Source organism: uncultured Flavobacterium sp. (assembly GCF_951805225.1).
Taxonomy (GTDB): Bacteria; Bacteroidota; Bacteroidia; order Flavobacteriales; family Flavobacteriaceae; genus Flavobacterium.
Map to the genome: position 1 here is coordinate 2,018,501 of NZ_OX638201.1, position 57,671 is coordinate 2,076,171.

Below are 57,671 nucleotides of genomic sequence, written 5' to 3' on the forward strand. Positions count from 1 at the left end.
TGACTTCGAGATCTTCATTAGTCTATAAATTTGAAGGTCTTGAAAGTGGCGCCGATGATTATATCAGTAAACCTTTTAATTTAATGGAATTTAAACTTCGAGTTAAAAACCTATTGAATTCGGCTGAAAGATTGAAACTTAAATTTTCAAGTGAAGACAGTTTTATTCCGTCAGAAATCACGGTTTCGTCTCTGGATGAAGAATTATTGAAAAAAGCATTTAAGATTGTAGAGGATAATATCTCAAACGAGTTATTTGATATTCCGTTTTTCTGTTCAGAATTGGGTGTAAGTCGTACGATGTTATTCTTAAAAATTAAAGCCTGGACAAATTATACGCCAAACGAATTTATTCATGAAATTAGATTAAAACGTGCGGCTCAATTATTAGAACAAAATAAATTGAATGTCTCTGAAGTGAGTTATAAAGTTGGTTTTAACAATCCGAAATACTTTAGCAAATGTTTCCAAAAAAGATACGGAGAAACTCCATCACAATTTGCTGACAAATTTTCGAAACCAATGTCGGTATTTTAAAAAATCCACTGTTTTCAAGGCTTAAAAAAGGGTATCTGTATTTTTAGATACCCTTTTTTGTATTTCTATATCGTTTTCGAAATATACATTTGCCTTATGAAATTCAAAAAAACAAAATTCGTATTGCTTCAAATTCTGTTTGTGGCGCTGATAATAGGAATGAGTTTATTGCTTTTTTATTTTATCTAACATTAACCTTAAACCAAAAAATGAATGTTTACAAACCAAAAAATTAAGTCGCTTAAATGGTGCTTTCTGGTAGTCTTTTTACTGGGAAGTATTATTGTAGAAGCACAGGAAAGAAAAGTGACTGGAAAAGTTACTTCGAGCGAGGATTTACTCGGACTTCCTGGTGCCAATGTATATGTTAAAGGCTCGTCTGTGGGCGCTACTGCGGATATGGATGGAAATTATAGCGTTTTTATATCTGAAAAAAATGCTGTTTTAGTTTTTAACTTCGTAGGATATCAAACTGTAGAAGTTCTTGTAGGCAATAAAACTGTCGTGAACATAAGCTTAAAACCGGATACTAAAAATCTTGACGAAGTAATTGTTGTAGGTTACGGTACACGTAAAAAGAGCGATATCACGGGATCTGTGTCTTCGGTTACGGCAAAAGAACTTACGGCCTATCCATTATTAAATGCAGAGCAAGCTTTGCAAGGTCGTGCAGCGGGGGTTTCAGTGCAATCTAATAATGGTGGCGAACCGGGCGCTCCGGTAAAAATCAGGGTTCGTGGCGGAACGTCGATCAATGCAAGTGGTGATGCACTTATTGTTGTCGATGGTTTTGCGGGCGTTGCAATGCCGGCGCCTCAGGATATTGCTTCTATCGAGGTTCTTAAAGATGCATCTGCAACGGCTATTTACGGATCAAGAGGTTCAAACGGGGTTATTATGGTTACGACCAAAAAAGGAAAACCTGGAAAACCGGTTATCGAATTTAGCAATTCAACTTCGGTACAATCTGTAAACCATAAATTGGATTTATTAGACGGAGATCAATTTGTAGCGTATAGAAAAAGTTTTACAACGCATACTTCGGGCGGAGCAAACACGGATTGGCAAGATGTAATTTATCGTGAAGGAATGATTTCGAATACTTCGCTTTCGTTTTCCGGAGGTTCTGAGAATGTGAGATATTATGTTTCCGGAAACTACTTTAATCAAAACGGGGTTGTAATAAATTCAGGAATTGACAAATACACAATTGTAAGTAATCTTGAAGCTGATTTGTCTGATCGTTTTAAAGTTGGTTTGAATTTGTTTCAAAGTAAGCAAAACAAAGACGGAATCATTAGCCAAACTGGCGCTGGAGGAACTGGTGCTGCGGGTGTAATTGCGGCTGCGTACAGATTTATGCCTGATAAAGGAATTTATAATACTGACGGAACTTATACTACAACGGCTCCAATTGGGGATGATATCGATAATCCATATGCAACTGCAATGGAAAATATTCTTGAAACGGTTTCGATCGTAAACAGATCTAATTTCTTTGCACAATATAAAATTACTAAGGATTTAGATTTTAAAACTACTTTAGGTTTAACCGATAATAATTCTCAAACTGGTCGTTTTATTCCTTCAACTTTAATTGCCGGAAAAAATATCAAAGGTGAAGCTTCTGTTAACAATACGAGATTTTCTTCGTTCTTAACGGAAAATTATCTTACGTATAAAAAAGAAATTATTGCCAGAGGAATCTTGACGGTTCTTGGAGGTTATTCTTATCAAAAGAACAAAAACGAAAGTTCTTACGCTGCTTCAAGAGGATTTTTGACGAATACCAATTCGTATCGCAATTTAGGCGCAGGAACTGTATTCTTAAAACCGGATTCTAACTTATCTGAAACAGAATTAATTTCGGCTTTTGGAAGGTTGAATTTTGATTATGACGATAAATATTTATTTACGTTTACAGCGCGTCGTGACGGTTCTTCAAGCTTTAGTGAAAACTACAAATACGGAACTTTCCCTTCTGGAGCGATTGGTTGGAATATTGGTAAAGAAAATTTCCTGAAAGACAACAAAACGATTTCGAATCTTAAATTGAGAGCGAGTTATGGTGCAACAGGAAATCCTTCGATTGGTGCCTACTCTACTTTGTCAAGATTCTCTGAGATTTATGATGTAAGTGGTGACGTAATTGTAAATGCGGTTCAATTGACTTCATTGAATAATCCGAACCTAAAATGGGAAACGTCTTATCAGCAAGATTACGGAATTGACTTAGGTTTGTTTGATAACAGAGTAAGTCTTACGGCAGATTATTACAAAACAATTACTAAAGATTTATTGTTTAACAGACCTTTACCTGGAGTTTCAGGAATTGCTTCTCAGCTTCAAAATGTTGGAGAATTAGAAAATAAAGGTTGGGAATTGGGTATTAATTCTAAAAACTTTATTGGTGCTGATTTCACTTGGTCAACAAGTTTCAACATTTCTTCGAATAAAAACAAAGTATTAAAATTAGCCGATAATAAAGATCTTTTAATCAACTCAACGCCTGGACATTTCCTTGCGACAGATTCTCAGATTTTGAGAGTTGGTCAGCCAGTTGGTGCTTTCTTCGGATTTATTTATGATGGTGTAATTCAGCAAGGTGAAGCGGTTCTTCCGGGGAACTTTGAAACTGTTGCTGGCGGTGAAAAATTCAGAGATGTCGATGGTAACGGAAAATTAGATTCTAATGATAAAACGATTATTGGTAACCCGAATCCTGATTTCATCTTTGGTTTAAACAATGATTTCACTTATAAAAATCTTGATTTAAATATTTTCTTCCAAGGTTCTGAAGGAAACCAAATCATGAATTATACTTTAATGGAATTGGCTTCAGGAAATAACAATGCAACTACAGAAGTTTTAGACGCATGGACGCCAACGCACACGGATACAAATGTTCCGGCAAATGCTGCAAGAACAAAAAGGGTTACGTCAAGATTTGTTTATGATGGAAGTTATATCCGTTTGAAAAACGTTTCTATAGGATATAGTTTAAGTGAAAAAATTGTTTCGAAAATTGGATTGAGTAAAGTTCGTTTCTACATCAGTGCACAAAATCTTTGGACAATTACAGATTATCCGGGTTCTGATCCTGAAGGAAATTACCTGAATGATACTAATGCGAGAAGTAACACGAACTTAGGTTTAGAGTACGGAAGTTACCCAAATGTGAGAACTTTCACTTTTGGATTTAATTTAAAATTTTAGTTTGAAAATGATCTTAAACACATAGAAACATAGATTTTTCTTTTTCAAAAAGAGGAAATTTAAAAAACTAGTTTTCACACATAGTTATACGCAAAATGCTATGATGATTAATGCAAGTGAAACGCCTTATTCAGCGTTTCTAAAAGCTATGCTTCTATGCGTTAGAATTATTACACCAAATACCTAAAAAATAATAACATGAAAAAATATATAGCTTTATTTTGTTTTGGAATAATGACTTTTGGCTGTTCTGATCTTGAAGAACATCCGGTTGGAATTATTCGTCCTGAAAACTTTTTTAAGAATACAGATGACTTACAAGCTGCTGTAAACGGAAGTTTTGCCAATATTGCCCACAATAATTACTGGGGAAGAGAATTTACGATTGCGTTAATGCTTCGCGACGATATGGCCGATATTGGCGACAGAACAACTCAGGCTGCCAGAATCGATGTCAATGACATGAATATGAATGATACTAATGCGCTTGTTGCTAACTTTTGGCCTCAATCGTATGTGATTATTACGGCTGCAAATCAGGCAATTGAAGGCGCTAAAAAAACTCCGGGAGATCCTGCAAAAATAAACGCAATTGTCGCTCAGGCTTATTTTGCAAGAGCTTTTACCTATTATCATTTGGTGAGAATCTTTGGTGATGTTCCTTATATTGATTTTATTGTGAACGATGTTTCTCAGGTAAATTCTCTTAAAAGAACTAAAGAAGCTGATGTTTATCTTAAAATTATTTCCGATTTAGAATTTGCAAAACAATGGCTTGAAGATAAACCAAAAGTAAAAGCTGTTCCTGGAAAAGGTACTGCGGCGGGTTATTTAGCATCGGTTTATTTGACTTTGAAAAACTACCAAAAAGCTTATGACGAAGCAAAATACGTAATCAATAACGAAGCTAAATTTGGTTTAGGATTAGACGCAGATTTTCAGGATTTATTTAATGCTACAAAAACAGCTTCGCTAAAAGAACCTTTGTTTACAATTGATTTTAATAACTTAGTATCAGGAAACTACGGACAAGATTATACTGCATTTTTTACAGGTTCTCTTAAAGACGAAAGTTACAGTTACGGACAAGGATTTTCGGTTGCTGTTCCTTCTTTAAAAGCCTTTAATACTTGGGATCAAAGAGATTACAGACGTGCCGTGAGTTTTGATACTATTATTAGAAAAAAAGTAGGTGGCGAATTAAAAATTTTCCCTTCAAGTGATAATGAAAAAGCGCCACGTCCGCATATTGCAAAATACTATCGTTTTCCAGGAAAAGCGGGTGCTAACGGAAGAACTTCTCAGCACAATTATATCACAATGCGTTTTGCAGAAGTATTGTTAACCGCTGCCGAAGCTCTAAACGAAATCACTCCGGGAACTGCCGAAGCTGATGGTTATGTAAACCGAGTACGCGCAAGAGCTAGAAATAAAGCAGGAAAACAAGTTTCGTTTCCTGCAAATGTAACGGCTGGAATGTCGCAATCTGATTTTAGAAAAATGGTTATTGACGAAAGAAGATTAGAATTTGCTTTTGAATATATCAGATGGTACGACATTAAAAGATTGCAAAACGGACCTGAAGTTTTTGGTCCAAATGGATTAGAACCGCACGCAAATTTTAATCCGAATAAGGATTATTTATTTCCGTTACCGGGAACTGAATTGGCGATCAATCCTAATTTAAAACCGAATAATCCGGGTTATTAAAGCAAATTAAAAATTTAGAATTAAAAATTAAAAATCTGTGATCGTTTTGACTCGAAACTCCGTCTGCTAAATCGCCAATCTTTGTCGAGCTACTTGTGGAGATTTCTCCTCCGTCGAAATGACAAAAATGTGGATAAAATCTGCATGAAATACTAAACGCATAGCTATTACTCTTTCACAGATTTTTAATTTTTAATTCTCAATTTTTAATTTAAAACAACAACAACATTAGATTAATTAGTAAGTATGAATAAAGTTAGTTTCATTTCTTTAATTCTTGGGTTTGCACTGCTGACAACAGCGTGCAAATCCGGAATTAATTCTTCAACAAAAGTTACCTCGACAACCACAAATAGTCTTCTGGAAACCAGATACAAAATGTTACTGGATTATCCGGTTGATTCTATGTCGATGCCAAGAAGTATGACGATTAAAAGCAATTTGATCAAGAAAGTTCCTTCGAGAGACTGGACAAGCGGATTTTTTGCCGGAAACTTATGGCAATTGTATCGTCTTACGGGCGATCATAAATACAAAACACAAGCTGAAAAATGGACTCCATTTAGCAAAAAGGAAAGTGTAAATAGTAATTCGCACGACGTTGGTTTCAAAGTGTTTTGCAGTTTTGGTGAAGCGCTAAAAGTGGAAAACAAGCAAGAATACAAAGACGTTATCATTAAAGGTGCCGAAACATTATGTACACGTTTTGATGCAAAAGTAGGTTCAATTCGTTCTTGGGATTTCAATAAGGAAATCTGGGATTATCCTGTTATTATAGACAATATGATGAATCTGGAATTGCTTTTTGAAGCTTCAAAATTATCCGGAAATCAAAAGTATCATGATATTGCTGTAAAACACGCCAATACGACATTGAAAAACCAGTTTAGAGAAGACAATAGCTGTTATCACGTAATCGATTATGATCCAAAAACGGGAACTGTGAGAAAGAAAACAACGCTTCAGGGTTATAATGATGATTCGGTTTGGGCACGCGGGCAAGGTTGGGCGGTTTATGGTTTTACAATGTCGTACAGATATACCAAAGATCCCGCTTATTTAAAACAAGCCGAAGCAACTGCAAAATTCTTTATGACCAATAAAAACCTGCCGGAAGATGGAATTCCGTATTGGGATTTTAAAGATCCAAGTATTCCAAATTCGCCACGTGATGCTTCTGCTGCGGCTGTTATGGCTTCGGCATTATATGAACTTTACAGCTATACAAACAATAAAAGTTATTTGGCTTTTGCCGATAAAATAATCAACTCTTTAAGTTCTGATAAATATGTTTTGAGTATCGATGTAAAAGCGCCTTTTATTCTGGATCACAGCACCGGAAACTGGCCAAAACATGACGAAATTGACGAACCTATTATTTATGCCGATTATTATTTTTTGGAAGCAATTTTAAGAAAAAGTAAATATTAAGGTACAGAGGTTCAGAGGTACAAAGCGACAAAGGTTTTTAGCCTCTAAGTCTTTTGCTCCTTTGCACCTTTGTTACTTTGAGCCTTTGAACCTAATTATACGCAATGAAAAAAATACTATACCTCTACAACAATACATTTTATACTTTTGCGCTTTTGTTTTTTTTTCAAATTTGTCTGAGCAGCATTTTTGCTCAGGCAAAAATGAATATCAATGACAATTGGCATTATTTAGAAAATAATACTTCGAGCCTAAACGAAGCCAAAAAAGCTACAAACTGGACATCTTTAAATTTACCTCACACTTGGAATGCCGAAGATGCAACGGATTTAAATCCGGGTTACAGACGTGATGCAAGCTGGTATTCTAAGCAATTAAATATTCCGAAAATTGATAAAAACCAACGTTATTCTCTCTATTTTGAAGGATCGAATGTAACAACCAAAGTTTATGTAAATGGTAAAGAAGCCGGCGGACATATTGGTGGTTATATTGGTTTTACCATTGATATTACAAACTTTATTAACGAAGGAAACAACGATATTTTTGTACGTGTTGACAATAGTTATGATATCGAAATTATTCCGTCTCAAAAAAGTGATTTCTTTATTTATGGCGGGATTACTAGGGATGTTTGGTTTGTATCTCAATACAAAAACCATATCGATAATTTGAAGATTACAACGCCTCAGGTTTCGGCAAAAACGGCTTCGGTAAACATTTTGGCTTCTGTTGTAAATCCTGAAAATACTGCTTTATCCTTAACGGTGATTCTTAAAAATCCGAAAGGAAAAAAAGTAGCTAGTAAAACGATTTCTGTTTCGGATAAAACGTCAACTATTAAATTCGAAAACATCAAAAATCCGGAACTTTGGGATACTGAAAAACCAAATCTATATTCGGTTACGGCTTTTTTATCGGAGAAAAAACAAATCAAAGATAGTATTACCGAAAAAGTAGGTTTTAGATGGTTTGAGTTTAAAGATCATGGTCCTTTTTACCTTAACGGAAAAAGATTGCTGATTCGTGGTACACACAGACATGAAGAACAAGCGGGAGTTGGCGCTGCAATGAGCAATGCACAGCATCGTGCCGATATGGAATCGATAAAAAGTATGGGCGCAAATTTTGTTCGCTTGGCGCATTATCCGCAAGATCCTGAAATCTACAAAGCTTGTGATGAACTTGGTCTTTTGGTTTGGGATGAATTGCCTTGGTGTCGCGGTGGAATTGGTGATGAACTTTGGCAAACGAATACTAAAAATATGTTGGTCGAAATCATCAATCAAAATTACAATCATCCAAGTATTATTATTTGGTCTCTTGGAAATGAAATGAACTGGCTTCCTGATTTTCCTGATGGCGATAATACCGAAAAGACGAATGTATTCTTGACGGAACTAAACGACATTGCACACAAAATGGATCCAAATCGAAAAACAGCGATTAGAAAGTATTATGAAGGTTCGCAAATTGTCGATGTGTTCTCTCCTTCTATTTGGTCTGGCTGGTATTCAGGAAGTTATAAAAGCTACCAAAAAGCAATTGACGTTTATAAAAAAGAATACAAACATTTTATTCACGCTGAATATGGCGGCGATAGTCACGTTGGGCGTCACAGCGAAAATCCAGTTACTGGTGAAAATATCATAAAAGCTGAAGGTTGGGAAGAAGCAATTGTTCAGACCAAAGTCGCGAATATTGCGCAAATTGGCGATTGGAGCGAGAATTATATCGTTGATTTATTCGATTGGCATTTGCATATATCCGAGAACGACCCGATGTTTGTGGGTAACATTCAGTGGGCGTTTAAGGATTTTGCAACGCCATTACGCCCAGAAGATGACATTCCGTACATGAATCAAAAAGGTCTTGTCGACAGAAACGGAAATCCGAAAGATGCTTATTATGTTTTTAAAAGTTATTGGAGCAAAGAACCTTTTACTTACATCGAATCGCATACCTGGACGGAGCGACAAGGACCTGAAAATACTCCGAGAACTTTGAGCGTTTTCAGTAATTGTGAGAAGGTTACGCTTTATCATGAAGGAAAATCTCTTGGAGAAAAACAAAGAAATCTTTCTCTATATCCTGCAAATGGTTTAACTTGGGACGTGAATTTTTTAAAGGGAGAAAATACGCTAATTGCCGTTGGTGAGACTAAAGATGGCAAAAAGGTTTCGGATACTTTGAAGGTTAATTATCGCTTTAAGAAAAATGATACGGCGACTTCTTTACAATTATCAGCTCAGAAATTAAAAAATGGCAATTATCTGGTCACAGCAATTGCAATTGATAATGGTAATTTGCGTTGTCTGGATTATGAAGAAAGTGTTTATTTTCAATGCTTGAAAGGTGGAAAAACCATGAAAAATCAAGGTACTCCAACCGGAAGTGAATCGATTAAAATGGCAAATGGAAAGGCTTCAATTGAAGTTGTTCCTGATGGTTCTGGTGTTCCAATTGAAATGACGGCTTTGAATCAGAGTTTTAAAGGGGAATATTTGAAGATTGAACAATAAATTTAACCGCAAAGGGCGCCAAGTGAAAAACGCAAAGTTCGCAAAGCTTTTTTTAAACTTTGCGAACTTTGCGTAAAATCTTCGCGGACTTTGCGGTTAAAAACGTCCCAAATTTATATAATACAACAAAAACAATTTTACTAATGAAAAAACTAATAACCACATTATTCCTAGCGTTATCACTTTTTGGATTTGCGCAAAATCAAAGTCTGATTTCTAATGTCCCAAATCGACATACAACTTCTTTAAACGGGGTTTGGAATTATATTGTTGATCCTTATGAAACGGGATTTTACAGCTTTCACCATGATGAATATGATAAACAGGCAAAACCATCAAATGCTGCTTATTTCAATAATTATCATGCGGTTAACAAGCAGGAATTGGTAGAATATGATTTTGATAAATCTCCGAAAATAAATATTCCGGGGGATTGGACTTCGCAAGTTCCGGAGCTTAAGTATTATGAAGGAAATGTTTGGTTCAAGAAATCTTTTGATTATGATTTGAAAGCTAAAAAACGCCTTTTTGTTTATTTAGGAGCAATTAATTATAAGGCTGATGTTTATTTGAATGGAAAAAAACTTGGAACTCATATTGGTGGTTTTACGCCTTTTAATTATGAAGTTACTTCGATTGTAAAACCAAAAGATAATTATCTGGTTATTAAGGTAGATAATACAAGACATAAAGAAGATGTTCCTACGATTAATACAGATTGGTGGAATTATGGCGGAATCACGCGCGATGTGACTTTAATTGAAGAAAATGAATCGTTTGTTGAGGATTATAATATTCAGCTAAAAAAGGGAAATTCGGGTTTGATTTCGGGTTTTGTTAAAATCAATAATTCTAATTCTGCATTGAATGTAGTAACGATTTCTATTCCTGAATTGAAAATTAATTATAAAGGAAAAGTTGGTGCTGACGGAATTGTAAACTTTGAAATTCCGGGGAAAAAAATCTCTTATTGGTCTCCTGAAAATCCAAAATTATATGATGTAACTATTGATTTTAATGGAGAAAAATTAAAAGATAATATTGGCTTTAGAACTATCGAAACTCAGGAAGACAAAATTTTATTGAACGGAAAACCAATCTTCTTACGCGGAATTTCGATTCACGAAGAAAACGCAAAAGGCGGACGTGCAAATTCTGAAGAAGATGCTTTACGTTTGCTAAACTGGGCTAAAGAATTGGGTTGTAATTATGTTCGTTTGGCGCATTATCCGCATAACGAAAACATTATCAGAACGGCTGATAAAATGGGATTGATGGTTTGGGAGGAAATTCCGGTTTATTGGACGGTTGAATTTACAAGAGAAGCTACTTACAAAAATGCCGAAGATCAATTGACAGCAGCAATTACGAGAGATAAAAATAGAGCTTGTATTATTATTTGGTCAATGGCAAATGAAACTCCAATATCTGATGCGAGAAATGCTTTTATTAAAAATTTAGTCGATCATACCAAATCTTTAGACAATACAAGATTAATCAGTGCGGCTTTATTGACGCAAAGTGACAGCGCAGGATTTGGAACTATAAATGATGCAATTGGTGATTATCTGGACATTATTGCTTTCAATCAATATTTAGGTTGGTATGGCGGAAATCTTGAAGATGCCGAAAAAATATTTTGGAAAACTAAATATAATAAACCTGTTATTGTTTCAGAATTTGGAGGCGATGCCAAAGCAGGATTACACGGAGAAAAAAATGAGCGCTGGACAGAAGAATTTCAGGAATACTTGTACATTCAGAATTTGAAAATGATCGAAAAAATACCTCATCTTAGCGGTTTAAGTCCGTGGATTCTGGTAGATTTCAGATCTCCGAGAAGGCTTCTTCCAGGAATTCAGGACGAATATAATAGAAAAGGTCTGATCTCAAATGATGGTCAAAAAAAGAAAGCTTTTTATATTATGCAAAATTGGTACGACAAAAAGAAAAAAGAGCAAAACTAATAACCATTACCAATTCATTAACAAAAAATAGGTTATAACTTATATGATTTTTCTTCATTATTAACTTACTTTGTGTAAACTATAATAAATCATTTACAACTATGAAAAATTTTAATTTATTGATAATTATCTTATTGACTGCTTTTTCTGTCAATGCACAAGATGTGGTAAAATTTGCTCCTCTTGACGCAAGTCCGGTTGACATTTCTTATTTTCCAAATAAAGCTGTTAAGTTCAAAAAAACAGATAATCCATCGCCTGTTATTAAGGTTGTTTATTCAAGACCTTCAGTTAAAGGGCGTGTGGTTTTTGGAGATTTAATTAAGTTCGGTGAAGTTTGGCGCGTTGGTGCAAATGAGAATACTGAAATCAAATTTTACAAAGCGGTTTCAATTGGCGGTACAAATATTCCTGCTGGAACTTATAGCTTATTTGCTATTCCTGAAAAAGACAAATGGACAATTATCATCAATAAAGAGCTTGATATGTGGGGCGCTTATGCCTATGATGAAAGTAAAGATATTGCTAAAGTAACTGTTCCGGTTAAGTCAGTATCTAATGTTGTTGAAGCTTTATCAATTGCATTTACAACTCAGGGTTCTGTTGCAAATCTTGTAATAGGATGGGATAAAACAACTGTTGAAGTGCCAATTACAATCAAATAATTTATACTTCTAAAACATATTTAAAGAGACACTAATTTTTTAATTTAGTGTCTCTTTTTTTATATCTTTAATTCTGTTAACTATGACATAACCAATTAACTAACCAAAAACCAAAAGAATGAGAAAGACCTATTTACTGTTACTTCTTTTGTTGTCTGCTTTCTACGGATATTCTCAGCAAAAGTTTAAAATTACCTATGAACAATTAAAAGAGTATGAAGGTGTTTATGAATATAAAAACAACACCACTTTGCAAATCGCTGCTTCTCCAAAAGACACGATTTTATTTGCCATTATCAACGACAGTAAATATGCTCTAAAACCTTCTGAAAAAGATGTTTTTTTGAATATGTCTCAAGAAACTGTGACTTTCCTGAGAGATCAGTCTTCTGTAGTTAATGGATATTCATCTGATGGAAAAACTTTTAAATTACTTAATAAAAAAGTCGTTTTTCCGAAAGAAATGTGGTATCCAAGATTAAATGTTTCGAAGGATTATAAATACGTGTATCAACAACCCAAAAAAGATTTAGACGGTTTAGTTACCGGAACGCTTGATAATACTGGTTTGGATAAAGCTTTATTGAACGAAATGATGCAAAAAATTGTGGACGGAACTTATGCTAATGTTCATAGCGTTTTGATTATTAAAGACGGGAAATTAGTTTTTGAGGAATACTTTTATGACAATAATAAAGCTAAGTTGCACGAACTTCGATCGGCTACAAAAAGCTTTGTTTCGGCTTTGACCGGAATTGCGATTGATAAAGGATTGATTAAGGATAAAACTGAAACGGTACTTTCTTATTTTCCGGATTATACGATTAAGAATCTTACGGACGATAAAAAACAAATTACAATTGAAAATCTTTTGACGAATCAAAGTGGTCTTGATTGTGATGTGAGCAATCCTAAAGCGGAAGGAAATGAAACAGCAATGAATAATTCTGATGATTGGGTTCAATTTACATTGGACTTGCCAATGGTTGATGTTCCGGGTGGAAAAGGAATGTATTGCTCGGGAAATCCTATTACGTTGGGAAAAATTATCGAAAGAGCTACAAAAATGCCTTTACCTGAATTTGCCAAACAAACGCTGTTTAAAGATCTTGGTATTAAGAATTTCAAATGGAATTTTAAACCTGATGCTTCAAGTGCCGAAACTTTTTGTCAGGTTTATTTAAATTCTCGTGATATGGCAAAATTTGGTTTACTGTATCTGAATAAAGGCCTTTGGAATGGTAAACAAGTTGTTTCTAAAAATTGGGTCGAACAATCGCTTGCTAAACATTCTGTTGTTCAAGGTGTAAATTACGGCTATTTATGGTGGCTAAAATACCTGAATGTCGACGGCGTAAAATACAACGGAAAAGCCGCGCAAGGAAACGGCGGACAGAAAATATATATTTGGGAAGAACAAAATATGATCACAGTTATCACTGGTGGAAATTATAATTCGCAATCACCAAGTGATGAATTGATTCAAAAGTATATTTTGCCTTCGTTTAACGTAAAAAATAAAATTAATTAGATAATGTGCCAATTAGATAATTAGATAATTTAATAAAGGCTTTCAAAAAATTGAAAGCCTTTTCTTTTATGTTAACATTTTCTAATTGACACATTATCTCATTATCTCATTATCTAATTTTCTAATTTTTCAAAGTTAGCGTATAATTTAATTTTGATTTGATTATTTGACGTTCCTTGTCCAAGAGGAAAATTTTATTTGGTTCTGCTGAAGTCAGGCCGTAGAATATTTGTTCGCCTTCTGGTTTGTCGTAATTAAGGACGTAAATTGTTCCGTTTTTATCTTTTCCTACTCCTCTTTCGGTGTTGAAATTCCCTTTTTGTACGAAGACATTTCCAGGTTCTTTTCCTTGATACGTACTTGTCAATTCAAACTTGTGACTTTCCATAGTGCCATCTCCCTGATAAATTTTTAAGACTGTTTGAATTCCGCTGCAATCTGCGCAAGGCAATACACCTTCGTATATTTTTGCTTCGCCCAGACTTTCACTTTCCGGAACTATGTTTTTTGTTTCTTCAACAATTGAAGATGTAGTATCGATAGGTGTAGTAACTTTGTTTTCGCTTTTCTTATTATTACAAGACATTGTAAGACCTGAAATAACTAACATTAACATTAATTTTTTCATAATTATTTTTTTTTAGAATGAGCTAAATATACAGAATATACCTATATTATTCTAGTTTTTGCAATGAAAAAATTTAGAAAAACAAGAATTTAAAAACTGAATTAAGGCATTTTCTTTCTTATTGAAACTCCTGAAAAATAGTTTTATTGTCTTTTAATATTCTTACAATTTTATTTTTACTGAATTATAATTTGTATGGTGAAGTTTTGTATTTTTATCAATAGCAAAATAATTTAATGCCTAACTTAAATAAAAAACTATATGGGAAAATTTGTGATTACTAAAAGAACTAACGGCGAATTTCAATTTAATTTAAAAGCAGGAAACGGGCAAACAATTTTAACCAGCGAAGGGTATACTACAAGAGCTGCATGTCTAAATGGTATCGAATCTGTGAAAACAAACTCAGCAGATGACAATAAATTTGACAGAAAAGAATCTTCTAATGGTAAACCTTATTTTAATCTAAAGGCTACTAACGGTCAAATTATTGGCGCAAGCGAAATGTATGAAAGTACTGCCGCAAGAGAAAACGGAATTGAATCGGTAAAAACAAATGCGCCAGAAGCAACTACAGATGATCAGACAGCATAAATTTTAATGTTTTATATATTTAATTAAAAAGCGAGGCTATAAACCTCGCTTTTTTTGTTATCAATATATGTGTAAATCAAGAGTTCAAAATGTGCCGCTAGGCACTAAATATTGGTAGAAAATATGAATTGGGACACGTTGGCGTGCCGTAGGTACGCAATGATTAACGTTTTGTTGCGTACCTACGGCACGCCAACGAATTTTGATCCTATTGATTACTACCGATATTTAGTGCCTAACGGCACAACGGGAAGTCACATTACTTAATTGCATTAACTCCAGTATGCGTTGGAATTACTTGTTTGATGGTTCCATCTGGATTAAACTCTAGTTTATCAAGACAGACTTCTCTATGAAAACCTCCTGCATCACCCATTTTTATTCCGGTTGGGTATGAAAATCTATGATATGCAATATACCATTCGTCTTTGTTTGGAATTTGCAATACGGAGTTGTGTCCCGTTGCATAAATCCCCTGATCGGGATTTCCTTGGATTACGATATTGTTTTCCGGAATTTCGATTGGTCCAAGTGGTGATTTCGAAATTCCATATCTTACTTTATAATTCGGACTTCTGGTATCGTCTTCGCTCCAAAAAAAGTAGTACGTGTCGTTTCTGTAAATAACGTAAGTTCCTTCTCTAAAGGTGTTGTCGACTTTAATTACTTTTACGCTACTTTTTTTTATAGAAGTCATATTGGCTTTTAATTCGGCTACAGCCATATAACCATTTCCCCAATACAAATAACTTTTTCCGGATTTTGGATCTGTAAAAACATCGGGATCGATTTCCTGACCGTCTTTTATGCCTTCTGGTCTTTTGTTTATCAAAGCTTTTCCGCTGTCTTTAAAAGGTCCGGTTGGGTTATCTGAAGATGCAACTCCAACTTTTTGTGCTGCTGTGAAATAATAGAAATACTTATATTTCCCTCTTTTCTTTTTCTCTACAATACACGGCGCCCAGGCATTTCTGTTTGCCCATTTTACATCTTTTCTAAGATCTACAATAATTCCTTCGTCTTTCCAATCTGTTAGATTATCTGATGAAAAAGTTTTGAAATAATTTCCAGACCAACCGTCAAATCCGTCACTTGTTGGATAGATATAATATCTATTGGTTTTGTTTGAATATAAAATCTCAGGATCTGCGTAATATCCTTCTAAAACCGGATTATTATTTATTTGTGGATATTGTGCCGGCATTCCCCATTTGGCAATTAATCTTTTTAATTCAGAACGTGTTATGGGTAAAATTGTCCCATGACGCGGATTAAAATCCATGGAAATATCGTTATCAATTACGGTGAAATTTTCTAAATCTTTCGTTTTTGTAAACTGATATTTTCCTTTGGTGTAAATATCATACATCAAAATATATTCATCGGAATTGTTTAGTTTGAAAACGCTGGAACCTTCAACTCCATCATTTGTTTGTTGTAAATAGTTGTCGTTTTCAATCCATTTTCCTGATGTTAAATCAGTTGTTGTGGCAACTTTTATTCCTGCTTTTTCAGTTTCTGTTTTATAGAAAAGATGGTAAACGCCGTCTTTTTCAATAATATCTCCGTCGATACAAGCTCTTTCTGATTTTGGCACAAATAATAATTTTGGAGCACTTTCCAGAGCGGTGAAATCTTTATTCGCATAAGCGTAATAAATTTTATCAGGTCCTCCGGCATATTGCATACTAAAGTAAATCATGTATTTACCTGCTTTTGCATCATAAATAGTTTGTGGTGCCCAAACACGTTTCAGGTTTTCATTTCCTGAAAATGCGGTTTGAATATTCACAACGCTACTCTCCCATTTTACAAGATCTGTACTTTTTAATAAAATCATCGCGCGATTACTGTCCCAACCTTTTGAAGATGTCATATCGGTCAAAACCATATAAAATGTTTTGCCATCGTCGCCTCGCAAAATATGCGGATCGCGAACTCCTCCAGTTGAACTTATCGTTTTACTATCAATAACTGGCTGATTATTATTCAGATTGTAATAATGATAACCGTCTGCGCTGATGGCATATCTTACGGCTTCTTCTTCGACATTATTTCCGGTGAAATAAACGAACAAATAGGCTGTCAAATCTTTTTCGGCAATAACTGGCGGAATTCCTTTTGTGTTATTTTGGGCTTGTAAAAAATTAAAAAACGCTAAAAACAATACAAGACAAAATTGTAATCTCTTCATTATTTTTTACTTTTTAATTGATATAAAATGGAACTGTGCGGTCTTAATTCGGCAGAAATTTCTTTGGCAGAAACTTTTGTTTTTTCTCCTGTCCAAAGGTTTAAAACTTCGGCAGAATCTGAAATTCCAAGATCTGAAAGGTTTACAGCAATTTTCTCAGAAGTATTGTCTGAGATATTAAATAAAGCCAAATAAACGCTTCCGTCTTTAGGATTTTTTGAGGTTACGGCAATTTTTCCGTCTTTCTGAAAAAGTTGTTTTACATCTGTACTTTCATTGTGCATTTTCACTACATCTTTATTGGTCAATAATGACAAGGTAAAAGCATCATTACTTGGTAAATCTCCACCAAAAAACAACGGCGATTTAAAGATATTGAAGAAGGTAATCAACGTATATTGTTCGTCTTTTGTCAAACGAGTCATTCGGTCTTCGCCACGTTCTCCTCTTAAGGAAATTCGCCCAAGCGGAATCATATCACAGTCTGGCCAAGTTCCTGGCGCAATGTATGGATACCATTTCTGGCTTACTTCCATCAAATGTGTAATGTGCGGCCAAGTGTCCCAAACATCGTCGACCATTCTCCACATATTCGCATGTTCTTTTACGTGTGAAGCTGCAGTAATTGGCGTTTCTCCAGGCGAAGTACTCAATACAATTTTACGTCCGCATTTGTCGATTGCGTTTCTGATTAGGTTGATTTCTCCTTCGTGATAAGGTCTTGATAAATCATCGATCTTGATAAAATCTACGCCCCATTGTGCGTAAAGTTCAAACAATGAATCGTAATATTCCTGTGCTCCGGGTTTGTCTGCAAGAATGGTATAATTGTCTTTTAGCCATTCGCATTGCAAAGCGGTTGTATAAATTTGATCTGCTGTGATTCCGTTTGCGCCTTTGATAGGTAATTTATCTTCAACGGCTTTTTTAGGAATTCCGCGCATAATGTGAATTCCAAATTTCAATCCTTTTTTATGAATATAATCTGCCAAAGGTTTAAATCCTTGTCCGTCTTTCGCCGATGGAAAACGGTTTAGGGCTGGCTGATATCTTCCGTATTGATCGATTACATATCGAGGATCTGTTTGGTTGTATCCGCCTGCTTTGTCGTTTTCTACAAACCATCTGATGTCTACAACTATATATTCCCAACCAAACTTTTTCAGGTTTTTAACCATATAATCGGCGTTGGCTTTTACTTCGTGTTCTTCTACCGTAGAACCATAGCAATCCCAACTGTTCCAACCCATTGGCGGCGTTTGTGCCCATTGTTTGAACTCGTCTTTTGCGAATGTTTTTGTCTGAGCATTTGAAGAAGCTGATGCTAAAACAACTCCAAGTATTAAGGCTATTCTATTTTGTATTTTCATGATAATTTCAAATAAGTGTTATTATTACACTTTAAATATAATAAACTTTTTTAATATATCTATTCTAAAGTAGACCCGACAGGTTTTGGAAACCTGTCGGGTCTTCGTTGACGATTTCCATGTGTCAATTTATTTTGCCACAGATTAAAAAGATTATAATAATTTTAATCTGTCTCTCTAATTAGACCTAACAGGTTTTGGAAACCTGTCGGGTCTTCGTTGACGATTTATCTTATGCCAATTACTTCACATTAACAGTAACCTCAACTGGTTTTAACCATTGACTTGTAAAGGTCACTTTTATAGGTTGTGCTTCTCCGGTTGATTGAATATAAGCGGCAATATGACCGTGATAAACTCTTTGAACATTATCTGTATAATCTGTCATGTCGCTGTTATTTCCTGCTTCAAGTCCTAATAAAATTCCAGGTCCGCTAATTGTACAAGTAACTTCATTGTCTGAAAGCATTACCGGTAAACCATTTTGATCTTTTACCTGAACCATTATTTTGGCAACGCCTTTGTCTTTTGTAATCGTGATGTTTTTATCGGCAATTGTCAATTCAACTGGTTGTTGCGTCGAATTAATGGCGTATTTGCTAACTTCTTTGTCATTTTTATCTAAACCAATTGCTTCTAATTTTCCTGATGTAAACGGAATATCCCAATAAATAATTCCGGTTTTTTCGTCGTAAACTTTTGTTTCTCCAACTACTTTTCCGTTTAATTCTAAGCGTGCTTTTGCAGCATTTGTGTAACACACAACGCGAATCATTTCACCTTGAGTGTAATTCCAGATTGCCCACGCATCTTTAGAAACGTCTTTTACATCTTTTAATGGATAAGTTCCCACGTAAGTCATTGGTTTATCTGACCAAAGTGATTGACGGAAATATCCTCTTGGCTTGATTACTCCGGCAAAATCAACTAATCCTGAGTAAAATCCTCTTGAAGGCCATCTTCCTGATTCTCCTAAATAATCAATTCCTGTCCATAAAAATTGTCCAAAAATATGTTTGTTGTTTTTTACCGCTAACCAAGGTTCCATATCGTGAACATTCTCACTTCCGAAAATGACTCTGTTTGGATATTTCTCGTGATCTGATTGGTATTTGCTTTCAGTATAATTGTATCCTGTAATGTCTAATGCTCCCGGATATTCTGTTTCGTTAGACATTGCAACACCGGCTAATCCTGCTGTTGTTGGACGCGATTTATCGTATTTTTTTACTGCTGCAACCAGACGTTTTGCAATTACGCCAAGACGCATTGCATCTGGTGCATCTTTTTTGTAACCGCCATAAGCTGCTTGTCCAAAACCTTCTTTTCCTTTGTCTAAAACGGGGTGAGAATAAGGATCGTTTGGATAATCTACTTCATTACCAATGCTCCACGCAAATACCGAAAGATGGTTTCTGTCACGACGAACGAAGTCTTCAAGGTCTTTTTCTCCATAATCTGCAAAAATATCAAATGAACCTTCGAATCCCGGAGTTCCATAATTCCAGCCTTCTAACCATTTACGTTTTGGAAATTCCCATTCGTCATAAGCTTCGTTTAAAACCAATAATCCTAACTCGTCGCAAAGTTCATAAAAAACCGGCGCTTGCGGATTATGACTTGTACGTATTGCATTTACGCCAATTTCTTTCAATGTTTTCAATCTTGTTTCCCAAACTTCTCTTGGAACTGCTGAACCTAAAACTCCTGCGTCATGATGTAAACAAACTCCTTTCATTTTCATCCACTTTCCATTTAATGCAAAACCGTTATTTGCATCGAAAGTAAAAGTTCTGAAACCTGTTTTTGTCGTTGTTTCATCTATTTGTTTTCCATCTTTTAAAACGGTTGTTTTAAGCTGATACAAATTAGGATTTTCTAAATCCCACAATTGAGGATTTTTTACGTTTATTTTAGTCGAAATTTTTCCACTTTTGTTTGCTGCAATTTCAACTTTAGAAGATGATTTTCCAACAGATTTTCCGTCTTTAGAAATCAATTCATTTATTACGGTTACACTAGATTTTGCTGCTGAATTGTTTTCAACATCAACCTCAACATTCAAAGTTCCTGTACCGTTTTTTACTTCGGGATAAGCATAAACTCCCCATTGTGCAATATGAACAGGATTTGAATAAACTAACCAAACGTTTCTATAAATTCCTGAACCTGTATACCATCTTGAATCAGCACTTTGACTGTGATCTACACGAACCGAAATGATATTTTCCTGACCGTATTTTATATATGGAGTTGCATCGTAAGCAAATGAAATATAACCGTTTGGACGTTTTCCTAAGGAATGTCCGTTAAGGAAAACTTCACTTCTGTTGTAAACTCCTTCGAAATATAAATAGACTTTCTCGCCTGTTTTATTTTGCGGAATATTAATTGATTTTCTATACCAGCCAATTCCGCCTGGCAAGAAACCTGTACAACTTGCCAATGTTGGGCTCAATTGCCCTTTTACGCTCCAATCGTGCGGCACATTTACGGCTTGCCATTTGCTGTCGTCGTAAGTTGCTTTTTGCGCATCCGGAGTATCTTGTAAATTAAATTTCCAGTTGTCGTTGATTTTTTTGGAATCTCCAAACGATATCTGACTGAATGCAGACAAACACGAAAAGAGAAGTACGGGCAGTAAGATCTTTTTTGTAAACATTTTTCTTAAAGGTTCTAAGGTGCTGAGATACTGAGGTTCTGAGCTTTTGTGTTATTCTTAAATTTAGTTTTTTAGTTTTTTTTTGTTTCAGGTTTCATGTTTCAGGTTCTTTGCGATAACTTGAAACCTGAAACTTGAAACTTTTTAATATTCTAATTCTCCAACAAACGTCACAACTGACTTTGCGGGAATTTCGAGATTATCGATTTTTTGAATTTCTGTTCTTTTTAAATTTGTGTTTTCAGAAGTAATATACGGCGTTACTTCGTTGTTTTTTACGATTCCTTTTGAAAGATTGAATTTGTATTTCTGGGGAGATTTTCCGCAGTTTACCGCAACTACAATTAGTTTTTTGTTCTGTACATCTTTGTAAGCGGTTAACATTACGTCGTTTGCAGCGTCGATTTCGTTTTGGTTTGGAACATCTATTCTCAGCATTCCTGGACGCACGAATAAGGAATAATTTCCTAGAGCCCAAAGTAGTTTTGAATCATGAAATTCTCCATCGTTTCTCACATAGTCCGGTGCTGTTCCTCCGTTGCTTTTTCCGTCATCAAGATAAATTAAACCGTCTTTATAATCAACTCTTGTTATCGATGTCCACCATTGCCATGAAGCTGCGTTTGCAACTGCAATATCATTGTGAATTAAACGTGCTACAAACAAAGCAGTTTGCATTCCTAAATCTCTGCCGCCACCTGAACCTCCAGGAATTTCTGCTTCTCCCGGATTTTCTAAAATGCAATATTCTGATTGCCAATATTTCAATCCCAGATTTTGTTTGATGTTTGCCGCGATTAGTTTTCGGCTTAAAACTTGTTTCTCAACTGGCCACGTTGTAAAATAACTGTGTCCTAAAATCACATTTTTTACATTGGAAAATTTCGAAATGTTTGTTTTTGTTTTTCCAAAGAAATACTCAATCTGATTGTCTCTGTTTTCGGCATTTACATTTTCATACAAATAGTTGATTTGTCCGGCTTCGGCAATTACGATTTCGGTACTCATTTTATTTGCTTTGAGTTTTTCCGAAAGTGATTTGGTTAAATCAGAAATTTCCTGATTGGTTGCCGGCGTTCCTTCCTGACTATTTTTGCCTTCGTTATTTGGCATCCATTCCCATTGTGGTTCGTTTATTGGACTTACATAATCGAATTTGATTCCTTCTTTTTTCTCTAATCCCTGAATACTTTGAACTAAGAAATCGGCAAATTTTGGAATTGCACCATCTTTTAGATTCAGTTTATTCTTTTGAGTTGCAAAAGACAATCCGTTGTTTGTCATATAAACCGGTGGGCTATTGGTGAAAATGAGGAATTTCTCGACACCACGTTTTTTAGCGGCTTGCAAAAACCATCTTTGACCTTCTTGTTTTGAGAAATCATAAGTTCCGTTGGCTTGTAAAAAAGATTCGCTTCTTCTCCACTCATCCGAAACTCTGCTGTTTTCGCCTTGTTCTGTACTTCCTGCTCCAAGATTAAATCTCCAGATCGAAAGTCCGATTCCTTTTGGGTTTCCTTGTGCATCAATTTCTTTACTAAAAAGTAAATCGGCAATGGCATTCTTTTTTTGGTCGGGCCAATTTTTTCCAACAAACTGACATCTCCATGCATCAGAACCGCCGAAACCGTCCATGGTCTGCACTACATTATCTGTGCTAATGGTGATGGTTCGCTGTGCAAATGACAGCGAACTCACGACCAATAAAAGCGAGATATATATTTTTCTCATTGTTTTATTCTTTTTGTTTTTTCAACCGCAAAGACGCTAAGTTTTCGCAAGGTTCGCAAAGTTTATTCCTAGCTTTGCGAATTTTTGCGGTCTTTCTTTGCGCACCTTGCGGTTAATTTTTTACTCTAATTTTTTTCTTGACAAACTCTGTCAATTACCTTTGTCAAAGTTTAAAACTTTGACAAAGGTTTGCGCCGTTGATCCTAATTTTGCCAAAGCATTTCAAAACCTTAGTAACTTAGTATCTCAGCACCTTAGAACCTCCTATTTATAACTACCCACATAAGTCACAACTGACTTTGCCGGAATTACAAAATTCGTTGCATCGACTGCGGTTCCTTTTTTCAAACTCAGGGTTTCTGAAGTTGTATAAGGTGTTAATTTATTATCTGCTAAAGTTCCTCCTGAAAGATTCAATTTGTATGTTTTTGCCGATTTGCTGATGTTAACCGCTACAACAACCAGTTTTTTTGTTGCTGCATCTTTGTATGCGGTTACCATTACATCATTCACGGAAGTGGAATTATCTACACTTGGAATCTGAACTCTGATCATACCCGGTTTTACGAAGAAAGAGAAGTTTCCTAATGCCCAAAGTGTTTTTGCATCTCTAATATATCCGTCGTTTTTGCAATAATCTGCATTTCCGGCGCCGTTGCTTGAACCATCGTCTACGTGAATTAATCCGTCTTTGTAATCTCCACGGCTAATTGCTGTCCACCATTGCCAAGACGTTACGCCTCCAACGGCAATATCTGTACTGATAATACGGGCTGTCCAAAGTGCCAACGGCATTCCTAAGTCTCTTCCCGGACCTGCTCCGCCAGGAAGTTCTGCGGTTCCCGGACTTTCCAAAACACAATATTCAGATGACCATAAACTTAATCCTGCCACTGCTTGTGCTCTTGTTTCAGCTGATTGTCTTGAATAAACTAACTCGGTCAATGGCCATGCTTGCCAGTAACTGTGCGCTGAAATGGTCTTTTTGACGTTGCTTAATCCTGCGATATTTCTAGCTGAATTTACGCCAAAGAAATAATCGATTTGGTTGGATCTGCTTTCTTTACCTGAGATTGTTTTATAAAGTGGCTCATAAGAACCGCCTTCTCCAACTACAATTTTAGACTCTAATCCTTTTGCTTGTAATGCTGGAGAAAGAACCTTTACAAAACTGTAAATATTAGCATTCGTTGCCGGTGAACCTTCTTGTCCTGAACCATCCCATTCGTATTGTGGTTCATTAAACGGAGACACATAATCGATGGTTAATCCTTGTTCTGTTTTTAATTTGTCTAATGATGTTGTCCAGAAATCAGCCAATTCTGACCATTTGCTGTCTTTTATATTATAAAATTCTTTAATAGTTGCGTGCGCTTTTCCGTTTTGGGTTAAGTAAACCGGAGCACTATTTGTGAACGCCAATAATTTTTCAAGACCACGTTCTCTCGCGGCTTTCATGAACCAAACCTGTCCGGCTTGTTTGTTCATATTGTATGAAACTCCATCTGTTGTAAAACATTCTGTACGTCGCCATTCGTCGCCAATATCGCTTGCATCGCCTTGTTCTGCGCTTCCTGTTCCAAGGTTAAAGCGCCATAATGATAATCCGATTCCTTTTGGATTTCCATCGGCATCAAGTTCTTTACTGAAAAGCAAATCGGCTATTTTATTCTTTTTATCCGATGGCCAATTTCTTCCTATAAAATTACATTGCCACGCGTCTGAAGCTCCGAAGCTTTCCATCGTTTGAAGATTTGCATCCAAATTGATACTTAATTCGGCTGTAGTATTTTCGGAGTTTGAATTGTTATTGTTTTCGGAATCGCAACTTACTAAAATAGTGTTTGCGAAAAGTAAGCCTGCACATAGGAGACTTACTTTATTTTGGTTGATAAACTTCATATTAGTAACCAGGATTTTGTGTAATTAAACCTCCACTTAAATCAATTTCTAATTGTGGTATTGGCCACAATAAGTTTTTCGCAGGATTAAAATTGATTCCTTTGTCTTGTGATTCTCTTAAATTGGTAGTTTCATAAGGATCTGTAGAATTCAGATTGTACTGAACAAAAGTTCCGCTTGGTCCCATTAAACCTTCGATTACCGGTCTTCCTGTTGATGGATCTTTTTCGCGACGAATATCATATAAACGCAATCCTTCGAAAGCCAATTCTAAACGACGTTCTTTATAGATTTGTTTTAGAAGTGTTGGTCCTGCCAATCCTGTTTTTGGGTCTAATTTTACACGTGCTCTAATGATATTGATATCAGCCAAAGCGTCTCCACCAACATGATAACTTGCTTCTGCTCTTGTCAAATACATTTCGGCCAAACGAATCAACGGAATATTCAATGGTAAGTGTCCGTCTTTTTTGTCTAATGCACGACGTGTCACTATCGGAATATAATATTTACGGCAAATACGTCCTGATTTATTATCGTTTAAGCTGAATTTGTGTGTTGGGTTTAAAACTTCGTCTCCGTAAGCTGCTTCTCCCCATTTTGTAATAGTGCTTCTACGACGGATTACGTCATTTTCAGAAAGATATGCATTTTCTAAGTCGCTGGTTGGCATACACCATCCCCATCCGTCAAGAACATCTGCAGCATCATTACTTGGAAAATATTTTTTGTCTTCTCCTCTTGCTCCGGATAATGTTGGCAACATTGATCCTAAACTTTTGTCCTGAACTGATGATGATTGTGCTTCAAGAATTGATTCAACTCCGTTATGGTTGTTTACGTTCCAGATGTTTAGGAAATCGCCTTCAAGAGCATATGGTCCTTCTGTAATTACTTTGTTTGAATATTGTTTTGCTTCTGCCCATTTTTCCTGAAATAAAGATACTCGAGCCAATAAAGCATATGCTGCCCATTTGTTCACTCTTCCTTGTCTGTTTACTGGAATTGTTTCTAATTTTTGTGCAGATTCTTTAAGATCGGCTTCGATTTGTGCATAAACATCGGCAGCTGAACTACGTTGTAATTTTAAATCGGCTGTTCCTAAAGATTTTGTGTATAACGGAACTCCTCCAAAAAGATTCACTAATTCGTAGTAGCAATAGGCACGAACGAATAAGGATTCTCCCATATATTGATTTTTTTGAGTTTCAGATATTGGCGATGCAGCCATTTTCTCTAAACCAATATTTGCAGATTGTATGGTGTAATAATGCGCGGTATAAATACTGTTCATATCTCCCATATTATCTGGTGTAATAATATATTGCGAACAAGGTCTGTGTGCCGAATTATCCTGTCCTGTATTACCCATCCAGGCATCGTCTGTAGACATTTCGTTGGTAACTCTTGGCGCTACTAATGCGTACCAATCGTTAGGAATCAACAATCTACGTGTCAATTCATTAACGTAATTCTCACATTCTTGTGCGGTCTGAAAGTAGTTCTCTAAGGTTTGAGTTCCTCTTTGTTCTTTTTCGATAAAATCACTGCATGAAACTGCAAGTATCGAAAAAGTTATTATTGCTATTATTATTTTTTTCATGTCGTTTTTTATTAAAATGCTACATTAAGACCCATCAAAATTGTTGGCTGAACCGGATAGTTCCATCCTCCAAATCCTGCTCCTTTTACTCTGTCGCCTTTGTCAGGATCTCCTCCCGCAACTTCGGGATCAACTCCTGTAAATTTTGTCCAGGTCCATAAGTTCTGACCTGACAATGAAAGTCTTAATTTGTCTAATCCAAATTTATTGTAGAATGAAAATCCTAATTGAAGATTTTTCATACGCACATAAGAACCGTCTTCTACATAAAGTGAAGAGAATTTTGTAAAGTTCTCGTTGTTATCATCTTTAGACAAACGAGGAACTGAATTTGATGTTCCTTCTCCATGCCAAGCCATTTGATCCAGATTTGCTACTTTGTTTGTTAAACTTGCTCCGTTGTATAAATCTGAAATGTTTTGGTTAACAATATCATTTCCAATACTTGAGTAGAAATTAGCAATTAAATCAAATTGTTTGTAAGCGAAATTAAAATTCAAACCAACATTATAATCTGCCCACGGAGAACCAATTTTTGTTCTGTCTTTATCATCAATTTTTCCGTCACCGTTTATATCTTTAAAACGAACGTCTCCTACTTGCGCATAAGGCTGTAATTTTGTTCCGTGTTGATCTGTATGCGAATTCAATTCTGTCTGATTTTGGAACAAACCATCCGCTACATATCCGTAAAAGAATCCTGGCTCATCTCCTTGTATCGTCAAACTTCTGTTTCCTGCTCCGTAAAGTCTTTCACCAGCTGTTGATAAATTAAGCATTTCGATATTTACTGTTGTAAAAGTCAAATCAACACCATAAGAGAAATCTCCTTTTTTGTCTTTATAAGAAACCATTAAATCGATACCGCTTGACTTCATAGACCCAACGTTTGTCCACATTGTTGAATAATTTGGAAAACCACTATATGTTGGAAATTGCTTTAAGAATAACATATCTTCTGTTTTCTTTTGATAGTATTCTAATGAACCTGTAATTTTGTTTTTCCATAATCCAAAATCAAGTCCAAAACTTACATCTTCTACAGTTTCCCATTTGATGTCTTTATTCGCCATAGTTGAAGGAAATGCTGTATCTAAAACATTACCTCCGATAGGGTAAAATCCTTGTCCGATATTAGATTGGTAAACTGCATCAGGTAAATTTTGGTTACCTACTTTACCCCAACCAGCTCTGAATCTTAAGTCACTAAAAATATCTTTTGTCGATTGCATGAAACCTTCGTTTAAAATTCTCCATGAAACAGATGCCGATGGGAAATTTGCCCATTTATTATTGGTCATGAATTTTGAAGATCCATCACGTCTAAAAGTTCCTGTAAAGTAATATTTACTATCGTAGTTATAAGAAAGACGGGAAATATAAGACATCAAAGAGTTTGACCAGCTGTTACCACTGCTATTACGGTTTTTAGTTGCTGCGCTCAACTCTCTCATTAAATCAGAATTGTTTGGCACACCTTCTCCATAACCCCAAACCTCATTGCGATTGTACTCTTCCATTGTATTACCAATCATAAAAGAGGCGTTGTGTTTCTCTGCAATTGTTTTAGTATAGGTAATCGTATTTTGCCATGTCCAATCTACATTGGTATTGTTTCTTCTTTCGACACTATTAATTTCTGCTTTTTCGTGTGCGGCGTCAATTACAAAATCAGGTTTAAAAATGTCTTGTGTTTTATCTCCAACTTCGATAGAAGCTTGTGTACGAAGCACTAAACCTTTTATTGGTTCGTATTGTAAATAACCGTTTGTATTTAAGTTGTACTGATTAGTATAATCATCATAACGTTTTACGGCTGCAATAGGATTCCAAACATACGATGGAGAACGTGCATAAATGCTGTATTCGTTTTCTAATCCTGTAAGTTGATCTGCTGGTTTGTAAATTGGCGTAATTGGATCAATTTTATCAAAATCAGCCCAGTTATTTGGTGCACCCCAAGTTTCGTAACGAGGATTCAACGTAATTCCGGCTTTGAATTTATCTGAGAATTTAAAATCATTTGCAATTCTCATGGTAATTCTTTCCCAACCTCCTACTTCATAAATAGATTCTGAGTTATAATAATTCAAACTAACAGAGTAAGTATGTGTATCTGAACCTCCGCTAACTCCTAAAGAAGCGTTAGTTACAGGCGAAGCTCTTTTGATTCCGGCATCCCACCAATCGGTTGTTTTTCCTCTATATTGAGAAGGATTTGGCAAATAATCAGCATATCCCGAATTGTTGTACGCTTTGTTCATCATTGTGGCATAACCTTCGGCATCAGCCATATGATACGGATTATCCATCATTTGCATTCCTGAACTTAAGTCAAAATTGAATCTTGTTTTTCCTGCTTTACCTTTTTTAGTGGTAATCAAAATAACTCCATTAGAAGCACGAGAACCGTAAATAGCACTTGCAGACGCGTCTTTAAGAACTTCCATAGATTCTATTTCGTTACTGCTTAAGAAATTGATACTGGTTCCCATTGGGATTCCGTCAACCACATAAAGCGGATCTGTACTAAGATTTAGTGTAGAAATACCACGAATCAAAACTCTGGGTTGTGCTCCTGGACCTCCTTGCCCAGTAACCTGAACTCCGGAAACTTTTCCTTGCAAAGATTCTGTAACGTTACCAACAGTCATGGTTTGAAGCTCTTTTCCTTTTATAGAAGAAATCGAACTGGTTACGTCGCTCTTTTTAACAGCGGCATATCCTACAACCACAATTTCATCTAATGCCTGACTGGATTCCTGCATAATAACATTAATCTCTGTTTTGTCGCCAACAGGAACTATTTGATTGGTAAAACCAACAAATGAAAATTCGATTTGAGCGTTTTTATTCGGAACACTAATTGTATAATTTCCGTCAAAATCACTTGCAGCTGTTGTCGCTGTGCCTTTCACAATTAGGTTAACTCCCGGAATTGGCACATTGCCTTTGTCCTTAACAGTACCTTTTATTTTTATTTGTCCAAATGATACTGCGGTGCACATCAGGGCAATAAAAAATCCTATATATTTAAATTTCATATCAAGTTATTTTTTTAATTAAATGTTATAACTGGGTTACAACAACTTATTTTTTTGTGATAAATACTCTTTCTAACTCTGTATCCAGCACTACTTTGTACACTCCCGGAGCAGCAGGATATTTAGCATTTCCGTTTTCTCCCGGTGACATTGTACAAATACCATTTTTAATTAATCTCCATGACGGACTCCACCATTGACCTGTAAAAGTCGCTTCTAATTGTCCTGTCAAAGTATATTCTCCCACTAATTGGTAAGGGTTGTTTGGGTTGTTTGCCAAGTGTAATCCTGTTTGAACCCATGCAGTCCACGTATCCCAATCTGCACCTTGAATTCCGCTACCACAAACACTTACGAAAGGTCTTCTTTGCGCTTCAACATCATGCCATAATCCGTTTGCAATATCTGCCCAAACTTTGCTTGCAGGCGTGTATTTTGTTGCAGTATATGTCAATGTATTTGGATTTACTTTTATGATATAATATCCTTTTGTAGGTAAAATAATTGGCGTTGAAGCAACATCATCAACTAAAGTTCCTGCTTCGTTCAAACCAAAACAATGTGGGGCAAAATCTGATTCCTGACCTAAGAAATAAACTTCTTTATTGTCTTTGTCTGCATAATATTTGAATTCGAAATCTTGTCCGTTTTTCTCATGGAAATACATTGGAACTCCAACGACATCTGTCGTAAGATTGGTTCCCTTTGGCTGATCGCATAAATAGATTGCAGGATATTCGTTTGTCGCAACTATATTTACATTTAAAGTTCCTGTATTTGGAATCGCAAATTTATCTCTCGCCGTAATGGTTAATACATAATTTGCCGCGGTCACTGGCAATGTATACGTTTTATTGAAAGTATAAGATTGTGGCGCTCCTTGTAACTGAACCATTTCATCAATTCCTAATTCAGCACATTTAACCTGAATATAATCAATACCAGAATCGTCATTAACTACAAAGTTTACCGGCATTTCTTTGCTTGTAGACAATAAGATAACTGCTCCTTCTTTTGGCGTTATCATTGTTATTGCAGGCGCAGCAAATTCTCCGTCTAAACGTAAATTAATTTCTTCATTAACTGCGTTTCCGGAAACATCCGTAATGATTAGTTTTATTTTGAAGGCTTCAGAAGTTCCTCTGTTAGCAGGAATTTCAAAAAAATAACTCAAATCATACGATTTAAGTAAAGGATCTGTAGCAAATGAAATTACTTTATCCAGAGACAATTCAGGAATTTGAATTTGCACACTTTTTAATCCTAAATCATCAGCCAAAGCGGCTTTAATTTCAAATTTTCTACTTGGTGCGCCGTAAATTTCTTTTGTCGACACTACAACCGTAGGATTATCAGAACTTGGAAAATCTGATTCATTATTTTGGCATCCGGTTAAAAGGAGTCCAAAAAGGGTAAGAAAAAATAAAAATACATTTCTTTTCATTTCTTTGATTTTAAGGTTAGGTTAGTTAGTTATTTTGATAATCAGAAAATGAGATCATTAGATAATTGGCCAGATTAATAATTTTCACATCTTCTATTTTTTATAATTCGACAACAAGAAATTGATCATCATAAATAATTATCTAATTGACTAATTATCTCATTTTCTCATTCACTTTTTTCGAATTATTCCTCTCGTTGAAACATTCTTTGAAATCTATTTAAACCCGCAGCTTTTTCAACCGCGGGTTTGATAAGTAATACGTAAAACCAACTCTTACTATCTTAGTTTTAAAGAAGGCTCAATTCTTTAAACAGATAAAAAACTTATCGTAAAATAAACACTTATAACATACACAGTAATACAACTTAAATATTACTATAAGTGCAAAGTAATGTCGAGTTTCAACTTTCAAGGAGGGGTAAAATGGAAAAAAAAGGAGGTCAAAATCGTAATTAACTATTATTTTAGGTTAAAAATTACAGAGTGTAAAAAAATAACTGCTAATTTTTAAACAATATGCAATTATCTAATTTTATTAATTATTGATTGTTAGTTGTTAATTATTGATTGCGAAATGACGTTTGTTACGACATCTTTGTCAAAGTTTAAAACTTTGACAAAAATAAAACTCATGAAACTCTACAAAGTAAACACGCTATTTGTCATTGCGAGGAACGAAGCAACCACACTAATAAAAATCACGAATTGTATTCAGCAAATGAGATTGCTTCGTTCCTAGCAAAGACCAATCTTTGTCAAATTACTTGTGTGTCCTTCGACTTCGCTCAGGATGACAAAATTGTACTCAAATCAATCACAATAAGAACTTTTTATTTGATAATATTCAAATCTGCGTTGAACGAGCTTTTATATTTTTTAATGTATTCTGAAGGCGTCATTCCAAATAATTTTACAAATTGCTGTCTGAAATATTTTGGATCTTCAAAACCAACTTCGGCACTTGCCTGAGTGATATTAATATCTTCAGTGAGCATTAACATCGCGGCTCTTCGAATCCGAACAGAACGTATAAAAGCATTTAAGGTCTGTCCTGAAATGATTTTAATTTTTGTGTAAAGTGTTCTGTGGCTCATCCCCATTTCGAGTGCGAAATTTTTGATCGTGAAATCTCTTTTGTGAATGTTGGCTTCTACAATATCAATACATTTCTTGAGGATTTCCTGATATTCTACCGGAACCTTTTGCGTGTTTTCTTTTAATGTGATACTATCCAGGAAATAAGTTCTAAGATTACTGCGATTTCTCAGCAACGATTCTACACGCGCCACGAGTATATCATCATCAAATGGTTTTGTGATATAATCATCGGCTCCATCACTGATTCCCTGCAAATGTGTTTCAGGATTTTTTGATGCCGTTAATAAGATTACCGGAATGTGAGACAAGGCGGGATTTTCTTTTATTTTTCGGCACAACTCAAGACCGTCCATTTCTTCCATCGTAATATCACTTATTACCAAATCCGGCATGTGTTTTTTGGTCAGCTTCAAACCTTCTTCTCCATTTTCGGCACTATAAACAATATAGTTTTCTGAAAATAATTTGATGAGATATGCTCTGATTTCAGCATTATCATCAATTATTAAAACAGTGCGTTTGTCCGTAAGCATTATTCTTTGGAAATCATTTTCTGAAACCGAAGTATTAGAAAATGAATTATTCTCTTCGATTTCATCCACAATCAATTCATTAAACAATTGACTTCTTTGCGGAATTTCTGTCGTAATTTCTACATCTTCAAAATGACTGTTTCCTTTTAGAAACGTGAGTTTAAAAATACTTCCTTTTCCTATTTCACTTGAACAGCTTACAAAACCTTTGTGTTTGTCTACAAAATATTTTACGATATAAAGTCCAATTCCAAAACCTGTTCCTACAGAAACTTTTGAGTTGATTTGTTTGAATTTTTCAAAAATAACATCAATATCCTTTTTATCAATTCCGTCGCCACTATCTGCAATTTCAAGGATTACTTCACGATCATTCTCATTGAGATTAAGGTTAATCGTTCCGCCAATTGGTGTGTACTTAAAAGCATTCGACATTAAATTGAATAATGAGATTTCGATTTTTTCATAATCGCCTATAATTTCAATTTCATGATCGGGAATATTAAAATTGTAATGAATACTTTTTTCTTTTGCCTGATTGACAAAACATTGATACACTTCGTTGCATAAATTATTGACATTGATGGTCGATAATCTAAGCGAATCTGCGTCGTTTTCAGCTTTTCTAAAAAGCAATAACTGATCTACAAGACTCAAAAGTCGGCGTGCATTTCTATGCGCAATTGCCAAATCACTCCCTGAAGATCCATTTTGAACACTTTCCTTCTGAACCGCTTTTTTCAATGGATTTATAATTAGCGAAAGCGGCGTGCGAAATTCATGCGAGATATAAGTAAACATTGACGATTGTTTTTCGGCAATTTCCTTTTCTTTCTTACTTTCCAGTTCCGCAATTTTAACCTTGTACTTTAGTTTTTCTTTATTTTTATGGTATTCCAAATAAGCAAAAATACTGGCAATACCGGCTAATAAATATAAAGCATATGCCCACCACGTTCTGTACCAAGGCGGCAAAACGTTTATGATAATCAAGCTTTCGTCTTTGTTCCAACCGCCTTTAAAATTGGTTGTTTTCACTTTAAAAGTATATTTTCCTTCGGGTAATCTCGAATAATTTGCTTTTCGGGCCTGACCCACAAAATTCCATTGTTCGTCCCAACCTTCAAGGAAATAAGCATAATTTATTTTGTCGGCATTATTGTAGTCGAGCGCAACAAATTCCAGCGATAATGTGGTTTGATCAAAAGGCAAATTAACTACTTTGACCTTATTGGAATCCCATTCAGAAATCAAATCTGTTTTGTTTTCTTCAATGGGCTGATTGTTTACATAAAAATCTGTCAATAAAAGATTATTCTGCTGATTATATCCTTTAATTGCTTCCGGAAAAAAGATATTAAAACCGTTAATTCCGCCAAATAAAAACTCTCCGGTAGACAATTTAATTCCGGCATTAAAACTAAACTGATTGCTCTGAAGCCCATCGTTTACCGAGAAATTCCTAAAAGTTTTTTGCTTTTTATCAAATCTGCAAATACCATTATAAGTGCTCATCCAGAGATTGCCTTCTTTATCTTCGAGCAATCTTAAAATCGTGTTCGAAGGCAAACCATCGTCTGTAGTCAATCTCTTGAAGGTATTTGTTTTTCGGTCAAATAACAACAAACCACCTTCCTGAGTTCCTAACCAGAGATTCTTGTCTTTGTCTTCATGAATACATCTTACAGGATTTCCAATGGTTATTTTATTGATTTTTTTTGTTGCTTTTTCTATAGAAAACAAGGAAGTATAATTTCCGCCCCACAGTTTACCATCGCTGGTTTGAGTGAGACATTGCAAATTTGTGATTGATTTATTAAAAAGCTCAAAATTATTCGCCGTTTTATTGAACAGGTATAATGAACCTTCGTTTGTGGCACTTGCCCAAATATTGGATTTAGTATCTTTGTAAACAAACCAAATGTTCTTTTCGGTTTGTTTTGTAAACGGATTATAACAAGAATAATGCGTAACGGTATTAGTCTTTGGATTTATTTTATTTACGCCACCAGCCCAAGTCGACAACCAGATTTCATTATTATTGTCTCTGATTATTCCTGTAATAAAACTGCTTGAAAGCTTGTTACTGTAATTAATATAGGTATTATTTTTTCTATTCCAATATTTTAATCCAGCGCCGTCTGTACCAACCCAAAGATTATTTTTCTCGTCTTCGCAGAAAGATAAAATAAAATTTTCAGCAGGATCATTGGAGTTGTATCTAATATTTTTAAAATATTTTGGCGTATTACTCAACATGCTAATTCCGCCACGTAAAGTACCAAACCATTTGTTTCCTGTTTTATCTTCGTACAAACTCCAAACCGAATTACTTTTGACCAGATTATTGTCTTTTACCGTATTTGATGAAATTGCTTTTTTGTTTGTTCCAATAACTTTGTAAATTCCACAACCATCTGTTGTAATCCAAACGTCTTTTTTCTTATCGACAAGAATGTCTGTGACACTGCATTTGCTCATGAAATAATTTTCTGAAAGAGTTCCTGATTGTGTATTAAATAAAAAAAGTCCTTCGTCTGTTCCCAGCCAAAGATTTCCGTCAAAAGTGCGTTTCATAGCTTTTACTTCTATCGAAAGCGGAAAAACAACGTTTAAATTTTTTGTTTTATAATCGAAACTGCAAACACCAACGTTTCTGACATAAACCCAGGAATGTGCTTTTTTCTTGTCGTCCTGAATTGCTATCGCATCATAATTATCAATGTTTGCTTTATTTTCTTTCGCTTTAAGCGGAATATGTTTGCCGACTAATGATCCGTTTTCAAAACTTAATAAGCCTAAATTTTGGGAAGCCACCAAAACCATATTATGGGAAATAGCACTGGTTTGATGAATAATATCTTTTAAATATTGCGGTTTTTTATTTGAAACGACATACTCAACGGGACGAAATGTAGCATTGGTTTTATTGTAAATACAAATACCATTAGTTCCTCCAACCCAAATATTGTTTCTCGAATCGCCTTCAATATCATAAATCGTATTGAATAACAAGGAATTTTTGTCGTTGATTCTATTGCGATACACTTTAAAATTGTAACCGTCATAACGATTTAATCCATCATAGGTTCCAAACCATAAATAACCGTCGCTATCCTGAAATATAGTTGTTACAGAATTGTTCGACAAACCATCTGATATATCCAGAAACTTAATAGGATTATCTTGTGCATGAACTGCGCGTGTAAAACCAAATAATAGTAGAAAATTGAGGATGAAATACTTCAAAATAAGGTGGTGTTTTTTGGTTTGGTGTAAAAAGCACAATTATAAGCTAATTTTGTATATATTTCACAAGAAAAGGGAAACAAAATTCACATATACTCCTTTATTTATAAGACTTTTTCCTTATTTCGTATTTTTAGTAAACCAATCCCTATAAATAATAATTCCGTTCAAAATCAAATTAATTTTAAACGGAATTATATAAAAGTGGTTTGCAAATTATCTCAAAAACAGAAAAGTGATTTCGTTTAAGACAAGGCATAAAAAAACCTCGCTTTATTCAAGCGAGGTTTTATTCTGAATACAAATATTATTTTTTTGATTCTTCGATAGAAACTTTTCTAAACTCTTTTAAAAGTTTTTCAATTTCCAAAGTTGATTTACGTGCTCTTGGTCCAGCAGCTTTAACACCTTTTTCAGTTAAAGATTCAGCTTCTGCTTTGAATGTTTCGATTTCGGCGTTGATTTTTACTAATAGATCTTTCATGCTTATACTTATTAAATTAAGTGGCAAAAATAAAATTTTAGGCGGTAGTTTCAACATATTTGATGTTAAATTTATCCCACTTTTAGGCACTTGAGCAAAGATTTGTCACAATCTGGAGAATTAAAAACATAACACTCTATTTGCTAAATACTTACAAAAAACATTCTTTTACAGAGTACTGTTTTTAAAATGAAATAAACACCTTTTAGAGGGACAGAGTGCCATTTTTGCAAAAAAAAAGTGCAGGATATAGAACAACATATACCCTGCACAAACATTTTCTAATCCTGACGAATAGAAAATATAAAAAAACACACTAACTACTACATTAAAAAATACACTGCTTTGTCATAATTGGTAAATTTAGTTTTTAGAGAACTTAAATTTTGAGAAATTACTCGCGGTGTTGTTGGTATTGCAAAATTTGCTTTTTCTTTAAAATACGATTTTAAATCCTTTATGATTTCGGCTTTATTATTAGAACCGTCAATCATGATTAAACTTTTAAGATCATTTAAAAAGGTTAAACTTGTATATAATTGTTTATTGAATAGGCATACTAAGATGTTTGTACCTTTTTTATCCAATTTTAGAAAATCAAGAAATTCAGTCTTATTATAGACTACATAAATACAACGATCAAAATCTAAAACTTCATTTTCATTGACAGTTGAAAATGAGTTTTCATAAAAATCAAATTCATCTTTGAATGTTCTTTTAAACATTTTTAAAAATGTTCCCTGATTATCGTGCTCCTGGTACTCCTTTTCCTCCGGCTAAACCATCTTTTCCGTCTTTTCCGTCAAGACCATTCAAGCCTCCTTCTCCGGCAAGACCCATTCTATTCCATTTGTTATTATACCAGTAGTAGTATCCTGGAGTAACATCAGATACCGTTTCCGTATTAAAAACCAATAAGCTTTGAGCAGGGTTATTAATTGGAGCAGCAACTGTAGTGCTCGTTAACTTAACATTAGGAATCAAAACACCTCTATTTGCAGCCTGAATATGCAATTGCGCTGAAGGGTCAGGGTTGTTTGTTCCTATACCTACTTGTGAGTAAGCTGAAAAACTACCTAAACCTAATACCACAAATAATGGGAGTAATTTATTCTTCATAACTTTAATATTATGGGTTATTATTTATTTTTTTTAACTCTATTAATCTATTTTTCAATTGAATACACAAAAACCAAGTTTATACACCTCAGTTTGAAGATGCAAAGGTCTAGTTAAAGCCAACTTTTTTTGACCTGTAAAAGTTTTTAAACTTATAGATTAAGACATTCCTCTTATGTAAGAGGAATTTGATAGTTAAAAGTTTTCACTTTCATATTCAAAGCTTTGAATGAAGGAAGAAAAATATGACAGACTAAGTTATTTAAGGAAATAGGCGCTTTTTCCAGACAAACAAGACTATTGCAAACTAAGATTCAACAACTCTCAATAGACTTTTTGATCAACCAGATAATTCAGAATCTCATTATTACTGGTATAAAAAAAAGAGAGAACCGCAGTTCTCTCTTTTTACCTAACTAATAACCACTACAATAAAATTTATTTGAATAACATTATTATCACAAATCTTTAAAATAATTTATTTTAAAAACAGATTAAATAAACAAATTACGATAAACAAAAAAAGAGAGAACCTAAATTCTCTCTTTCTAAAAAACTAATAAAATATTAGAATACTAAGAAATAAAAAAAAACAATTCAACCACTAACCGTTACTTAGTATCAAGAACAAATTTGTGAATTATTACAAACTTTTTTTACTCCTAAAAATTTTAAAACTAATGAAATAAGACATTACTAAAGAATTAATATCTATAAGTTGAAATTTAATCTGAATATTTAGATTACTTAATACCTTTTTTAAGTTTTTCTACTGACGGATCCTCTAACAATTTAATTTGATTTATTACAATTTGTGCAATAGATGTCGTTCCTAATAAAGAGAGATGTGTGTCATCGACTTTCTCCTTATCATAATAAGCATTTTCACCAGCTTTAAAATGCAAGTGCAATTGTTTTGATTTTTCTGGTCCGTAAGATTGTTCCAGTATTTCTGTATAATATTCTAAATCAATAAAAGGTACTTTATATTCTTGTGCTACCAATCTGGTTTCTAAAGGATAATCTCCATGCGTGGGCACTAATACACCTTTTTCATTAAAATTTCGTCTGGCGATAGATGTGAATAATATTGGGATTGCACCTTTCTCACGACTTTCTTTTACAAACCGAATTAAATTATACCTATATATAGTATGTGGATTTGTATAACGGGTTGAATCTTCTATTTTTTCATCATTATGGCCAAATTCAATAAAAACATAATCCCCTTTTTTTAACTTCTTATAAATAGAATCCCAGCGCTTTTCATTAATAAAACTTTTCGTGCTTCTGCCATTTACAGCTTTATTTTCTACTATTACATTATCTTTAAAGAATGGCTGTAATACTTGCGCCCAACCATGTTCCGGATTTTTGTCAGGATCTTTTTTGTTTGCCATTGTAGAATCACCTATAGTATATAAGGTAGTTTTTTGAGCAAAACTAGTTGTTGTGATTAATAAAAGGATTATTATGTAGTATTTCATATTTTATTAATTGGTGATTAATGGCACGCGGATTTTACGGATTTAGACGGATTTTTACTGGTGCATTTATTCTTTATCAAGTTTTCGTGTTCTAACAATAGACGCACTGCTTTGCGCCTCTACGGAAAATCTTTGCGCCTTTGTTCCTCTGTCCCTTTGAGCCTCAAAAAAAACTATTTTGCAGCCGAAGGAACCGTTGCTTTATCTCCAATAAAAACTTCATTCAATATTACATTTTCAGCATTTTGACTTGAAATTGCATTTTTTGCCCATTTGATGTCTATATTGTTTAGAGTAATATTGCGTACTTTTTTATCCGGAAATCCCTGAATTACAATTCCTGATTGGGTTGCTTTATTGCATGTAATATTTGAAAAATAAATATTTGATATTTCCGATTGAAAACCGCTTCCTTCACCATGATAATTTGCTGTGATATACAAACAATCTTCTACAGTATCAAGATCAATATTTCGAACAAATATATTTTTAATAAAACCTCCTCTGTCGGCATTGGTTTTTAAATAAATTCCTCTTTTTAAGTAACCAACCGTTTTACAATTTTCAACAAAAACGTTTTGAACTCCTGCTGACATTTCGCTTCCGATAACGACGCCATGAAGTCCTTTGAAATTACAATTTCGAATCACAATATTCTCACTCGGTGTTGCCGAGTTTGCTCTTCCTTCATGATCTCTTCCTGCTTTTATGGCAACGTTGTCATCTCCGTTATCGAAAGTTACATTTTCGATTAAAACATCTTTCGAATATTCGGGATCGATACCATCATTGTTATAATTTAATGATTTATAACGTACTCCTCGAACGATAATACTTTGTGATTTTAATAAATGTAGACACCAAAAAGGCGAGTTTTCAATCCTTATATTTTCGACTAAAATATTTTTACAATTGAAAAACTGAATCATTTGCGGGCGCAAAAAATAACCTTCACCAAACTTTCTGTCTTTTAATGATGCATTATTATGATTCATTTCCCGACTAAGATTTTTACCAACTTCTTCTTTTGCTTTAAAGCTTTTCCAGTTCTTTCCTCCTTCTCCATCAATTGTTCCTTCACCGCTTATGGCAACATTAGAACATCCGTAAGCATAAATTAACGGACTATAGTTATAAAGCATTGTACCTTCCCAACTCGTTAAAACCATTGGTAAATAGTCTTTCGGATTATCGCTAAACTTAATTTTTGCACCTTTTTCAATTCTAAGATTAACATTACTTACAAAATGAATAGGACCATTAATTTTATAAATCCCTTTTGGAACAATTATAGTTCCGCCATTGTTCTTTTTGCACAACGCCATTGCTTTATCAAAAAAAGCTTTGTTATTAGTAATAGAATCTCCTTTTGCTCCCAATTTTAAAACATTAATTTGATAAGACGGAATTACCGGAAGCTGAATTCTACTGACAATTGAATCTACTTTAGCCGATGGAAATTCAACATTCTGAGCAAATGAAGCCCCAGAAATCAATAGAAAAAAAAGATACTTAATGTTCATGTGTGTATGTTTTAGCCCACAGGTTTTAACGGATTGAACGGATTTGCACAGATTTATATTTTAATTATCATTTCAACAAAGAAAAAAATCAGTACAAATCCGTTTAATCTGCATAATCAGCGGGCAAATTATTTACTTCGAATACCAATTAGAAATCGAATCTTTCAATATGTTTTCGATTGTATATTTTTCCGCTTCGTTTTCTTGAAGCTGATGTGACCATGAAACTCTTTTTGCTGGCTGAAAACCTTCGCCTTTACAATTATATTCTGCATAAAAAGCGCTTTTTTCGGCTTCAGATTTCGACCAATTTTCCCAACCTTCAGGTTTGATATGTTTTCCCATATCGCAATTGATATAAACTGTTTTAGCATAAATACGCCACGGTCTTCCTAAATAAACTGCTTCTACTAATGGACTTGCAGTAAGTTTGCAATCTTTAAAAACAAATCCAAAAACAGTATCCTGAGGAGTTGAAGCCGCCGTGATATAGGAATTTTTGAGGCTATGGATTTCACAATTTTCAAATAAAGCTGTCGCACTTCCAAAAATAAAATCAGTTGTTCCTTCGATATAACATTCTTTGAAATGTTGTTTTGCTTCTTTTCCTGACAAGTACAAAGTATCCTGATTTCCCAGAATATTACAGTTCGAAATCTGAGTACGATTTCCTGTCAAAGACAATGCAATTGCTTGTCCGTTATCACCAGAAGTATTTTTAATCGTTAAATTTGAAGCCGAAAAATCATCAGCTTCAACCAAAACTGTATAGGTATAAAAAGTACTATTTCTTCCTGAATTGATTTTCGAAAAATTATCATCAAACTGAATAATAGTTTTCTCCTTGCTTTCTCCAATTAAAACTAAACGTGTATTCCATTCCGGAATCCGAACTTTTTCATTATAAATTCCGTTTTTTATATAAAGTGTTACTTTTTCATATGGAAATGACGGACAAGCATTTATAGCATCCTGAATTTTTGTAAAATCACCAGAACCATCTAAAGCAACCGTAAAAAAATCAACTTTTTTTTTATCCGAAGTTTCTATTGCCGAAACTTTTATACCGTTTTTGATTGCCCAGGCAGCATATTTTTTAAGGACTTCTTTTGGTGCATCTGTATACCACGAATAACCATTTCTACGTTCCGAACCAATTTCAGCCAGAGATTTTTTCTTAATTCCGTCACGATCGCAAAAGAAAGGTTCGTTTGTATCAAGATCCATAAATCTCGCCCATATTGGTGCTGCATTTTGAGTAACGATCATTTTCTTATCTACAATTTTTCCTGAATCATTCAAAATTCGCTTCTCTTCAAGATTTTTGATTTTAGTTTTTTCGAACCAAATCTGAGCACTTTTAATCGCAGTAATTATCTCTGGTGAAGGCTTTTCAATCGACATTAAAAGCAACACAATTTTTGCCGATTCATATCCGCTAAGCGAGGCCAGTTCAAAAGCCCTTGCATTTGCCGGAGCCAAAGTAACCTCATCATGCTGCGCACACCAAACTGTCAATACTCCTTTTTGTTTATATTGTGTTTTTAAGATACAATCAATTCCTTTATCAAATGCTTTTTTACTTTTCTCAACAATCTCTTTTGATGGTTTTATGCTATAAAAATCAGTTTCTTCACTTACTTCTTTTAAGACATTCAGGATATTAACCATCGAATCGTCATTGTAAGTAATATGTGTGTAATAGCCTTTTTTTAAAGGATAAAACTGAGGCCAGCCACCATTTTTATATTGAGCTTCTAATAAATAATTAAGCCCTTTTAAAAACGATTCTTTATACCTCTCATCTTTAACCTGCGCATACATTCTGGACATGAAAAGCATTTCCTGACAAGTCGCTCCATTATCTGTTGTAATCTCATGCAAATCACTTTTTAGTGCTACAAGTTTCTGCTTTTCTGATTCACTAAGTTCATTTTGCATTTGGATATTTTTTGGCCATCCGCCAATATTTCTTTGATACAGCAAAACATTTTCCGCAATATTTTTGGCTTCTGCCGAACCAAACCAAACAGCATCATTTTTTCGAATAATATCAGACCAATTCTTAAACGTATTCTGAGCAATTGACTCAAAACTCACGATTAACAAAAAGAACACTATTGCTTTTTTTAATGGAATCATTTTCTTTTAATTTCTATTTGTCATTTTTATCTTAATGCAAAACCTAAACACTATAATTAGGTCAAAAAATCTATTTTTATAAATTGAATCATTTTAGCCTTGTTAAAATCCTTTAATTTTACCTACAACACATCAAAGTGTCATTTTTATAAATTCGTTCAAAAAAACACCGTTTAAAGAAGTCGTTTTTTACAAAAACTAATCCTGATTTTATTTTTAAGCTTTATTTATTTGAAACCAATCTATAGCAACATTACCAGAATCATTTGTTACTTTCTTGCTCAAAGCAAAAAGACCAACTTTTGCGCCAATCCATTTTCCTTCTTTCGAAACAAAATCAGATCCTATAGGCTCATACTTCTTATCATCTAAACTATAAAAGAAACTACAAATGCCTCCCTTTTTAATTTTTACTCTAAGATAGATTGTATTGATTGAAATTAAAATTGGTGTAGTTTCTGTTTCTAAAACTTTTTTATCGAAAGTTCCTATTTTCTGATTCAGATATAATTTTCCATTCTCATTTTTAAAATTCAGATAACTATAATCCAAGCCCATTATCAAAAGTCCTGTTGATTCTCCGTTTAATCTTGTATTAAATGTCAGTTTGGTTGTTACGGTAAATTCTTCAGCTGGGAATTTTTGCAGTAACAAATTTGGAGCTTCAAAAATTTTCTCATCGTCTTTAATTGTCGGTAAACAAAACAAATTCAAATATCCAAGACTTGTCGGAAAACCCCAATTGATTTGAGAATTCGCTTGCCATTGCCATTGTAATCCTAATTTTGGTTCCTCAAATTCATCTGATGTTGCAGGTATTTCTATTGGAAATTCCTTGCCTACATTTGGTTTTTTGAATGTAGTAACAGGCTCTCCTATTCCATTTTTATCAAAATCTTGTCCCATAACCGGCCAATCATTTTCCCATTTCATGGGCTGAAGATGAACGATTCTGCCATATGCACCTTTATCCTGAAAATGAATAAACCAATCTTCTCCAGTTTGTGTTTGTACCCAAGCGCCTTGATGTGGGCCATTTATATACGTTTTTCCTTGTTCCAAAACCTTCTTCTTTTCATAAGGACCAAAGACATTTTTTGATCTTAAAATGGTTTGCCATCCTGTTGCAACTCCGCCAGCGGGAGCAAAAATATAGTAGTAATTGTTTCGCTTATAAAATTTTGGTCCTTCGATAGTTCCTTCGCTTTCGTGACCGTCAATTATCATAACCTCATCATTATTCACAACCGTTCCTTCAGCGTTCATAGTACAAACGACTAATAAACTTTTTATCTGGGCGCGGCTTCCCGCAAAAGCATGAACGAGATAATTTTTTCCATCATCATCCCATAACGGACTCGGATCTATCAAACCTAATCCAGCTTTTACCAAAAGTGGTTCTGACCAAGGTCCTTCGGCTTTTTTGGTTTTTATCATATAGATTCCAAAATCAGGATCCGGATAATAAATATAAAATTCATTGTTATGAAAAGTAATACTTGGCGCCCAAACTCCGTTGCCGTGCTGCACTTTATTATAAGTTTCAAATGGCGGTTGTTTACTAAGTGCATATCCAATAATTTTCCAATTCACCAAATCTCTAGAATGCAAAATAGGCAATCCCGGAATGCAATTAAAAGACGACGCCGTCATATAAAAATCATCTCCCACACGAACTACATCAGGATCAGCATAATCTGCATGAATTATAGGGTTTGTATAAGTTCCGTCTCCATTATCAGGCACCCAAACCTGAGCAAAATTACTTTGCATCAGGAAAAATGAGCATAACAGAAAAAGAACTTTTGTATTTTTCATTGTTATTTTTATATCTATAATGTTTTTTGGGAGCTAATCCCGCTATGACAAACTTTGTGGTTTCTATTGCGTTCTTAAACCCGACAGGTTTTAAAAACCTGTCGGGTTTCTGTTGAGAATAATTTTCAGATTATCTATTCAATTCTAAAGCTGCCAAAATAAAAGGTCCGGTTGCTTTGGGATCGTTATCTTTTTTTCTTTCCTTAACGTAATATTCATAAGAACCATCTCTGTACGGAGTTCCACCTAAACCTGCAACAGCGCAAGCTTCAGTTAATGTAATTGATCCGTCAGTATCTACTTTTATCAATTGTTTTGTTAATCCATCAAAGGCTTTATTTGCCAGTTTTTTATATTTTGAAGGCAAATAACCTTTGTTTGCTCCTTTTGCAAAAGCATAAGCAAACATCGAAGATCCTGATGCTTCAAGATAATTTCCTTCTTTATTTCCTTTGTCCGTTACCTGATACCACAAACCCGATTTATCCTGATATTTAGCTAAAGCCTCAGAAACGCTGTTTAGATAACCAACAAGTTCTTTTTGTTTTGGATGCTCTTTCGGGAAATAATCCAGAACATCTACAAGCGCCATAGCATACCAACCTAGAGCTCTTGACCAGAAGTTTGGCGAAGTTCCCGTTTCTTTGTTTGCCCAAGCCATTTGTTTACTTTCGTCCCAACCATGATACAATAATCCTGTTTTAGGATCTGTGGCGTGTTTCTGAATCAATTCAAATTGTTTCGCCACATCATCCAATTGCTTTCCGTTTTCAAAAACCGTTGTATATTCTGCATAAAATGGTTCTCCCATATACAAACCGTCTAACCACATTTGGTTTGGATATATCTTTTTATGCCAGAATCCACCGCTTTCTGTTCTTGGTTGTTCTGTCAATTGTTTGCGTAACAACTGTAATGCTTTTAGATATTTCTCTTCTTTAGTAGTTTCGTAAATTTTAAAAAGTAAACGACCGGAAACCACCATATCAATATTATAATTATCAAGATCGTAACTTTTAATACTTCCGTCATTTTGAACCAAAGCATCAACATATCCTTTAATATATATAGGATATCTTGAATCGGGATTTTTTTTATACAATTCTTCCATCGAATGCAAAACCAAGCCATGAACATAATCCCATTTTGGATTCTTAGCATCATCAATCATATAGGCTTGAGGATGACGTTTCATTATCGTTAAAGCCATTTTATCAGACCATTTCATATCCTTAGAAATAACAATATCCTTACCAGCTGGTTCCTGCGAAGTCACTTTACAACTTGTAAAAGCCATTGCACAGATCAATAAAACCGATACGAAATAACCTTGTCTTATATTATTTTTCATTTTAATTATATTTTTTTCTACTTACCGTTGAACACAATTATTTCTAACACATAGAAAGATAGTTTCCCTAAACTAAAAAAAGGCGTTTCACTTATTTAAATTCATCCCGAGGCTTCGGGACTAACTATGTGTTAGAAACCAGTTTCTTTTAATGTTCTTTTCAAACAAAGAAAAATCTATGTTTCTATGTGTTTAATTTTTTTTTTAATTTCTACTTATCTAATTCAAGCGCACTCAGCAAAAAAGCAGCTAAAGCAGGCGAACCATTATCTTTTGTTTTTCCACTAATATAATATTCATTAGTACCGTCTCTAAAAGGTTTTCCACCTAAACCTACACTTGGCGAAACGTTTAGAATATTTACCTGACCATTTTCATCTGTTTTTACAAATTCTTTTATAAAAGCATCAAAAGATTTTTGCGATATTTTTTTATAATTTGAAGCTAAATATCCTCTATCTGAGCCTTTAGCCAAAGCATAAATAATCATCGCAGAAGCCGAAGGTTCTAAATAATTCCCTTTTAATTCCGGTTTATCAGCAACCTGATACCACAAACCTGATGAACTTTTATACTCAATTACACTTTTTGATATCTCATTCAGATAACGAACTAATTCTTTCTGTTTTGGATGGCTTGGATAATAATCTAATGTTTCTACCAAAGCCATCATATACCAGCCAATTCCTCGTCCCCAAATTGTTGGCGATGTTCCCGTTTCCGGATTTGCCCATGCAATTTGTTTGCTTTCGTCCCAACATTGATAGGGTAAACCGCTTTTTTTATCTAATAAATGATCGTGAATCAATTCAAATTGTTTGGCAATATCATCCAGACTTTTACCATTTTCATACTTAACCGTATATTGTGTATAAAAAGGTTCTGCCATATACAAACCATCAATCCACATTTGATTGGGATAAATTTGTTTGTGCCAAAATCCTCCGCTTGCCGTTCTGGGTTGGTTTTCGAGTTGTTTTCTTAATTGAACAATTACTTTTTGATAGCGATTGTCTTTCGTTAAATCATATAAATTAAAAAGAATTTTTCCTGGATTTACATAATCAATATTGTATTCCTTCTCATCATACTTTTTAATATTTCCTGAACTGTCGATCATTTCATCGGCATATTCTTTTATGTAATTCAGGTATTTTTGATCGTTTGTTTTCTGATAGAATTTCTCGAAAGAAAACAATAAAAAACCCATTTTATAATCCCATTTTGGCTTTTCATTTCCATCAATTTGCCAAGCTTTCGGATAATTATTTAAAATTGAAAGTGCTGTTTTTTCAGACCATTTTAAATCTTTAGAAATTGCATATTTATTTTGAGCAATTATAGAACTACTGCAAAATAACAGGAAAACAATTATCCAATTGGTGTATTTTATTTCTATGAAAACATTTTTAAACATGTAGTTCTTTTATTTTTTTCTCTCGCAGATTTGGCAGATTGAGCAGATTTTATTTTTAATTATAATCCAAAAAAATCTGCTTTATTTCTTTACTCTTTACTCTTTACTCTTTACTCTTTACTCTTTACTCTTTACTCTTTACTCTTTACTCTTTACTCTTTACTCTTTACTCTATCTTCTTCACTCTTTACATCTTCCCTTTCTTATTCAAAACTTCTAATTTTTGATCTAAGTATTTTACAAATTCTTCTTTCGATTTGATTCCATTTTGTTCTTGTTCCCAAGCTCCCAAAAAGTAAAATGAATGAGCTTTAGTTGTTGGTTTAAAGACTAAAAGATAATCCAAATCAGTGTCAGCAACATTCTCAATTTCATTTATTTGATAAAAAATAGCCATTCCTAATTTATCAGGAACTAATGATTGTTCACCATAAGTTGCCAGATAAGCCCACTTTTTATTTTTACTTTCTTTTTTAAGCAATTCAGCCTTCTTTTGTTTGACAATTCCCGTGCAAATTCCTTTAATTTCTTTTGAAGCCTGAATTTTATGTTCTGTATAAAGTTGGTCTGGTTTAATGGTTAATTCTGTTGTAAAATCAATATTATCAGAAGCTGTTTTCCAACCGTAATATTTTACAATTACTTTAGATTCATTCACTTTATTTTCAACATTTGCAATCGTTGAATCTACAGTATGAAAATGTAATTTTTCGTTGTTCAAATAACGATCAATTGAACCAATTCCGATACCTTTTCCAGCTTTCAGAATATCAGCTCCCCAATCGCTCATTTCGTGATATGAATCAAAATTATCCTGTCCGACTTGAGGCAAAACGATTGCCGAAGTCTTTTTTCCGAAAATATCAATTGCATTTCTCCAGTCTAAATACAAGCGATATCCAATTCTGTTATTTTCCCAACCCGGACCTTCATAACGAATATCAAACGAATGATCAGTATGTTCCTGAGCTAATTTTAGTTTGTCAACGTTTTTAAAAACAGTTCCACCAATGTACTTTCTGTTTTCCCATTTTCCATCTGTTTTTACCGATAATTCGGCATAGGTTTTTGCTGTTTTAATATCGTATTTCTTTTGTGCTTTACAAGCCGAAAGTCCAAAAACTAAAGCCGCTGATACCGTTATTAATGTTTTCATTTTATAAAATTTATTTAAATATTTTGTCCAAAAATTGTGTTATATACTTTGTCATTTCATCAAACCAAGGTCGAAAAAACCAAAAGGAATGTGGCGAATTTTCAATTGTTTTTACTTCATTGTAAATCTTATTCTCTTTTAAAATTGCAATCATGTCATCTCTTCCGGCATGAAACCTATCAAAACTACTGTTTATAAATAAGATTGGAGGCGTGCTTTTATTTGTATGGCTTAAAGCCGAAGCATTTTTCCAATTTTCCGGGTTCTCTTCATAAGAACCGTTTAACCAAAATGCTGCTATTTCTCCTTCTTTTGATTCCGGATGTTTAAATGCTAATATTCCGTCTACATCAATAATTGCATTTACTTTTGATGAAGATTTAGTTTTAAATTGCACATCTTCAAAAGCTAAGTTATCATTTGTTGTACCAATCAAAGCTGCCATTTGACCTCCCGAAGAACATCCTAAAACGGCAATTTTGTTTGGATCTACATGAAACTTTTCTGCATTATCTTTTATAAATTTAATCGCATTTTTAATATCATAAATCCCTTCCGGATATTTCGCTTCAAGCGATAATCTGTATTCAATTGCAAAACAAGAATAGCCTTTTGAAGCAATTTCTTGTGCCATAATCCGCATCTGACTTTTATTCCCTGATCTCCATCCGCCGCCATGAATCATGATTACAGCTGGATTTCGTTTTTCTTTTATATAAAAATAAGAATCTAAATGTAAGTCTCTATTTTGCTTTTTATCATAGACAACATCATAAATTTCAGTAACATTTTCATTCTTCTTTGACTCAGCAATTGTTATAAAAGGATATTGTTTTATCAACTTATTATAAGTACTTTTTACCGTATACGAAGTATCAATTTCGAACTTGTTTTGTGCAGAAATTGCCGTTGCATAAAACATCAAAAACAGTATTATTTTCTTCATCTGCAAACTTCAATTATTAAGTTAAGAAAGGAGTTTGATATGCGGTCAAACTCCTTTTTAACTACTTCAAAAAAACAATCTCAAAAATTATCAAATTACTAATATGCAGGATTTTGAGGAAAATCTTTATTTCTGTTTAAATCTAATGCGGATTGAGGTATTGGTCTTAAAATTTTAAGATTACCATTTTGACCTGCAAAAGCATTTGTTGTTGTCACTTTTGGGTTGTACAAAACAGTTCTTTCTACTAATGTTCCAGTACGTTTTAAGTCAAACCAACGGTGGTATTCTCCCAATAATTCTCTACCTCTTTCGTCTAATATTGTATTGATATCAATTGACGTTAATACCGGAATTGCTCCTACAACTCCGCCTCCAGCTCTTCTTCTTACTTCGTTTAATCTTGCTAAAGCTGTTCCAGATTGACCTGCTTTAAAATAAGCTTCGGCAGCAATTAGATACGTTTCTCCTAATCTTGAAATAATAAAATCACGTGTACTACTTCTGTTTGTAGCTGGTGTAATAGGCGTTGTGTTATAATTTGCACTTGTTGCGCCACTATACGGAGCATTAGGATCATCAAATTTACGAACCGGAATCAGGTTGTAATCTCCTCCAGAAGCCGCTGATGAAGAATAAGTTCCCCAATTATGGTATCTGAAATTTGCTACCAATCTTGAAGCATTATCCAATTTCCAAGCATCTCTATCAGCAGTTGTAAACCATTTTGGCTCATAGAAATCTGAAATTTTCAAAGCTGCTTTATCTGTTACCGTATAATAATCGTAATATCTGCTGTAGATTTCATTCATAAAAGTACCTTCCCAACGTTTATCTCCTTTTTCATATAATGACAAAGCATAAACTGTAGGACAAAGTGTGTAACTTCTGTTTGGATAAGGATTTCCAGCCGCCGCAGCTCCTAAATAAGAACTGAACCAATAGTTTTGAGAACTTCCCAAAGCTGTTGTTCCCGTTGCATTTGAAGCGATCGAAAACTGAACCGAAAAGATAGTTTCAGCATTCATTTCATTTCCAGGTTTTACAACATTATCAAAAGATACATTCAAAGCCTGACCGCCAATTACCTGATCTGCCAAAGCTGCTGCCGTTGTAAAATCTGCCGGAGTTCCAAAAGTTTCATAACCTCTTGTCAAATATACTTTTGCCAATAAATCCTGAACCGCTCTTTTATTAACTCTTCCGCCATATGCCGCTGTACTTACTGCCGGAAGTGCTTCGTTAAGATCTTTAAAAATTTGCGTATAAACTTCTTCTGCCGTATTTCTGTCAAACGAAGTCACAGCCGTATTGATATTATCCAAAACAACCGGAACTCCTCCATAAGTTTGAACTAACAGAAAATAAGCGTTTGCACGTAAAAATTTAAGTTCGCCAATTCTGGTATCTAATGTGCTTGATTTCTCTGTAACTGTCGAATAATACAATCCTTTATTTGCCTGTTGAATTGCGATATAACAAGTTCTGTACAATTGATCAACTCCTGCAGATGACGATGATAATGTCAAATATTTGGCTAATCCTTCTGGTTCCTGATTTCTTCCCTCAGAATACATATCTGTTCCTGCTTCAAACAACCACGGATCACCTCCATAAATGTCTTTTAGCGTTGCATAATTTGTATTTATTAATGACTCAAATCCCGCAGAAGTCAAAAAATATTGCTCTGCTGAACCATAAGAACGATTGTCTTCCTCGATAAAATCTGAGCAAGAATTTAAAGTCGTTCCCAGTATTAGTATAGCTATTATTAATTTTTTCATTTTTTCTAATTTAAAATTTTAAACTTAATCCCATTTGAACTGTCATTGTCGACACACGATTCACTGCTAAAGCTGCCGTTGCCCATTCCGGATCGTAACCTTCATAAGGTGTAATTACAAACGGATTCAACACATTCACATAAAAACGCATGCTTTTAAGTTTCAATTTATTTACCAGATCATTATCCAAACTATATCCTAATGCTATATTTTGAACTTTGACAAATGATGCATTTTTGTAAAAAGCAACGTTATTAGTATCATAATAAACTCCTGCTCCACGTGGCAAAGGGTTTGTGTTTGAATATTGTGGTGCGATACCAGCGCCATTGGCAGGAATATACCAATCTTTTAAATCTAATTTCTGACGTCCTCTGTCTGTTACATCAGCAAAATTATCGTGGAAACCACTAAACACGGTCATTCCCTGATTTGTGATTAAAGACAATGACAAATCAAATTGTTTTACTTTTAATGTTGTAGAAAAACTTCCTGACCATTTAGGATCGTAATTTCCTAAAATTGCTCTGTCATTATTGGCATCAATTTTTCCATCATTATTTAAATCTTTTACTCTTGCTTCTCCAGGTTTCTGACCGTAAGAAAGTGCTTTTGCAGCTTCGCTTTCCTGCCAAACTCCATCAAAAACATAGTTGTAATAAGAGTGAATATTTTCTCCAATAAATAAGTTATTTCCAACATCATCAACTTTATCCTGCCCGTAAATAGATTCTAATTTGTTTACGTTTTTAGTGAAAGTAAAACTGGTTTCCCAAGACACATTTTTAGTCTGAATATTTTTAGTTACCAATGCAACTTCAATTCCTTTATTACTGATAGAACCCACGTTTGAAGTAATTGTAGGAACTCCAATCTCTAAAGGTAATGCTTGTTGAAACAATAAATCTTTTGATAAACGATCATAAACATCAACACTTCCTGAGATTCTGTTTTTAGCAAATCCAAAGTCTAAACCTAAATTCACCTCTCTTGTTTTTTCCCAAGTAAGATTTGTATTTCCTAAGCTTGAAGACGTAAAACCGTTTGCCGGAGTACCATTAAAATCATAATAAGTTGGCACTTTTAAAACACTTAAACTTGAATATGGCGAAACGTTATCATTTCCGGTATAACCAACACTTCCTCTTAATTTTAAATTAGAAATAAAAGAAACATTTTTCAAGAATGATTCCTGATTAATATTCCATCCTAAAGCCACAGAAGGGAAAGCTGTCCATTTATTACCATCAGCTAAAACAGAAGAACCATCGTAACGTACAGATGCTGTCAATAAATAACGCCCTTTGTAAGTATAGTTCAAACGAGCTGCATAAGATTCTAATGTATTTTTAGAATACGGAATAAATACTCCTGACGGAATTATCGCGATAGATCCCGAAGGCGTCAAATTGTAAGTTGGCTGCGCTCCTGAACCAAGATTGTAAAATCCGGTTTCAAATGGATTTTCTCTTGAAGATTGAAAATAAGTTTCGGTCGTATTAGAGTAAAAACTCTGAAGCAATAAAACGTTGAAAACATGATTTTCCTTTAAAGTATAATTGATATTAAACTGATTATCCCAAGTATAATTGAAGTTTTGAACATTAGTTACATCTCCAGAAGGTAAACTTTTATTTTTAAGACCAAAATCTGTTTGAGCTCCGAGAGATCTTCCTTCTCTCGCATTCATTGAACCAGCAGAAAAAGTCGATTTGAAAGACAACCAATTTGTAAATTTATATTCTCCATATAAATTCCCAATTGTAGTAAATCTTTTTATTTCGTCGCTTGAATTTGCAATTTCTAAAAGCGGATTATAAGAACCCGTTTTATTAATTCCTAAAGTTCCATTAGGATATCTTAGCGTTCCTGGTTGTTGTGCATAAGTTCCAACAATTTCGTTACCATTGGCATCAATTGCCCAAGGCGAAGTGAAAGGATTTTGTCTAAAAGCCTCTTGCATAGCAGTTGCGCTTCCTAATTGTTCATCCGTTTTTGATATCGTAAGATTTACACCAAATGAAATTTTATCATTGATCTTATGATTCAAACCTGCTTTAAAGTTATACTTATCAATACCTTCATTATCAATAACTCCAGTTTCTTTTTGCATACCAAGACCAATGTTATAAGACAAACCATTATCGGCACGACCGGTAACATTCAAATAATTATTCTGAGTCATTCCGCCTTTTAAAACTGCATCCTGCCAATTGTAACTTTGATTATTAGCCACTCTGTTAAACAAAACAGGATTTGTTCCTGCCTGACCAACTGCCGCTTTTAATTCGGTTGCATCAATATCATTGTATGTTGGGTTTGTAGCCGAAATTGTAGTTGCCAAAAATGCCGATTGATGATAATACCACCATTTTTCAGGACTCATTAATTTTGGTAATCTTACCGCTTGTTTGTTTCCATAAGAACTGTCATAAGAAACTGATACGCCCGCTTTTGCATTTGTACCACTTTTGGTTGTCACAATGATAACTCCACTTCCTCCTCTTGAACCATAAATTGCTGCAGAAGAAGCATCTTTCAACACGTCCATTCTCGCAATATCCTGCGGATTCAAAAAGTCGATATTATCCGTTGGAACGCCATCAACTACAAAAAGTGGTTTAGATCCATCTTTATTTATAGAGTTTGCTCCTCTAATAATAACATTGAAACCGTCGCCAATACGTCCAGAATTTGAAGTTACCTGAACTCCGGCAATTCCTCCCTGAATAGCTTCCATTGGATTAGTAACATTTCTTTCCGTGATTTTAGCCGCCGATAAAGTATTTACAGCTCCGGTTAAATCTGTCTTTTTTACAGATCCATAACCAACAACCACAACTTCGTTAAGCGAATTGGATTGTTCCGAAAGACTAACATTCACTCTCGATTTTCCTGCAACGCTAACTTCCTGAGTCTGAAAACCCAAATAAGTTATAATCAAAACCGCTTTATTACTTGCAACGTTTATTTTAAAACTTCCTTCAAAATCTGTAGAAGTTCCGTTTTTAGTACCTTTTTCCTGGATATTCACACCCGGAAGTGATAATCCTGCAGCATCAGTAATCTTTCCTTCTACAACCGTCGACTGAGCGTTCATGGTCGTACTCAAAAGGAAATTGAGGAAAAATAAAAATACAAGATTGTATTTTATTTTTTTCTTTGATAATTGTTTAATGTTCATAGTTTGGTTAATTGGTTTGGTTAAAATGATAGTTTTCTTTTTTTAATTTTTAATCGATTCTACTTTCTTTCCATTAATGTAAGTGCTTATAAAATTTATATTTTTTACGTTTTTTAACGAATAAACTGAGTCTACTTTTTCGATTACAACATCTTTAAAAGTGATATTTTCTATAGGAGATGTTTCGTAGCCATCTGCAAGAATTCCGAACTTTCCGCCGTTTTTGACTCTAATATTTTCAAGGCTAATATTTTTTATTGCCGGTATAAAATTTCCGGATTGACTTCCGTAAACATCATAAAACATAGTTGCTCTCAAAACACATTCTTTTACAGTTCCAACTTCAATATTTCTAACATAAATATCCTCTGTAGTTCCGCCACGTTTAGAGTTTGTTTTGATTCTGATTGCTCTTTCTAAATTCGGACTATCCATCACACAATTCTCTACAAAAACATTATTTACTCCGGCAGAAATTTCACTTCCCATCACAACTCCGCCGTGACCATCAATCATTTTACAATTCTGAACAATGATATTTTTACTCGGAATTCCAACTCGTCTTCCATCCGCATCTCTTCCGGATTTTATTGCAATACAATCGTCTCCCGTATTAAAAGTGCAATTTCTAATAATTACATTTTGAGAATATTCAGGATCACAACCATCATTATTAGGTCCGTGACTATTGACCGTTACGCCGTCAACGATTACATTATTAGATTTTATAGGATGTAAAATCCAAAACGGAGCATTAATCACCGTTATATCTTTTACTAAAACCGTATTACACTCAAAAAATTCAATAAAATTCGGACGCAAATAATGTCCTTCTCCAAAAATTCTTTGTTCAACAGGAATTCCTTTTTCGGCCATTTCAATTAAAGCAATACGATTAAGAGGATCATTTTGAGAAGGAATACCTTTTTGCCAACCGTACATTTTAGTTCCGGCCCAAATCCACCAATTTGTATTATTTGCCTGCCCGTTTAATGTTCCTTTTCCAGTTATTGCAACATTCGTTTTGTTCTTTGCATAAATAAGTGGCGAATGATTCATCAATTCTGTTCCTTCAAATGAAGTATGCACTAAAGGATATTCTTTTGAATCAATACTAAAAAGAATTTCAGCATTGTCTTCTAAATGCAAATTCACATTACTTTCTAAATGTATAGGTCCAGTTAGATATTTTCCATTTGGCACAAGTACTTTTCCACCACCATTTTCAGCGCAAGCTTTAATAGCTTTTTCAAAAGCTACTGTATTTGATGTTTTTCCATCCGCTACAGCTCCAAAATCTATAACATTATAAGTCTTGTCTAAAAAGTGCGTTTGTGGAATGCTTTTTACGATTAATTCCATTCTTTTCCACGGATTAGCTTCAGAAGCATTCGAAACTTCTTTTCCACAAGATAAAAATGACATTACAGTCAGGCTAAAAACCACAACAACTTTTGACGCTATAGACTTACTTGTAATCATTTGCAGATATATTTCTAATTTCTCAGGTATAAAATCAATATTAATGTAATCGATTACACGAAAGTAGAAAAATTGTTTCAATACAGCAAATTTATTTAGATAAAATTTATATATTTAATTTTTATTATTGATTATATTTACATTTAATGTAAAAATGCTCCCAAATTATTATCATTACAGAGTTTACAACGTTTTAGTTATTACACACTGGTAATCGATAACATTTTATAATTTGATAATGAAAAAAAATGTATTTTTGTCTAACAATTAATCTGAAACACTTTTTGAATGAGCGAAAAAATAACCATTTATGATATTGCCGAGAAATTAAATATCACTGCTGCTACTGTTTCAAGAGCCTTAAACAACAACCCGAAGATCAAAGAAAGTACACGAGAGCTAGTTCTTAAAACTGCTGCATCGATGAACTATAAGCAGAATAAATTGGCGTTAGCCTTAAAAAGTGGTCGTAGTAATAATATAGGTGTAATTGTTCCTCGTATCGATAGCAACTTCTTTGCATCGGTAATTAGAGGAGTTGAAGAAGAACTTCATCCACATGGTTATCAGGTTATTATTTGCCAAACGCATGAAGATCCTAAAAGAGAAAACGAAAACTTATATACCTTAATAGATGCTCAAGTAGACGGAATCATAATGTCGGTTACAGATGTGACGAACGAAAATGACGGCGCTTTTCATAATGTTTTAGAGAAAAATGTTCCATTAATCTTTTTTGACCGAAGCAAACATATTGATGGCGTAAGTTCCGTAACAATCAATGACTTCAAAGGCGGATATATTACCACCAAACATTTAATTGATGAAGGTTGCAGACATATTGCTCATTTCTCAGGAGATCAGTCACTTGAAATATTCAAAAATCGTTTTTTAGGATACAAACAAGCGTTACTGGATCACGGAATAAACTTTAAAGAAGAATATGTTATTCGCACTAAAAGTAGTGTTGAAGCCGGAAAAGAAGCAATCGACACTTTATTGAAACTAGAAACTCCGCCAGACGCTCTGTTTTCTTCGAGTGATTTTGCAGCTTTAGGTGCTATTCAGGAATTAAAAGAAAGAAATATTAGCATTCCAAATGAGTTTTGTGTGGCTGGTTTTAGTAATGAACCTTTCACAAAATTCATGGAATTATCGATAACTTCTGTTGATCAGTCTCCACTAGAAATGGGAAAAATGTCAGCACGCGTTTTCTTAGAACAAGTCGACAAAACCAACACCATTAAAATCGAAAAAAAGGTAGTTCTCGCACCAGAATTACACATTCGTAAATCTTCGTCAAGAACTACCTTTTAAGGATTTAAAGGATTTAAACCATATAAGTTATATAAGTAATTATAAGCTGCATGCTAATTATACGCAAAGCTAAAATGAACTTATATAACTTATATGGTAAAAGTTTTTAAATAATATAAGCAATTATAAGCTGCATGCTAATTATGCGCAAAGCTAAAATGAACTTACATAACTTATATGGTGATTTTTTTATAGTGAAACTCCTCTTTTCCAAGGAATAAATACATCTTGTTTCAACTGGTCTGCTTTTGTTTCCACGTTTCCGCTTGCCAATTCTATAATATAATCTACTATTTCTGCTCCAACCTCGGCAATGGTTTTTTCACCAGTAATCACCGTTCCGGCATTTACATCGATAATATCAGACATTCTATTAATTAATGCTGTGTTCGAAGAAATTTTTACAACGGGTGCAATCGGATTTCCCATCGGATTTCCTAAACCTGTGGTAAATAAAACAACTGTTGCGCCCGATCCCACCAAACCTGTGGTACATTCTGCGTCATTTCCTGGCGTATTTAAAAGATTTAATCCTGGTTTTGAAATATATTCTCCGTAATCTAAAACATCCACAACAGGTGAAGTTCCACCTTTTTTAGCTGCGCCAGCAGATTTCATTGCATCTGTAATTAATCCGTCTTTGATGTTTCCCGGAGATGGATTCATATCAAACCCTGAACCTGCATCTACAACTGATTTTTCAAAAGCTTTCATTAAAGTTAAAAACTTATCTGCTTTTTCTTCGTCCACACATCGGTTCATCAATTCTTGCTCAACGCCACATAATTCCGGAAACTCTGCCAAAATTGTTTTCCCTCCCAAAGCTGC

At 34.2% G+C, this 57,671-nt stretch carries 35 protein-coding genes (2 of these 35 running past the window's edge); 10 read left to right on the top strand and 25 right to left on the bottom strand.

Going from position 1 to position 57,671, the window contains the following annotated elements:
* The 8 genes from WN975_RS08375 to WN975_RS08410 all read left to right on the top strand — a co-directional run.
* Positions 1-536, top strand: the 3' end of a protein-coding gene (locus WN975_RS08375) for a two-component regulator propeller domain-containing protein (RefSeq protein ID WP_337966131.1). It extends 3,556 nt beyond the left edge of the window; only the last 536 of its 4,092 coding nucleotides appear in the window; its start codon lies off the left edge, out of view; it ends in the stop codon at positions 534-536.
* Between the two features lie 213 nt (positions 537-749).
* Complete coding sequence (locus WN975_RS08380; RefSeq protein ID WP_337966132.1) at positions 750-3,752, top strand: TonB-dependent receptor; 3,003 nt, start codon at positions 750-752, stop codon at positions 3,750-3,752.
* A 198-nt stretch (positions 3,753-3,950) separates the two neighbouring features.
* Entirely contained in the window at positions 3,951-5,462 is a 1,512-nt protein-coding gene (locus WN975_RS08385) for a RagB/SusD family nutrient uptake outer membrane protein (protein WP_337966133.1), read from the top strand.
* Between the two features lie 246 nt (positions 5,463-5,708).
* Positions 5,709-6,893: a glycoside hydrolase family 88 protein gene (locus WN975_RS08390; RefSeq protein ID WP_337966134.1), complete on the top strand. Its 1,185-nt coding sequence runs from the start codon at positions 5,709-5,711 to the stop codon at positions 6,891-6,893.
* A 104-nt stretch (positions 6,894-6,997) separates the two neighbouring features.
* Positions 6,998-9,415 carry a glycoside hydrolase family 2 TIM barrel-domain containing protein gene (locus tag WN975_RS08395; RefSeq protein ID WP_337966135.1) on the top strand — a complete coding sequence of 806 codons (2,418 nt, stop codon included), beginning with the start codon at positions 6,998-7,000 and terminating at the stop codon, positions 9,413-9,415.
* 143 nt (positions 9,416-9,558) lie between these two features.
* Positions 9,559-11,382 (top strand): glycoside hydrolase family 2 TIM barrel-domain containing protein, encoded by a 1,824-nt coding sequence (locus WN975_RS08400; protein ID WP_337966136.1) that lies wholly within the window; start codon positions 9,559-9,561, stop codon positions 11,380-11,382.
* A 101-nt stretch (positions 11,383-11,483) separates the two neighbouring features.
* A complete protein-coding gene (locus tag WN975_RS08405; protein ID WP_337966137.1) occupies positions 11,484-12,047 on the top strand; it encodes a DUF2911 domain-containing protein in 564 nt (187 codons plus the stop codon).
* Between the two features lie 118 nt (positions 12,048-12,165).
* Positions 12,166-13,578 (top strand): serine hydrolase, encoded by a 1,413-nt coding sequence (locus tag WN975_RS08410; RefSeq protein WP_337966138.1) that lies wholly within the window; start codon positions 12,166-12,168, stop codon positions 13,576-13,578.
* 121 nt (positions 13,579-13,699) lie between these two features.
* On the opposite strand, the gene WN975_RS08415 is transcribed toward WN975_RS08410, so the two are convergent.
* Complete coding sequence (locus WN975_RS08415; RefSeq protein ID WP_337966139.1) at positions 13,700-14,206, bottom strand: copper resistance protein NlpE; 507 nt, start codon at positions 14,204-14,206, stop codon at positions 13,700-13,702.
* 261 nt (positions 14,207-14,467) lie between these two features.
* Between WN975_RS08415 and WN975_RS08420 the strand changes: the two genes are divergently transcribed.
* Positions 14,468-14,800: a YegP family protein gene (locus WN975_RS08420; protein WP_337966140.1), complete on the top strand. Its 333-nt coding sequence runs from the start codon at positions 14,468-14,470 to the stop codon at positions 14,798-14,800.
* Positions 14,801-15,059: 259 nt separating this feature from the next.
* Here the strand turns inward: WN975_RS08420 and WN975_RS08425 are convergent, their stop codons facing one another.
* The 23 genes from WN975_RS08425 to WN975_RS08535 all read right to left on the bottom strand — a co-directional run bounded on the left by WN975_RS08425 (position 15,060) and on the right by WN975_RS08535 (position 55,526).
* Positions 15,060-16,994, bottom strand: coding sequence for a family 43 glycosylhydrolase (locus WN975_RS08425; RefSeq protein WP_337966141.1), 1,935 nt, complete (start codon positions 16,992-16,994; stop codon positions 15,060-15,062).
* A complete protein-coding gene (locus tag WN975_RS08430; RefSeq protein ID WP_337966142.1) occupies positions 16,994-18,364 on the bottom strand; it encodes a glycoside hydrolase family 27 protein in 1,371 nt (456 codons plus the stop codon). The genes WN975_RS08425 and WN975_RS08430 overlap by 1 nt, the downstream gene beginning before the upstream one ends.
* Positions 18,365-18,605: 241 nt before the next feature.
* On the bottom strand, positions 18,606-21,026 hold the full coding sequence (locus WN975_RS08435) for a glycoside hydrolase family 2 TIM barrel-domain containing protein (RefSeq protein ID WP_337966143.1): 2,421 nt from the start codon (positions 21,024-21,026) through the stop codon (positions 18,606-18,608).
* A 144-nt stretch (positions 21,027-21,170) separates the two neighbouring features.
* The gene (locus WN975_RS08440; protein ID WP_337966144.1) at positions 21,171-22,757 is read right to left on the bottom strand and encodes a glycoside hydrolase; all 1,587 of its coding nucleotides are present in this window, start codon (positions 22,755-22,757) and stop codon (positions 21,171-21,173) included.
* 264 nt (positions 22,758-23,021) lie between these two features.
* The gene (locus WN975_RS08445) at positions 23,022-24,659 is read right to left on the bottom strand and encodes a glycoside hydrolase (protein WP_337966145.1); all 1,638 of its coding nucleotides are present in this window, start codon (positions 24,657-24,659) and stop codon (positions 23,022-23,024) included.
* A gap of 1 nt (position 24,660) precedes the next feature.
* Positions 24,661-26,262 carry a RagB/SusD family nutrient uptake outer membrane protein gene (locus WN975_RS08450; RefSeq protein ID WP_337966146.1) on the bottom strand — a complete coding sequence of 534 codons (1,602 nt, stop codon included), beginning with the start codon at positions 26,260-26,262 and terminating at the stop codon, positions 24,661-24,663.
* 11 nt (positions 26,263-26,273) lie between these two features.
* Positions 26,274-29,306 (bottom strand): TonB-dependent receptor, encoded by a 3,033-nt coding sequence (locus WN975_RS08455; RefSeq protein WP_337966147.1) that lies wholly within the window; start codon positions 29,304-29,306, stop codon positions 26,274-26,276.
* 46 nt (positions 29,307-29,352) lie between these two features.
* On the bottom strand, positions 29,353-30,750 hold the full coding sequence (locus tag WN975_RS08460) for a hypothetical protein (RefSeq protein WP_337966148.1): 1,398 nt from the start codon (positions 30,748-30,750) through the stop codon (positions 29,353-29,355).
* Between the two features lie 833 nt (positions 30,751-31,583).
* On the bottom strand, positions 31,584-35,633 hold the full coding sequence (locus WN975_RS08465) for a two-component regulator propeller domain-containing protein (protein ID WP_337966149.1): 4,050 nt from the start codon (positions 35,631-35,633) through the stop codon (positions 31,584-31,586).
* Positions 35,634-35,940: 307 nt separating this feature from the next.
* Complete coding sequence (locus WN975_RS08470) at positions 35,941-36,117, bottom strand: histone H1 (RefSeq protein WP_099708224.1); 177 nt, start codon at positions 36,115-36,117, stop codon at positions 35,941-35,943.
* Positions 36,118-36,440: 323 nt separating this feature from the next.
* Positions 36,441-36,842 (bottom strand): hypothetical protein, encoded by a 402-nt coding sequence (locus WN975_RS08475; RefSeq protein ID WP_337966150.1) that lies wholly within the window; start codon positions 36,840-36,842, stop codon positions 36,441-36,443.
* Positions 36,843-36,861: 19 nt separating this feature from the next.
* The gene (locus WN975_RS08480) at positions 36,862-37,236 is read right to left on the bottom strand and encodes a hypothetical protein (RefSeq protein ID WP_337966151.1); all 375 of its coding nucleotides are present in this window, start codon (positions 37,234-37,236) and stop codon (positions 36,862-36,864) included.
* Positions 37,237-37,979: 743 nt separating this feature from the next.
* On the bottom strand, positions 37,980-38,723 hold the full coding sequence (locus WN975_RS08485; RefSeq protein ID WP_337966152.1) for a rhamnogalacturonan acetylesterase: 744 nt from the start codon (positions 38,721-38,723) through the stop codon (positions 37,980-37,982).
* Between the two features lie 173 nt (positions 38,724-38,896).
* Positions 38,897-40,246: a glycoside hydrolase family 28 protein gene (locus tag WN975_RS08490; RefSeq protein ID WP_337966153.1), complete on the bottom strand. Its 1,350-nt coding sequence runs from the start codon at positions 40,244-40,246 to the stop codon at positions 38,897-38,899.
* Positions 40,247-40,378: 132 nt separating this feature from the next.
* Positions 40,379-42,388, bottom strand: a complete 2,010-nt coding sequence (gene pelA / locus WN975_RS08495; RefSeq protein ID WP_337966154.1) for a pectate lyase — start codon at positions 42,386-42,388, stop codon at positions 40,379-40,381.
* A gap of 216 nt (positions 42,389-42,604) precedes the next feature.
* Positions 42,605-44,206: a glycoside hydrolase 43 family protein gene (locus WN975_RS08500; protein ID WP_337966155.1), complete on the bottom strand. Its 1,602-nt coding sequence runs from the start codon at positions 44,204-44,206 to the stop codon at positions 42,605-42,607.
* A gap of 130 nt (positions 44,207-44,336) precedes the next feature.
* A complete protein-coding gene (locus tag WN975_RS08505) occupies positions 44,337-45,557 on the bottom strand; it encodes a glycoside hydrolase family 88 protein (protein WP_337966156.1) in 1,221 nt (406 codons plus the stop codon).
* 211 nt (positions 45,558-45,768) lie between these two features.
* Positions 45,769-46,974, bottom strand: coding sequence for a glycoside hydrolase family 88 protein (locus WN975_RS08510; protein ID WP_337966157.1), 1,206 nt, complete (start codon positions 46,972-46,974; stop codon positions 45,769-45,771).
* A gap of 187 nt (positions 46,975-47,161) precedes the next feature.
* Positions 47,162-48,130 (bottom strand): DUF4861 family protein, encoded by a 969-nt coding sequence (locus WN975_RS08515; protein WP_337966158.1) that lies wholly within the window; start codon positions 48,128-48,130, stop codon positions 47,162-47,164.
* A 10-nt stretch (positions 48,131-48,140) separates the two neighbouring features.
* On the bottom strand, positions 48,141-49,076 hold the full coding sequence (locus WN975_RS08520) for an alpha/beta hydrolase (protein WP_337966159.1): 936 nt from the start codon (positions 49,074-49,076) through the stop codon (positions 48,141-48,143).
* Between the two features lie 98 nt (positions 49,077-49,174).
* Entirely contained in the window at positions 49,175-50,860 is a 1,686-nt protein-coding gene (locus tag WN975_RS08525; protein ID WP_337966160.1) for a RagB/SusD family nutrient uptake outer membrane protein, read from the bottom strand.
* A 10-nt stretch (positions 50,861-50,870) separates the two neighbouring features.
* Entirely contained in the window at positions 50,871-54,044 is a 3,174-nt protein-coding gene (locus WN975_RS08530) for a TonB-dependent receptor (RefSeq protein WP_337966161.1), read from the bottom strand.
* 42 nt (positions 54,045-54,086) lie between these two features.
* Complete coding sequence (locus tag WN975_RS08535; RefSeq protein ID WP_337966162.1) at positions 54,087-55,526, bottom strand: glycoside hydrolase family 28 protein; 1,440 nt, start codon at positions 55,524-55,526, stop codon at positions 54,087-54,089.
* A gap of 288 nt (positions 55,527-55,814) precedes the next feature.
* Here WN975_RS08535 and WN975_RS08540 point away from each other — a divergent pair, with 288 nt between their 5' ends.
* Complete coding sequence (locus tag WN975_RS08540; protein ID WP_337966163.1) at positions 55,815-56,843, top strand: LacI family DNA-binding transcriptional regulator; 1,029 nt, start codon at positions 55,815-55,817, stop codon at positions 56,841-56,843.
* Positions 56,844-57,032: 189 nt separating this feature from the next.
* Here WN975_RS08540 and WN975_RS08545 read toward each other — a convergent pair whose 3' ends face one another.
* Positions 57,033-57,671, bottom strand: partial view of an altronate dehydratase family protein gene (locus WN975_RS08545; RefSeq protein WP_337966164.1) — the final stretch only. The gene runs 981 nt beyond the window's last position; only the last 639 of its 1,620 coding nucleotides appear in the window; its start codon lies beyond the right edge, outside the window; the stop codon is at positions 57,033-57,035.

What these genes read in the sequence shown, in the direction of transcription:
- WN975_RS08380 (WP_337966132.1), top strand. Translation starts at nt 750, where the DNA reads ATGTTTACAAACCAAAAAATTAAGTCGCTTAAATGGTGCTTTCTGGTA.
- WN975_RS08385 (WP_337966133.1), top strand. Translation starts at nt 3,951, where the DNA reads ATGAAAAAATATATAGCTTTATTTTGTTTTGGAATAATGACTTTTGGC.
- WN975_RS08390 (WP_337966134.1), top strand. Translation starts at nt 5,709, where the DNA reads ATGAATAAAGTTAGTTTCATTTCTTTAATTCTTGGGTTTGCACTGCTG.
- WN975_RS08395 (WP_337966135.1), top strand. Translation starts at nt 6,998, where the DNA reads ATGAAAAAAATACTATACCTCTACAACAATACATTTTATACTTTTGCG.
- WN975_RS08400 (WP_337966136.1), top strand. Translation starts at nt 9,559, where the DNA reads ATGAAAAAACTAATAACCACATTATTCCTAGCGTTATCACTTTTTGGA.
- WN975_RS08405 (WP_337966137.1), top strand. Translation starts at nt 11,484, where the DNA reads ATGAAAAATTTTAATTTATTGATAATTATCTTATTGACTGCTTTTTCT.
- WN975_RS08410 (WP_337966138.1), top strand. Translation starts at nt 12,166, where the DNA reads ATGAGAAAGACCTATTTACTGTTACTTCTTTTGTTGTCTGCTTTCTAC.
- WN975_RS08415 (WP_337966139.1), bottom strand. Translation starts at nt 14,206, where the DNA reads ATGAAAAAATTAATGTTAATGTTAGTTATTTCAGGTCTTACAATGTCT.
- WN975_RS08420 (WP_337966140.1), top strand. Translation starts at nt 14,468, where the DNA reads ATGGGAAAATTTGTGATTACTAAAAGAACTAACGGCGAATTTCAATTT.
- WN975_RS08425 (WP_337966141.1), bottom strand. Translation starts at nt 16,994, where the DNA reads ATGAAGAGATTACAATTTTGTCTTGTATTGTTTTTAGCGTTTTTTAAT.
- WN975_RS08430 (WP_337966142.1), bottom strand. Translation starts at nt 18,364, where the DNA reads ATGAAAATACAAAATAGAATAGCCTTAATACTTGGAGTTGTTTTAGCA.
- WN975_RS08435 (WP_337966143.1), bottom strand. Translation starts at nt 21,026, where the DNA reads ATGTTTACAAAAAAGATCTTACTGCCCGTACTTCTCTTTTCGTGTTTG.
- WN975_RS08440 (WP_337966144.1), bottom strand. Translation starts at nt 22,757, where the DNA reads ATGAGAAAAATATATATCTCGCTTTTATTGGTCGTGAGTTCGCTGTCA.
- WN975_RS08445 (WP_337966145.1), bottom strand. Translation starts at nt 24,659, where the DNA reads ATGAAGTTTATCAACCAAAATAAAGTAAGTCTCCTATGTGCAGGCTTA.
- WN975_RS08450 (WP_337966146.1), bottom strand. Translation starts at nt 26,262, where the DNA reads ATGAAAAAAATAATAATAGCAATAATAACTTTTTCGATACTTGCAGTT.
- WN975_RS08455 (WP_337966147.1), bottom strand. Translation starts at nt 29,306, where the DNA reads ATGAAATTTAAATATATAGGATTTTTTATTGCCCTGATGTGCACCGCA.
- WN975_RS08460 (WP_337966148.1), bottom strand. Translation starts at nt 30,750, where the DNA reads ATGAAAAGAAATGTATTTTTATTTTTTCTTACCCTTTTTGGACTCCTT.
- WN975_RS08470 (WP_099708224.1), bottom strand. Translation starts at nt 36,117, where the DNA reads ATGAAAGATCTATTAGTAAAAATCAACGCCGAAATCGAAACATTCAAA.
- WN975_RS08475 (WP_337966150.1), bottom strand. Translation starts at nt 36,842, where the DNA reads ATGTTTAAAAGAACATTCAAAGATGAATTTGATTTTTATGAAAACTCA.
- WN975_RS08480 (WP_337966151.1), bottom strand. Translation starts at nt 37,236, where the DNA reads ATGAAGAATAAATTACTCCCATTATTTGTGGTATTAGGTTTAGGTAGT.
- WN975_RS08485 (WP_337966152.1), bottom strand. Translation starts at nt 38,723, where the DNA reads ATGAAATACTACATAATAATCCTTTTATTAATCACAACAACTAGTTTT.
- WN975_RS08490 (WP_337966153.1), bottom strand. Translation starts at nt 40,246, where the DNA reads ATGAACATTAAGTATCTTTTTTTTCTATTGATTTCTGGGGCTTCATTT.
- pelA (WP_337966154.1), bottom strand. Translation starts at nt 42,388, where the DNA reads ATGATTCCATTAAAAAAAGCAATAGTGTTCTTTTTGTTAATCGTGAGT.
- WN975_RS08500 (WP_337966155.1), bottom strand. Translation starts at nt 44,206, where the DNA reads ATGAAAAATACAAAAGTTCTTTTTCTGTTATGCTCATTTTTCCTGATG.
- WN975_RS08505 (WP_337966156.1), bottom strand. Translation starts at nt 45,557, where the DNA reads ATGAAAAATAATATAAGACAAGGTTATTTCGTATCGGTTTTATTGATC.
- WN975_RS08510 (WP_337966157.1), bottom strand. Translation starts at nt 46,974, where the DNA reads ATGTTTAAAAATGTTTTCATAGAAATAAAATACACCAATTGGATAATT.
- WN975_RS08515 (WP_337966158.1), bottom strand. Translation starts at nt 48,130, where the DNA reads ATGAAAACATTAATAACGGTATCAGCGGCTTTAGTTTTTGGACTTTCG.
- WN975_RS08520 (WP_337966159.1), bottom strand. Translation starts at nt 49,076, where the DNA reads ATGAAGAAAATAATACTGTTTTTGATGTTTTATGCAACGGCAATTTCT.
- WN975_RS08525 (WP_337966160.1), bottom strand. Translation starts at nt 50,860, where the DNA reads ATGAAAAAATTAATAATAGCTATACTAATACTGGGAACGACTTTAAAT.
- WN975_RS08530 (WP_337966161.1), bottom strand. Translation starts at nt 54,044, where the DNA reads ATGAACATTAAACAATTATCAAAGAAAAAAATAAAATACAATCTTGTA.
- WN975_RS08535 (WP_337966162.1), bottom strand. Translation starts at nt 55,526, where the DNA reads ATGATTACAAGTAAGTCTATAGCGTCAAAAGTTGTTGTGGTTTTTAGC.
- WN975_RS08540 (WP_337966163.1), top strand. Translation starts at nt 55,815, where the DNA reads ATGAGCGAAAAAATAACCATTTATGATATTGCCGAGAAATTAAATATC.